This is a genomic window from Ruegeria sp. N11 (assembly GCF_056531525.1).
Window position 1 is genome coordinate 56,487 of sequence record NZ_JBQFLX010000005.1, and the last position, 54,859, is coordinate 111,345.

The 54,859-nt window shown below is 56.6% G+C and carries 62 protein-coding genes and 1 tRNA gene (2 of these 63 only partly in view); 26 read left to right on the forward strand and 37 right to left on the reverse strand.

Going from position 1 to position 54,859, the window contains the following annotated elements; translation table 11 throughout:
• From phoU to ACR0J8_RS06700, 3 genes are all read left to right on the forward strand, one after another.
• A protein-coding gene (gene phoU / locus ACR0J8_RS06690; protein ID WP_480524091.1) for a phosphate signaling complex protein PhoU crosses the window boundary here: on the forward strand, positions 1 to 234 show its 3' end. The gene continues 468 nt to the left of window position 1, outside the view; only the last 234 of its 702 coding nucleotides appear in the window; the start codon falls outside the window, past its left edge; its stop codon occupies positions 232 to 234.
• A 12-nt stretch (positions 235 to 246) separates the two neighbouring features.
• On the forward strand, positions 247 to 936 hold the full coding sequence (gene phoB / locus ACR0J8_RS06695; protein WP_480524089.1) for a phosphate regulon transcriptional regulator PhoB: 690 nt from the start codon (positions 247 to 249) through the stop codon (positions 934 to 936).
• A gap of 125 nt (positions 937 to 1,061) precedes the next feature.
• Complete coding sequence (locus tag ACR0J8_RS06700) at positions 1,062 to 2,291, forward strand: acyl-CoA dehydrogenase (RefSeq protein ID WP_480524087.1); 1,230 nt, start codon at positions 1,062 to 1,064, stop codon at positions 2,289 to 2,291.
• 264 nt (positions 2,292 to 2,555) lie between these two features.
• On the opposite strand, the gene ACR0J8_RS06705 is transcribed toward ACR0J8_RS06700, so the two are convergent.
• The gene (locus tag ACR0J8_RS06705; protein WP_480524086.1) at positions 2,556 to 3,425 is read right to left on the reverse strand and encodes an acyl-CoA thioesterase; all 870 of its coding nucleotides are present in this window, start codon (positions 3,423 to 3,425) and stop codon (positions 2,556 to 2,558) included.
• 51 nt (positions 3,426 to 3,476) lie between these two features.
• Complete coding sequence (locus ACR0J8_RS06710) at positions 3,477 to 4,706, reverse strand: serine hydrolase domain-containing protein (RefSeq protein ID WP_480889275.1); 1,230 nt, start codon at positions 4,704 to 4,706, stop codon at positions 3,477 to 3,479.
• 175 nt (positions 4,707 to 4,881) lie between these two features.
• On the opposite strand from ACR0J8_RS06710, the gene aroQ reads away from it, so the two are divergent.
• On the forward strand, positions 4,882 to 5,334 hold the full coding sequence (gene aroQ / locus ACR0J8_RS06715; RefSeq protein ID WP_480524082.1) for a type II 3-dehydroquinate dehydratase: 453 nt from the start codon (positions 4,882 to 4,884) through the stop codon (positions 5,332 to 5,334).
• Positions 5,331 to 6,086 carry a LuxR family transcriptional regulator gene (locus tag ACR0J8_RS06720; RefSeq protein ID WP_170806349.1) on the forward strand — a complete coding sequence of 252 codons (756 nt, stop codon included), beginning with the start codon at positions 5,331 to 5,333 and terminating at the stop codon, positions 6,084 to 6,086. Before aroQ ends, ACR0J8_RS06720 begins: the two co-directional genes overlap by 4 nt.
• Before the next feature lie 383 nt (positions 6,087 to 6,469).
• Here the strand turns inward: ACR0J8_RS06720 and tsf are convergent, their stop codons facing one another.
• The 5 genes from tsf to ACR0J8_RS06745 all read right to left on the reverse strand — a co-directional run bounded on the left by tsf (position 6,470) and on the right by ACR0J8_RS06745 (position 10,264).
• Positions 6,470 to 7,345, reverse strand: coding sequence for a translation elongation factor Ts (gene tsf / locus ACR0J8_RS06725; protein WP_170615038.1), 876 nt, complete (start codon positions 7,343 to 7,345; stop codon positions 6,470 to 6,472).
• 76 nt (positions 7,346 to 7,421) lie between these two features.
• Positions 7,422 to 8,207: a 30S ribosomal protein S2 gene (gene rpsB / locus ACR0J8_RS06730; protein ID WP_170615039.1), complete on the reverse strand. Its 786-nt coding sequence runs from the start codon at positions 8,205 to 8,207 to the stop codon at positions 7,422 to 7,424.
• A gap of 168 nt (positions 8,208 to 8,375) precedes the next feature.
• Entirely contained in the window at positions 8,376 to 9,227 is an 852-nt protein-coding gene (gene olsA, locus ACR0J8_RS06735; protein WP_480889280.1) for a lyso-ornithine lipid O-acyltransferase, read from the reverse strand.
• Complete coding sequence (gene olsB, locus ACR0J8_RS06740; RefSeq protein WP_480524078.1) at positions 9,217 to 9,972, reverse strand: L-ornithine N(alpha)-acyltransferase; 756 nt, start codon at positions 9,970 to 9,972, stop codon at positions 9,217 to 9,219. The genes olsA and olsB overlap by 11 nt, the downstream gene beginning before the upstream one ends.
• Positions 9,973 to 10,081: 109 nt before the next feature.
• Positions 10,082 to 10,264, reverse strand: a complete 183-nt coding sequence (locus ACR0J8_RS06745) for a DUF3553 domain-containing protein (RefSeq protein ID WP_480889283.1) — start codon at positions 10,262 to 10,264, stop codon at positions 10,082 to 10,084.
• Positions 10,265 to 10,306: 42 nt separating this feature from the next.
• On the opposite strand from ACR0J8_RS06745, the gene ACR0J8_RS06750 reads away from it, so the two are divergent.
• Positions 10,307 to 10,903, forward strand: a complete 597-nt coding sequence (locus ACR0J8_RS06750; protein ID WP_480524076.1) for a histidine phosphotransferase family protein — start codon at positions 10,307 to 10,309, stop codon at positions 10,901 to 10,903.
• On the opposite strand, the gene ACR0J8_RS06755 is transcribed toward ACR0J8_RS06750, so the two are convergent.
• The 9 genes from ACR0J8_RS06755 to ACR0J8_RS06795 all read right to left on the reverse strand — a co-directional run bounded on the left by ACR0J8_RS06755 (position 10,900) and on the right by ACR0J8_RS06795 (position 18,361).
• Positions 10,900 to 12,162 (reverse strand): glutamate-5-semialdehyde dehydrogenase, encoded by a 1,263-nt coding sequence (locus tag ACR0J8_RS06755; protein ID WP_480889286.1) that lies wholly within the window; start codon positions 12,160 to 12,162, stop codon positions 10,900 to 10,902. The genes ACR0J8_RS06750 and ACR0J8_RS06755 overlap by 4 nt on opposite strands.
• 47 nt (positions 12,163 to 12,209) lie before the next feature.
• On the reverse strand, positions 12,210 to 13,316 hold the full coding sequence (gene proB / locus ACR0J8_RS06760; protein WP_480524073.1) for a glutamate 5-kinase: 1,107 nt from the start codon (positions 13,314 to 13,316) through the stop codon (positions 12,210 to 12,212).
• Positions 13,304 to 14,338 carry a GTPase ObgE gene (obgE, locus tag ACR0J8_RS06765; protein WP_480524071.1) on the reverse strand — a complete coding sequence of 345 codons (1,035 nt, stop codon included), beginning with the start codon at positions 14,336 to 14,338 and terminating at the stop codon, positions 13,304 to 13,306. The genes proB and obgE overlap by 13 nt, the downstream gene beginning before the upstream one ends.
• A 37-nt stretch (positions 14,339 to 14,375) precedes the next feature.
• Positions 14,376 to 14,912 (reverse strand): GNAT family N-acetyltransferase, encoded by a 537-nt coding sequence (locus ACR0J8_RS06770; RefSeq protein ID WP_170615047.1) that lies wholly within the window; start codon positions 14,910 to 14,912, stop codon positions 14,376 to 14,378.
• On the reverse strand, positions 14,909 to 15,517 hold the full coding sequence (locus ACR0J8_RS06775) for a LysE family translocator (protein WP_480524069.1): 609 nt from the start codon (positions 15,515 to 15,517) through the stop codon (positions 14,909 to 14,911). The genes ACR0J8_RS06770 and ACR0J8_RS06775 overlap by 4 nt, the downstream gene beginning before the upstream one ends.
• Positions 15,518 to 15,613: 96 nt before the next feature.
• Positions 15,614 to 15,883, reverse strand: coding sequence for a 50S ribosomal protein L27 (gene rpmA, locus ACR0J8_RS06780; protein WP_010440093.1), 270 nt, complete (start codon positions 15,881 to 15,883; stop codon positions 15,614 to 15,616).
• Positions 15,884 to 15,894: 11 nt separating this feature from the next.
• The gene (locus ACR0J8_RS06785; protein ID WP_321252996.1) at positions 15,895 to 16,512 is read right to left on the reverse strand and encodes a 50S ribosomal protein L21; all 618 of its coding nucleotides are present in this window, start codon (positions 16,510 to 16,512) and stop codon (positions 15,895 to 15,897) included.
• A gap of 206 nt (positions 16,513 to 16,718) precedes the next feature.
• On the reverse strand, positions 16,719 to 17,519 hold the full coding sequence (locus ACR0J8_RS06790; protein ID WP_480524068.1) for a DUF2059 domain-containing protein: 801 nt from the start codon (positions 17,517 to 17,519) through the stop codon (positions 16,719 to 16,721).
• A complete protein-coding gene (locus tag ACR0J8_RS06795; RefSeq protein ID WP_480524066.1) occupies positions 17,519 to 18,361 on the reverse strand; it encodes a DUF2059 domain-containing protein in 843 nt (280 codons plus the stop codon). The genes ACR0J8_RS06790 and ACR0J8_RS06795 overlap by 1 nt, the downstream gene beginning before the upstream one ends.
• 123 nt (positions 18,362 to 18,484) lie before the next feature.
• Here ACR0J8_RS06795 and ACR0J8_RS06800 point away from each other — a divergent pair.
• Positions 18,485 to 18,574 (forward strand) — tRNA-Ser (locus ACR0J8_RS06800).
• 94 nt (positions 18,575 to 18,668) lie between these two features.
• Positions 18,669 to 19,379, forward strand: a complete 711-nt coding sequence (locus ACR0J8_RS06805) for a DUF5677 domain-containing protein (RefSeq protein ID WP_321253304.1) — start codon at positions 18,669 to 18,671, stop codon at positions 19,377 to 19,379.
• A gap of 501 nt (positions 19,380 to 19,880) precedes the next feature.
• On the opposite strand, the gene ACR0J8_RS06810 is transcribed toward ACR0J8_RS06805, so the two are convergent.
• The 5 genes from ACR0J8_RS06810 to ACR0J8_RS06830 form a co-directional block, all read right to left on the reverse strand.
• Positions 19,881 to 21,293 (reverse strand): hypothetical protein, encoded by a 1,413-nt coding sequence (locus ACR0J8_RS06810; protein ID WP_321253302.1) that lies wholly within the window; start codon positions 21,291 to 21,293, stop codon positions 19,881 to 19,883.
• Between the two features lie 608 nt (positions 21,294 to 21,901).
• Positions 21,902 to 22,219, reverse strand: coding sequence for a hypothetical protein (locus ACR0J8_RS06815; RefSeq protein ID WP_480889292.1), 318 nt, complete (start codon positions 22,217 to 22,219; stop codon positions 21,902 to 21,904).
• A gap of 72 nt (positions 22,220 to 22,291) precedes the next feature.
• Positions 22,292 to 22,465, reverse strand: coding sequence for a hypothetical protein (locus ACR0J8_RS06820; RefSeq protein WP_480889293.1), 174 nt, complete (start codon positions 22,463 to 22,465; stop codon positions 22,292 to 22,294).
• A gap of 2 nt (positions 22,466 to 22,467) precedes the next feature.
• On the reverse strand, positions 22,468 to 22,986 hold the full coding sequence (locus tag ACR0J8_RS06825; protein WP_480889296.1) for a hypothetical protein: 519 nt from the start codon (positions 22,984 to 22,986) through the stop codon (positions 22,468 to 22,470).
• Positions 22,983 to 23,276, reverse strand: coding sequence for a hypothetical protein (locus tag ACR0J8_RS06830; RefSeq protein WP_480889299.1), 294 nt, complete (start codon positions 23,274 to 23,276; stop codon positions 22,983 to 22,985). The genes ACR0J8_RS06825 and ACR0J8_RS06830 overlap by 4 nt, the downstream gene beginning before the upstream one ends.
• Positions 23,277 to 23,435: 159 nt before the next feature.
• On the opposite strand from ACR0J8_RS06830, the gene ACR0J8_RS06835 reads away from it, so the two are divergent.
• Positions 23,436 to 23,681, forward strand: coding sequence for a hypothetical protein (locus tag ACR0J8_RS06835; protein WP_480889302.1), 246 nt, complete (start codon positions 23,436 to 23,438; stop codon positions 23,679 to 23,681).
• On the opposite strand, the gene ACR0J8_RS06840 is transcribed toward ACR0J8_RS06835, so the two are convergent.
• Genes ACR0J8_RS06840 through ACR0J8_RS06850 form a run of 3 tightly spaced genes read right to left on the reverse strand, consistent with a single transcriptional unit; the run spans position 23,657 to position 25,966 of the window.
• Positions 23,657 to 25,063, reverse strand: a complete 1,407-nt coding sequence (locus tag ACR0J8_RS06840) for a phage major capsid protein (protein ID WP_480889305.1) — start codon at positions 25,061 to 25,063, stop codon at positions 23,657 to 23,659. The two genes, ACR0J8_RS06835 and ACR0J8_RS06840, sit on opposite strands and share 25 nt — an antisense overlap.
• A 4-nt stretch (positions 25,064 to 25,067) precedes the next feature.
• On the reverse strand, positions 25,068 to 25,361 hold the full coding sequence (locus ACR0J8_RS06845) for a hypothetical protein (RefSeq protein ID WP_480889307.1): 294 nt from the start codon (positions 25,359 to 25,361) through the stop codon (positions 25,068 to 25,070).
• On the reverse strand, positions 25,358 to 25,966 hold the full coding sequence (locus tag ACR0J8_RS06850) for a hypothetical protein (protein ID WP_480889310.1): 609 nt from the start codon (positions 25,964 to 25,966) through the stop codon (positions 25,358 to 25,360). Before ACR0J8_RS06850 ends, ACR0J8_RS06845 begins: the two co-directional genes overlap by 4 nt.
• A 141-nt stretch (positions 25,967 to 26,107) precedes the next feature.
• Between ACR0J8_RS06850 and ACR0J8_RS06855 the strand changes: the two genes are divergently transcribed.
• Positions 26,108 to 26,395, forward strand: a complete 288-nt coding sequence (locus ACR0J8_RS06855) for a hypothetical protein (protein WP_480889312.1) — start codon at positions 26,108 to 26,110, stop codon at positions 26,393 to 26,395.
• Here the strand turns inward: ACR0J8_RS06855 and ACR0J8_RS06860 are convergent.
• The 5 genes from ACR0J8_RS06860 to ACR0J8_RS06880 form a co-directional block, all read right to left on the reverse strand.
• Positions 26,392 to 26,838 (reverse strand): hypothetical protein, encoded by a 447-nt coding sequence (locus ACR0J8_RS06860; RefSeq protein ID WP_480889315.1) that lies wholly within the window; start codon positions 26,836 to 26,838, stop codon positions 26,392 to 26,394. The genes ACR0J8_RS06855 and ACR0J8_RS06860 overlap by 4 nt on opposite strands.
• An 827-nt stretch (positions 26,839 to 27,665) precedes the next feature.
• Entirely contained in the window at positions 27,666 to 30,275 is a 2,610-nt protein-coding gene (locus ACR0J8_RS06865; protein ID WP_480889316.1) for a VapE domain-containing protein, read from the reverse strand.
• Between the two features lie 168 nt (positions 30,276 to 30,443).
• Positions 30,444 to 30,641, reverse strand: a complete 198-nt coding sequence (locus ACR0J8_RS06870; protein ID WP_480889319.1) for a hypothetical protein — start codon at positions 30,639 to 30,641, stop codon at positions 30,444 to 30,446.
• Positions 30,638 to 30,826 carry a helix-turn-helix transcriptional regulator gene (locus tag ACR0J8_RS06875; protein WP_480889323.1) on the reverse strand — a complete coding sequence of 63 codons (189 nt, stop codon included), beginning with the start codon at positions 30,824 to 30,826 and terminating at the stop codon, positions 30,638 to 30,640. Before ACR0J8_RS06875 ends, ACR0J8_RS06870 begins: the two co-directional genes overlap by 4 nt.
• A gap of 220 nt (positions 30,827 to 31,046) precedes the next feature.
• On the reverse strand, positions 31,047 to 32,363 hold the full coding sequence (locus tag ACR0J8_RS06880; RefSeq protein ID WP_480889326.1) for a tyrosine-type recombinase/integrase: 1,317 nt from the start codon (positions 32,361 to 32,363) through the stop codon (positions 31,047 to 31,049).
• Positions 32,364 to 32,834: 471 nt separating this feature from the next.
• On the opposite strand from ACR0J8_RS06880, the gene ACR0J8_RS06885 reads away from it, so the two are divergent.
• The 8 genes from ACR0J8_RS06885 to ACR0J8_RS06920 all read left to right on the forward strand — a co-directional run bounded on the left by ACR0J8_RS06885 (position 32,835) and on the right by ACR0J8_RS06920 (position 41,026).
• Positions 32,835 to 33,359, forward strand: coding sequence for a hypothetical protein (locus ACR0J8_RS06885; RefSeq protein ID WP_170615052.1), 525 nt, complete (start codon positions 32,835 to 32,837; stop codon positions 33,357 to 33,359).
• Between the two features lie 273 nt (positions 33,360 to 33,632).
• Positions 33,633 to 34,508, forward strand: coding sequence for a branched-chain amino acid ABC transporter permease (locus tag ACR0J8_RS06890; protein ID WP_480889498.1), 876 nt, complete (start codon positions 33,633 to 33,635; stop codon positions 34,506 to 34,508).
• Between the two features lie 2 nt (positions 34,509 to 34,510).
• Positions 34,511 to 35,608: a branched-chain amino acid ABC transporter permease gene (locus tag ACR0J8_RS06895; protein ID WP_480524064.1), complete on the forward strand. Its 1,098-nt coding sequence runs from the start codon at positions 34,511 to 34,513 to the stop codon at positions 35,606 to 35,608.
• Entirely contained in the window at positions 35,605 to 36,369 is a 765-nt protein-coding gene (locus ACR0J8_RS06900) for an ABC transporter ATP-binding protein (protein ID WP_480524062.1), read from the forward strand. The genes ACR0J8_RS06895 and ACR0J8_RS06900 overlap by 4 nt, the downstream gene beginning before the upstream one ends.
• Entirely contained in the window at positions 36,366 to 37,139 is a 774-nt protein-coding gene (locus ACR0J8_RS06905) for an ABC transporter ATP-binding protein (protein ID WP_480524060.1), read from the forward strand. Before ACR0J8_RS06900 ends, ACR0J8_RS06905 begins: the two co-directional genes overlap by 4 nt.
• 4 nt (positions 37,140 to 37,143) lie before the next feature.
• Positions 37,144 to 39,030 carry an AMP-dependent synthetase/ligase gene (locus ACR0J8_RS06910; protein ID WP_480889333.1) on the forward strand — a complete coding sequence of 629 codons (1,887 nt, stop codon included), beginning with the start codon at positions 37,144 to 37,146 and terminating at the stop codon, positions 39,028 to 39,030.
• Positions 39,031 to 39,059: 29 nt separating this feature from the next.
• Complete coding sequence (locus tag ACR0J8_RS06915; protein ID WP_480524056.1) at positions 39,060 to 40,220, forward strand: ABC transporter substrate-binding protein; 1,161 nt, start codon at positions 39,060 to 39,062, stop codon at positions 40,218 to 40,220.
• Positions 40,221 to 40,354: 134 nt separating this feature from the next.
• Positions 40,355 to 41,026, forward strand: a complete 672-nt coding sequence (locus ACR0J8_RS06920; protein ID WP_480524054.1) for a YrbL family protein — start codon at positions 40,355 to 40,357, stop codon at positions 41,024 to 41,026.
• A 112-nt stretch (positions 41,027 to 41,138) separates the two neighbouring features.
• Here ACR0J8_RS06920 and rpsI read toward each other — a convergent pair whose 3' ends face one another.
• Entirely contained in the window at positions 41,139 to 41,624 is a 486-nt protein-coding gene (gene rpsI / locus ACR0J8_RS06925; protein WP_170615060.1) for a 30S ribosomal protein S9, read from the reverse strand.
• Between the two features lie 6 nt (positions 41,625 to 41,630).
• Entirely contained in the window at positions 41,631 to 42,089 is a 459-nt protein-coding gene (gene rplM / locus ACR0J8_RS06930) for a 50S ribosomal protein L13 (protein WP_039536983.1), read from the reverse strand.
• Between the two features lie 242 nt (positions 42,090 to 42,331).
• On the opposite strand from rplM, the gene ACR0J8_RS06935 reads away from it, so the two are divergent.
• Positions 42,332 to 42,697, forward strand: coding sequence for a nuclear transport factor 2 family protein (locus ACR0J8_RS06935; RefSeq protein ID WP_480889337.1), 366 nt, complete (start codon positions 42,332 to 42,334; stop codon positions 42,695 to 42,697).
• A 3-nt stretch (positions 42,698 to 42,700) separates the two neighbouring features.
• Here ACR0J8_RS06935 and ACR0J8_RS06940 read toward each other — a convergent pair whose 3' ends face one another.
• Entirely contained in the window at positions 42,701 to 44,104 is a 1,404-nt protein-coding gene (locus ACR0J8_RS06940; protein ID WP_480524049.1) for an aminotransferase-like domain-containing protein, read from the reverse strand.
• Positions 44,105 to 44,203: 99 nt separating this feature from the next.
• On the opposite strand from ACR0J8_RS06940, the gene ACR0J8_RS06945 reads away from it, so the two are divergent.
• Positions 44,204 to 44,431, forward strand: coding sequence for a DUF1127 domain-containing protein (locus ACR0J8_RS06945; RefSeq protein WP_170615063.1), 228 nt, complete (start codon positions 44,204 to 44,206; stop codon positions 44,429 to 44,431).
• A 59-nt stretch (positions 44,432 to 44,490) separates the two neighbouring features.
• On the opposite strand, the gene ACR0J8_RS06950 is transcribed toward ACR0J8_RS06945, so the two are convergent.
• Positions 44,491 to 44,934 (reverse strand): PaaI family thioesterase, encoded by a 444-nt coding sequence (locus tag ACR0J8_RS06950; RefSeq protein WP_170806327.1) that lies wholly within the window; start codon positions 44,932 to 44,934, stop codon positions 44,491 to 44,493.
• A 30-nt stretch (positions 44,935 to 44,964) separates the two neighbouring features.
• Between ACR0J8_RS06950 and ACR0J8_RS06955 the strand changes: the two genes are divergently transcribed.
• From ACR0J8_RS06955 to gluQRS, 4 genes are all read left to right on the forward strand, one after another.
• Positions 44,965 to 45,777, forward strand: a complete 813-nt coding sequence (locus ACR0J8_RS06955; protein ID WP_480489837.1) for an enoyl-CoA hydratase — start codon at positions 44,965 to 44,967, stop codon at positions 45,775 to 45,777.
• A 262-nt stretch (positions 45,778 to 46,039) separates the two neighbouring features.
• Positions 46,040 to 47,380 carry a methylenetetrahydrofolate--tRNA-(uracil(54)-C(5))-methyltransferase (FADH(2)-oxidizing) TrmFO gene (gene trmFO, locus ACR0J8_RS06960; protein WP_480524045.1) on the forward strand — a complete coding sequence of 447 codons (1,341 nt, stop codon included), beginning with the start codon at positions 46,040 to 46,042 and terminating at the stop codon, positions 47,378 to 47,380.
• 37 nt (positions 47,381 to 47,417) lie between these two features.
• On the forward strand, positions 47,418 to 48,032 hold the full coding sequence (locus ACR0J8_RS06965; protein WP_480524043.1) for a class I SAM-dependent DNA methyltransferase: 615 nt from the start codon (positions 47,418 to 47,420) through the stop codon (positions 48,030 to 48,032).
• On the forward strand, positions 48,029 to 48,946 hold the full coding sequence (gene gluQRS / locus ACR0J8_RS06970) for a tRNA glutamyl-Q(34) synthetase GluQRS (protein WP_480524041.1): 918 nt from the start codon (positions 48,029 to 48,031) through the stop codon (positions 48,944 to 48,946). The genes ACR0J8_RS06965 and gluQRS overlap by 4 nt, the downstream gene beginning before the upstream one ends.
• A 6-nt stretch (positions 48,947 to 48,952) precedes the next feature.
• On the opposite strand, the gene hisI is transcribed toward gluQRS, so the two are convergent.
• Positions 48,953 to 49,342: a phosphoribosyl-AMP cyclohydrolase gene (hisI, locus tag ACR0J8_RS06975; protein WP_480524039.1), complete on the reverse strand. Its 390-nt coding sequence runs from the start codon at positions 49,340 to 49,342 to the stop codon at positions 48,953 to 48,955.
• Positions 49,343 to 49,390: 48 nt separating this feature from the next.
• Between hisI and ACR0J8_RS06980 the strand changes: the two genes are divergently transcribed.
• Together ACR0J8_RS06980 and ACR0J8_RS06985 are read left to right on the forward strand one after the other, a co-directional pair.
• Positions 49,391 to 49,843 carry an iron-sulfur cluster assembly scaffold protein gene (locus ACR0J8_RS06980; protein WP_480524037.1) on the forward strand — a complete coding sequence of 151 codons (453 nt, stop codon included), beginning with the start codon at positions 49,391 to 49,393 and terminating at the stop codon, positions 49,841 to 49,843.
• Positions 49,844 to 49,902: 59 nt separating this feature from the next.
• Entirely contained in the window at positions 49,903 to 50,541 is a 639-nt protein-coding gene (locus tag ACR0J8_RS06985; RefSeq protein WP_170615071.1) for a MarC family protein, read from the forward strand.
• 184 nt (positions 50,542 to 50,725) lie between these two features.
• On the opposite strand, the gene ACR0J8_RS06990 is transcribed toward ACR0J8_RS06985, so the two are convergent.
• The 3 genes from ACR0J8_RS06990 to ligA form a co-directional block, all read right to left on the reverse strand.
• Entirely contained in the window at positions 50,726 to 50,848 is a 123-nt protein-coding gene (locus ACR0J8_RS06990) for a hypothetical protein (RefSeq protein ID WP_480524034.1), read from the reverse strand.
• A 112-nt stretch (positions 50,849 to 50,960) separates the two neighbouring features.
• A complete protein-coding gene (gene recG / locus ACR0J8_RS06995) occupies positions 50,961 to 53,051 on the reverse strand; it encodes an ATP-dependent DNA helicase RecG (RefSeq protein ID WP_480524032.1) in 2,091 nt (696 codons plus the stop codon).
• Positions 53,048 to 54,859, reverse strand: partial view of an NAD-dependent DNA ligase LigA gene (gene ligA / locus ACR0J8_RS07000; RefSeq protein ID WP_480524030.1) — the 3' portion only. 441 nt of this gene lie beyond the right edge of the window; 1,812 of the gene's 2,253 nt are visible here — the last part of the coding sequence; its start codon lies off the right edge, out of view — the gene reads right to left on this strand; its stop codon occupies positions 53,048 to 53,050. The genes recG and ligA overlap by 4 nt, the downstream gene beginning before the upstream one ends.

The window sequence follows — 54,859 nt, forward strand, 5'->3', positions numbered from 1 at the left end:
CGGGACGAAGAGGTGGACCAGATGTACAACGGTCTGTTCCGCGAATTCCTGACGTTCATGGCCGAGGATCCGCGCAATATTTCATCCTGCATGCATTTGCATTTCATCGCCAAGAACATCGAGCGTATGGGCGACCATGTCACTGCAATCGCTGAGCAGGTTGTTTATCTCGTTACCGGTGAACGACCCTCCGAGGCGCGGCCCAAGGCTGATATCACCTCGCAAACCTTCTAGGAGATCGCGATCATGTCCGCTGATCAGCCCACAGTTCTGGTTGTCGAGGATGAACCCGCGCAGCGCGAAGTGCTGGCCTACAATCTTGAAGCAGAAGGGTTTCGCGTCTCAAAAGCCGCCAACGGTGACGAAGCCCTGCTGCTGGTCGATGAGGATAGCCCGGACATCATCGTGCTAGACTGGATGATGCCACATCTCAGCGGGATCGAAGTTTGCCGGCGTCTGAAAACCCGGCCGGATACGCGCTCCATTCCGATCATCATGCTTTCGGCCCGTACGGAAGAGGTGGACAAGGTGCGTGGGCTGGAAACCGGCGCGGATGACTATGTGGTCAAGCCGTATTCAGTCGTCGAACTCATGGCACGGGTGAGATCCCAACTGCGGCGTGTGCGTCCGGCGACAGTTGGTCTGCGGCTGGAGTATGACGATATCGTTCTGGACTCCGAGACACACAAAGTCAGCCGCAACAGCAAACCGCTGAAACTTGGCCCGACCGAGTTTCGCCTGCTCAGCACTTTCATGGAAAAGCCAGGCCGGGTCTGGAGCCGCGAGCAATTGCTGGACCGGGTCTGGGGGCGGGACATTTATGTCGATACCAGAACAGTTGACGTGCATATCGGACGCCTGCGCAAGGCTTTGACACAGCATGGGGGCGACGATCCGGTGCGCACGGTACGTGGTGCTGGCTACGCCTTGGGCTGAACAAGGGGTAGGGCGGCCCGGTCAGAAACTATGCGATTCACTCATGGGTGATTGCTAAACTCTTGCTGTCTTTTGCCAGCGCTCCGGGTTATTTTGCCGCGAAGCCGACTGAGCGGAGAATGATCATGAACGCCCCGACCCCCAAACCCACCTTGCGCGCCAAGGATACCCCGGATCTTGGTAAATTTGCCTGGGATGATCCTTTTCGCCTGTCTGATCAGCTGAACGAAGACGAACGCATGATTGCGGACAGCGCCCGTGCTTATGCTCAGGAAAAGCTGCAACCCCGGATTACGCAGGCGTTCGAGGAGGAAAAGACAGACCCCGAGATTTTTCGCGAAATGGGCGAAATGGGTTTGCTGGGCACCACGATTCCCGAAGAATATGGCGGGATCGGTGCCGGCTATGTCTCGTACGGGCTGGTGGCGCGTGAAGTCGAGCGTGTGGATTCCGGCTATCGATCGATGATGTCGGTGCAAAGCTCACTGGTGATGTATCCGATCTATGCCTATGGCAGTGAAGAACAGCGGCAAAAATACCTGCCCAAGCTGGCCAGCGGAGAGTGGATTGGTTGTTTCGGTCTGACCGAGGCGGACGCGGGTTCGGACCCGGCAGGCATGAAGACCCGCGCTGAAAAGATCGATGGCGGCTATCGGTTGACCGGCAGCAAGATGTGGATTTCCAATGCACCGATCGCGGATGTGTTTGTTGTCTGGGCCAAATCCGATGCGCATGACGGCAAAATTCGCGGTTTTGTGCTTGAAAAAGGCCTCAAGGGTCTGAGCGCCCCTAAGATTCAGAACAAGCTGAGTCTGCGCGCATCAATTACCGGTGAAATCGTTCTGGATGGCGTAGAGGTTGGTGAAGACGCATTGCTGCCCCATGTTCAGGGTCTGAAAGGTCCATTCGGCTGTCTGAACCGCGCAAGATACGGCATCAGCTGGGGGGTCATGGGGGCTGCTGAATGCTGCTGGCATGGCGCGCGCCAGTATGGACTGGACCGCAAGCAATTCAATCGTCCCTTGGCGCAAACGCAATTGTTCCAGCGTAAACTGGCTGACATGCAAACCGAAATCGCGCTGGGGCTGCAGGCCAGCCTGCGGGTCGGACGCCTGATGGACCAGGCCGAAGCTGCGCCGGAAATGATTTCGATCGTGAAGCGCAACAATTGTGGCAAAGCTCTGGATATCGCGCGTCTGGCACGCGACATGCACGGTGGCAACGGTATCTCTCTGGAGTTTCACGTTATTCGCCACATGGTCAATCTGGAGACCGTGAATACCTATGAAGGCACTCACGATGTCCATGCATTGATCCTGGGGCGGGCCCAAACCGGCTTGCAGGCGTTTTTCTAAGCGCCGGAATCCGAGTGCAGTAATTGGCACTGTAGTGACACGGCGAGCATTCTGCCACTCGGCTGCTATTTGGCAGCTGGGTGGTTGCCGTCGCTAAGATTTTATTCAGAGGTTCGTGAGTTGACGTAAACTTGACTGTCAATTTTAAAGGATACACAGATACGCATAATCGGTATTATGGTAATATACAGGTTTCTACGCCCGTGGTGACACCTTGCTAACTGGCAGCAATCCGAAATTAAAACAATTTGTTAGCAGAATTTTCTAACCTTGTTTGACAGCCTTCCGCATCAGGCCTTCCTGTGCGACAGACGCCACAAGTTCGCCATTCTGAGAAAAGATCGAACCGCGGTTAAAACTGCGACCCCGGCCTGTCCATGGGGAATCCATCGAATACAAATGCCAGTTTTCGAAATTGACTGGCGCATGGAACCACAACGCATGATCCAAGCTGGCGCTGTTGACTTCGCCAGTATACCAGCTCAGGCCGTGCGGCCGCATCCCTGACGTCATCAGGTACATGTCTGACGCGTATGCCAACAACAGATGCTGTGTGATTGGATCAGTGTCAGCCGCTGCTGACATGCGAAACCAGATTTGGTTGCGGTCATCGGATTTCACCGGATGGATCGGGCTGTGGTGATTGACCTCGCGAACTTCGATCGGACGTTCCCGAAGCAGCTCGCCATGCAGCCGTTTCGGAACTTGATCCAGCAACTTGTGATACAACTCTGATCGCGCGGGATACGAGTTCGGTGAATTCGACTCTGGCATGGGATGTTGGTGATCCCATCCATCATCCTGAATATGAAAAGACGCCGACAAGTTCAGGATTTGTTTCCCGTTCTGGATCGCAACAACCCGGCGAGTCGTAAAAGAACCTCCATCTCGTGCTCTATCCACTTGATATATTATCGGAATATCAGGATTTCCGGCTCGTATGAAATACGCATGAAGCGAATGGCATAGCCGGTCGTCCACGGTCCTGTAAGCCGCGGCCAGCGCTTGGGCTATGACCTGACCCCCGAATACTCTTGTCGGGGTTTCCCCGCCGGATCCGGTGCCCCGAAACAGGTCCTGTTCAAGCCTTTCAACGTTGAGAAGATCAAGAAGGATACGCTCGGCTTCGGTCATATTGTGTCTCACTGGTGTATTTCTTCAGGCGAAGTAACAGTCGCCGACCGGTCATTCAATGATTGTACCCAAAACCAGTGATTTTAGCTCGGCCCGGGACGGGTATGAACTGGACGGAGACAACTGCGTGAAGAACACCGAAGTCAGATTGTTCTGGTAGTCTATCCAGAAAAACGTAGAAGCCATTCCGCCCCAACTGAAATCCCCTTGGGACCCGGCCACCCGGGTGCGACCTGGCTGGATAACAACAGCGCCCGCAAGTCCAAACCCCGTTCCCTCCATCGGTTGTTCCGCAAAACTGCGTGGGCCCATCGATGCGATGTCACCCGGCAAATGGTTATGCATCATAAACTCAACGGTCTTGGGGCCCAACAGGCGGTAGCCGTTCCCCTGCCCCCGATTTCGCAGCATTTCCGCGAAACGGGCATAGTCATCGATCGTGCTTACCAGACCGCCACCTCCGGAATACATCGTCGCGCGTTCAAACGGAGATTTCCCGGCTTCGTCTACAAGCCGCAGGCTGTTTTCCCCGACATCGGCGGAATTGAGCGCCATGGCGTCGCCAGCCAAGGGGGTGTAAAGCGACGCAAATCTGCTAGATGCTCCCTGTGGGACTGAAAAACCGGTCTTTGTCATGCCCAATGGGTCAAAAACATTTTGCTGAAAGAACCCGTCCAAGGACTGTCCTGATACGATTTCAATGATCCGGCCAAGAACGTCCGTCGCGACGGAGTATTCCCACCTGGTCCCTGGTTGGAACGCCAGTGGCAGGGTAGCAAGTTTTGTTACGTTATCCGCCAGAACGCCCTGATCCGGCTTGAAAAATAGTTCTTGCGCTTCCATGGCTTCCGGCAGTATTCCGGGGTTAAAGGAATAGCTAAGGCCACTTGTGTGTGTCAGTAGCTGGTGCACCGTCGGGGTCGTGGCAGGTTCTGTATGATCAATCCTTGTTGCGTCAGACACAAGCGCCTGCATATCCGCGAACTCGGGCAAAAAGTCAGATACCAGCGCGTTCAGAGGAAACAAACCGCGTTCAACCAGCATCATGATGGCGACGGACGTGATCGGTTTGGTCATGGAATAAATTCGAGCCACCGTGTCACGTTCAAAAGGCAGTTCGCGCGCAAGGTCCCGATGCCCGCAGGTATGAAAAAACGCCTCTCTACCGCCCCGGATCAGCAACAACGAAGAACCCGCGTATTTGCGCTGATCGACATAGCGTTGCATCCAGTGGCGGATGTGTTGCGTCCTGTCAGGGCCAAGTGTCGACTGACGTGACATGTGTTTCCAAACCTGTGTTGTATTGCGGATTTCGCTGCTCCAACCAGCCAGTGCAGGTGTCGGCCGCCGTTTTGTATGTATCGTAACGGAGTTATTACATATTTTAATACAACAATGGCATGTAGACATCTTCCCCATTTCACGTTTATCAAACTGTTATGGGGACAGTAAAATAATGCGCAAAATTCTGGTATTAAATGGGCCAAACCTCAATTTGCTGGGTACGCGGCAACCTGAGATTTATGGCAGCGTCACTTTGAAAGACGTCGAAGATCTGTGCTTAGCGCATGGAAAGTCGATTGGGCTGTCAGTATCACATCTTCAGTCCAACCACGAAGGCGCGCTTGTTGACGCCATCCACACGGCGCGTGGGGTTTATGAAGGGCTGGTACTGAACGCTGGCGCCTATACGCACACTTCAATTGCATTGCTGGATGCGATTTCGTCGGTCGAGCTGCCGACGATCGAAGTCCACCTGTCAAACATTCATGCGCGAGAATCCTTCCGCCACAAGTCCTACATCGCCAGGGCGGCGCTTGGTCAGATTTGCGGATTTGGGGCGCAAAGCTATGTGCTGGCTTTGGATGCGCTGGCTTCGCATCTCAATGACGGAGGTGGCGCGGCGTGAACCTGAAAGAATATCTTCATTTCCTGAGCTATACGAAAACTCTGGAAGAGCTATGGGACGCGCACTGCCGTCAAATGGCTGAGTTCGGGTTCGAGCGTCTTTTGTACGGCTACACGTTGTTCCGGACAGAAACGTCGCTGGGAGACCCCGAAGACTTTGTCATCCTCACAAACCATGGCCGGGCGTACTTGGATGGGTTTTTGCAGGGTGGACTGTACTTCCATGCGCCAATGTTGAAATGGGCGCTGAACAATGAGGGTGCGCAAAGCTGGAATCTGGCACAATCTTCGCAGAGCAACGGTTCGTTGTCCCCTCAGGAGAAGCAGGTTCTGGATTTCAACAAGTCCATGGGCGTTGTCGCCGGATATACTGTCAGCTTCAATTCTGTGTCGATGCGCACCAAGGGTGCAATCTCTTTGGCGGCCGGTAGTGATCTAAGCCAGGATGATGTTGACGCGATATGGGAAGAGCACGGCGAAGACATTCTGCTGATGAACAATGTCGCCCATCTGAAGATCCTGACACTGCCCTATCACGCCCCCAACCGGGCCCTGACAAAGCGCCAGCGTGAGGCGCTGCAATGGGTCGGCGATGGCAAGACAACGCAGGATATTGCTCTGCTCATGGGGCTGACTTCAGCGACGGTAGAAAAGCACCTCAGGCTCGCGCGCGAGTCACTTGCAGTTGAAACAACAGCGCAGGCTGTCCTGAAAGCTTCGCTGCAGAACCAGATGTTCGTTATGGAGGCATAACGCGTCAATTTTGACGCTAAACTGCGTCAATTTACCTTAGGTAAGGAAAACATGACTTTCCGAATCCTTACCATAAGTTGCAAAGTGAGAGTGTTCCGTGAGTGGTGGCTTTAGCCAGGGAACAATTGATCGGATCTTTGCAATACCAGGGCTCTCCGGTCGCTCTGACTCAAATGCGTCTATTAGTCCACGTAGTTGAGTCGGAAATTTTGGGGGGCCTCGACCATCCCCATCATGCGGGGCCCCTCAATCAGCCTTTTCTGCAATTTTGCGGTAGTCGGCAGCGTTCTGCGTACGTGCATCCGGAATACAAAAAACCGGTCACGCTTTCACGTAACCGGTTCCTAATTCTTAGTGGGGGTATCTGTTGATACCCCGCATTCTCAGCCCTGAGCAGCCTTGGCCACTTCGGCTGCGAAGTCTTCTTTTTCGACAACGATGCCTTCACCCACTTCCAGACGGACGAAGCCGGTGATGGTCGCGCCAGCTTCTTTGGCAGCGGCTTCAACAGTCAGGTCAGGATTCACAACGAACTGCTGGTTCAGCAGAGTCGATTCCGCGACGAATTTCTTCATGCGGCCTACGATCATCTTTTCGATCACCTGCTCGGGCTTGCCGGATTCGCGGGCGATGTCCATCTGAACCTGCTTTTCCTTCTCGACAACAGCCGGGTCCATATCATCTTCGGACAGGGCCGCCGGGTTTACAGCTGCGATGTGCATTGCAACCTGTTTGCCGATTGCTTCGTCACCACCGGTCAGAGCAACCAGAACACCGATTTTGCCCATGCCATTGGTGGCAGCGTTGTGCACGTAAGACACAACGGTGTCGCCCGACAGTTTGGCCATGCGGCGAACCGACATGTTTTCTCCGATGGTGGCGATCTTGTCGGTCAGCGTGTCGGCAACGGTCTTGCCGCCCAGATCAGCAGCCAGCAGCGCCTCGACATTGTCCACGCCTTCGGCGGCGTAGGCGATTTTGCCAACCATTTCCTGAAACTCGCCATTCTTCGCAACGAAGTCGGTTTCCGAGTTCACTTCGACAGCGACACCAGTGCCACCGTCCACGTGAACTGCAACCAGACCTTCTGCCGCGGTACGGCCAGATTTCTTAGCCGCTTTGGCCAGGCCCTTGGTGCGCAGCCAGTCAACGGCTTCGTCCATGTTTCCGCCGGTTTCGGTCAGCGCTTTTTTTGCGTCCATCATGCCTGCGCCGGTCGAGTCGCGCAGTTCTTTAACCATTGCTGCTGTGATTGCCATCTTTTGGCTCTCCTCAATTCAAACGGAATTGGGGCAGGTCTACCCTGCCCCATATGTCATTTTGGTGACGGGCAGCTTACGCTTCAGCAGGTGCTTCTGCTTCGGCCTCTTCAGCAACGGCTTCTTCAACCGGAGCTTCTTCGAACGCACCCAGGTCAACGCCCGCAGCACCCATCTGAGCGGTCATGCCGTCCAGTGCGGCGCGTGCGGCCAGATCGCAGTACAGAGCGATTGCGCGTGCAGCGTCGTCGTTGCCGGGGATGATGTAGTCAACGCCGTCGGGCGAGCAGTTGGTGTCGACAACTGCCACAACCGGGATACCCAGCTTGTTGGCTTCGGCGATGGCCAGTGCTTCTTTCTTGACGTCGATGACGAACAGCAGATCAGGAACGCCGCCCATCTCGCGGATACCGCCCAGCGAAGCCTGCAGCTTGGACTGGTCACGCTCCATGCCCAGACGCTCTTTCTTGGTCAGGCCTTCGGCGCCCGATTCCATTGCTTCGTCGATCTGGTTCAGACGGTTGATCGACTGGGAAACGGTTTTCCAGTTGGTCAGGGTGCCGCCCAGCCAGCGGTGGTTCATGTAGTACTGCGCCGACTTTTCAGCGGCTTCAGCGATCGGCTGAGCAGCCTGACGCTTGGTGCCAACGAACAGAACGCGGCCACCTTTTGCGACGGTGTCACGAACAGCCTGCAGAGCCTGATCCAGCATCGGAACGGTCTGGGTCAGGTCCATGATGTGGATGCCATTGCGCGAGCCGTAGATGAACGGGCCCATGCGGGGATTCCAACGCTGTGTCTGGTGACCAAAGTGAACGCCAGCTTCCAGCAGCTGACGCATGGTGAACTCGGGAAGAGCCATGCTTTACTTTCCTTTTCCGGTTTACGCCTCGGCGGGGGTGAAAGAAGCGGATGCTCCAACCGGCGGTCTTGATGAGGATGTCTCCCTCAAAAAGGCCAAACCCCGCCTGCGGGTTTGAATGGCGCGCGTATACGGCAGGTTGAGTGGCAGCGCAAGGGTCTTTCGCCCTTATTTTTCGAGCCGCGCCAGGCTATGTGCGTGCCGAACCGCCTCCTCGCAATGTGCAGCCAAAGCCTTGCGGTTCTCAAAGTCGCTGACTTTTGCGGGGGCATGATAAATCAACTCAACCGAGCCTTGCTTGCGTGCGCCGAGTGTCTTGAGAAGGTGCGGTCCGAAATCCATGTCGCCCCACCAGCCATAGAAACGCGCAGGCCGCCCATCCGGTGCATGGAAAACCACCGTGACCGGCTGGACATACATGAACTCTCGCAATTCTTTTGTAAAGAATGCCTCGAAAAGTGTTGTTTTAAATGGCAAAACACGCAAACCGTCAGTCGAGGTGCCTTCGGGGAAAAACAACAGCTTGTGCCCGGCTTTCAGTCGGGTTTCGAACACCTTGGTCTGCTCGCGCGCTTTCTTGCGGTCACGTTCAATGAACACGGTGCCGGTTGCACGGGCCAGCCACCCAATGCCGGGCCATTTGGCAACTTCGGCCTTGGATACAAAGTAGACCCTTTTGCGCGCATTGAGTGCGAAAATATCCAGCCAAGAGGTGTGATTAGCCACAACCGCGCCTTGTTCTCGCATCAATTCGCCTGATGTTCGATATCCCATTCCGAGTATTCGAAATGCATTCCTGCAGACGAACTGGGTGATGAAAGGTGTAACCGGCCTTCGAATGCCGTAAAGCGGTCGTTCGATCAGACGAAGGGCCAAAAGGATGATCAGACCACCAAACACCAAAATCGCTAAAGGCAGCCCGCGCAGGATCACCAGAAGCCAACCGCCCAGACCCAATCGGATGGGATCCGGCGCATCCTCGCTATTCCAGAGCGGGTCGTTCACAGGATTACGCCCCACTGTAGATGCGCTTTTGACGCTCGTTCATGCGGGCTGTGTCAAGGATCAGGCAGACATCGGTGGTGTTGAAGGCATGATCAATAAAGGCCCCCTCGCCCACAAATCCGCCCAGCCTTAGGTAAGCCTTGATAAGTGACGGCACCTGGACTACGGCAGCGCGCCGATCCAGATCCTCGGGGGCGACAAGGTTCATGTCCTGAAAGACACCTGGCTGGGTACGTACCCGCAGATCAGGTGGTGCCAGATGGTTGTGATGCAGCATCGACAGGGGTTGAGCAAGTGCCTGAACATCCGTGCCGTGAAAACTGGCGACACCAAACAGAACTTCGATGTTGCGGTCTTCAACGTATTTCGCAAGTCCATTCCAGATGTAATACATCGCCGTGCCGCCCCGGTAATCGGGGTGCAGGCACGATCGCCCAAGTTCCAGCAGCTTGCGCCCGCTTTCTTTCAGGACAGTCAGATCATATTCATCTTCCGAATAGAACTGCCCCAGTTCAGCGGCCCGATCACCGGGCAACAACCGATAGACACCAATCACCTCGCCCGTCGTATCGTCATAAGCCAGCATGTGATCGAAATGCGGATCGAAGCTGTCCTGCTCCAAACCGGCATCATGGTCAACCATCCGCCCACCGCCGCCCAACTCGCGCACGAACACGTCATAGCGTAGCCGCTGCGCCGCCCGAAGCTCCGCCTCGTTTTCGGCAAGTTTGACTGTGAAGGAAGGGCCTGCGTCGGGCATGTGCGATGTTTGATCCTTTTTGGTACTGGTCCGCCTGATACAGCAGTTTTTTGCGGCTTAGCAACATGCGCTGCTCTGGCAGGTTCCGTTAACTTTTCCTAAACCAGTTTCAGAGATCAAAGACCGGCACCAGGGCAATACGTGTCCCGTCAATCACCACTTTCCCCTGCTCGCGAAAGTTCACGGTGATCTTGCCTGCGATGTTGGACTGAACCTGTCCGATGCCCCAATCGGGGAAATCCGGGTGGCGGACATACATGCCCGGCGCAAGAATAGCATTGAGGTCTGTCATGCGGTGGCTCCGGTCCGGCGGCAGATACAGCAGGAGGTACGCATGGGCGGCACGGACGTCAACCTGGCCGAGTTGATCGGTTCCCGGATCTGTCACGATCTGATCAGCCCTATAGGTGCGATCACCAACGGGCTGGAACTGCTTGAGATGGTTGGCAGCGTGCAAGGTCCTGAGATGGAGTTGATTTCCGGCAGCGTCGGCAGCGCCGGTACCAGAATTCGCTTTTTCCGCGTGGCGTTCGGCGCTGCGGGCGACCAGCCGCTTGGACGAACCGAAATTGCAGATCTGTTACGGGATATCGAACGCGCCGGCCGCGTACGGATCAATTGGACCCTGGGCGAACCCGTACCCCGCAATCAGGTGAAACTCACCTTTCTGGCATTGATGTGCTGCGAAAGTGCAATGCCTATGGGAGGCGAGGTCGAGATTTCCCTGCATGACGGGAAATGGACCGTGGCCGGGAACGCGGACAAACTGAATATCGACTGCAATCTGTGGAAACACGTCGCGACCGGTCGTTTTCCCGGCAAGATAACACCAGCTCAGGTGCAGTTTGCCTTGCTGCATGAAACTTCGGCGGCCATGGGGCGGCGGATCGCGGTTGAAACTGCCGCAACCCGCGTGGTTTTGCGCTTTTAGGTTCGGGTCGTCCCGTTCCCGCGCACAAGATACTTGAAGCTGGTCAATTGCGCGGCCCCCACCGGGCCGCGTGCATGCATCTTGCCGGTGGCAATCCCGATCTCAGCGCCCATTCCGAATTCCCCGCCGTCGGCAAACTGAGTTGAGGCATTGTGCATCAGAATGGCACTGTCCAACCGCTCGAAGAAACGCGCGGCGGCATTGGCGTCCTCGGTCATGATGCAATCGGTATGGTTTGAGCCATTGGCCCGGATATGCGCGATGGCCGCGTCGATGTCGGCAACCGGTTTTGCCGCAATAATGCTGTCGAGGAACTCCTTGCCCCAATCCTCATCGGTCGCGGCGATTGTGCCTTCGATGGCCAGATCGCCCTCGGCATGGACTTCGACACCGGCAGCCATCAAGGCGGATACAACGTCGCGTCCCAGTGTCTTCGCAACGTCCTCGTGAACAAGAAGACATTCCGCAGCGCCACAAATGCCGGTGCGTCGCGTCTTGGCGTTCAGGACCACATCCCGCGTTTTTTGGGGATCGGCTGCCTTGTCCACGTAGATGTGAACGATGCCTTCGAGATGCGCAAAAACAGGCACACGTGCTTCGCGTTGCACCAGCCCGACAAGACCCTTGCCGCCGCGGGGGACGATGACATCCACGTAATCGGTCATGGTCAACAGTTCCTGAACCGCAGCTCGATCCCGGGTCGGGATCAACTGTATCGCGTCCTCGGGCAGGTTGGCGGCCTTCAGCCCCTCGACAAGGCAGGCGTGGATCGCTGTCGACGAGTGAAAGCTCTCGGAACCGCCCCGAAGAATCACGGCATTGCCGGATTTCAGGCAAAGTGCACCGGCATCGGCGGTTACGTTTGGCCGGCTTTCATAGATCACACCGATCACGCCAAGCGGTGTGCGCACACGCTGAATATTCAGACCCGACGCCATATCCCATTCAGACAGAACTTCGCCCACGGGATCTGCCTGTTCAGCGACGGCGCGCAAACCGTCAACCATGCCGCGGACACGGTCCTCATCCAGCATCAGGCGGTCCATCATGGCGGCGCTCAGGCCCTTTTCACGACCAAACTCCAGGTCTTTCCGGTTGGACTCAATGATCTGCGCGCGGTTTTTCCAAACCGCGTCGGCGGCTGCAATCAGCGCAGCGTGTTTACGTTCGGCGCTGGCAAACCCAAGCGCGTTCGATGCTTCCCTGGCACGTTTCCCGAGATCGGCCATCAGGGCGGGAATGGTGTCGAAATCCTTCATGTCTTGTGCCTTTCGGGTCCGAGTGTTCTGCGTTTTGTGGAACGTCACTATAGTGCCAGATCGTCGCGATGGATCAGGGCGGCCCTGCCCGGATAACCGAGCGTCGCCTCGATTTCCGAAGATTTGCGCCCCTTTATCGCATCGGCTTCCTGCGCAGTGTAACGGCTTAGGCCCTGGGCCAGACGCCGCGCCACGGGATCCAGAATCGCTACGGGATCGCCACGCCCGAAATCACCGGTTACTTCGATAACACCTGCTGGCAGCAGGCTTTTGCCGTTGGCCAGCGCACGCGCTGCCCCCTCGTCCACTTTGATCTCTCCGCGCGGCTTCATCGCCGAAATCCAGCGTTTGCGCGCGGCGTGCGGATCCAAAGTCGCCGTGAACCATGTGCAATTTGCACCGTTCTCGAGCGTTTTCAGCGGGTTCAGCGGGGAACCTTCAGTAATCGCCATATCGCAGCCGGCGGCGATCGCCATCTTGCCAGCCAACAGTTTCGTCTTCATACCGCCCTTTGACAACCCGGAACCCGCATCGCCTGCCATGGCCTCAATCTCGGGCGTGATCTGTTCGATCACGTCATAGCGGGTCGCCTTCGGGTCTTCGTTGGGATTTCCGGTGTAGAACCCGTCAACATCAGACAACAGAATCAGCTGGTCGGCCCCAACCGTCACAGCAATCTGCGCGGCCAGACGGTCATTGTCGCCATAGCGAATTTCATCCGTTGCAACGGTATCGTTTTCATTGACGATCGGGACCACGCCCAGGCTCAACAGCGTCTCAAGCGTCGCCCGCGAATTCAGGTAACGGCGCCGGTTTGCGCTGTCTTCCAGCGTTACCAGAACCTGAGCGGTTTTGATGTCATGAGGCGCAAGAACCTCTTCATACGCGCGGGCCAGCCGAATCTGACCGACAGCAGCAGCGGCCTGCGACTGCTCTAATGGCAGGTTGGCCATAGGCAGGCCCAACACGCCACGCCCCAGAGCGATTGAGCCCGAGGACACCAGAATGACATCCGTCCCTTGATTCTTGAGCCAGACCACATCCTCGGCCAGAGAGCGTAGCCACTCGGATCGAAGCAGGCCCGTCTCGCGGTCCACCAGCAATGCGGACCCGATTTTGACAACCAAACGTTTTGCAGTGGTCAGGGTTGCCAAGCTTGTGCCTCCTCGTTGGGCTTTTGGCGCAGGCGGTCTTCGTCGATCTGCGTTCTCAGGGCGCGGAGCACCTCGGTCACACCCAGATGCGCGACGCCCGACATGGTCATGACGGGGCCGCCGACCGCCTCTTCCAGTTCGGCCTTGACCATTTCCGTTTCATCGGCATCCAGCGCGTCGACCTTGTTCAGCACGGTGATGCGCGGCTTTTCCGCCAGTTCGCCACCATAGGCTTCGAGTTCGTGAATGATGGTGCGAAAATCCTCGGCCACAGTTTCCGAGGTTCCGTCAACCAGATGCAGCAGAACCGCGCACCGTTCGACATGGCCCAGAAAGCGGTCGCCAATCCCGCGCCCTTCATGGGCACCTTCGATCAGGCCAGGAATATCGGCCACGACGAATTCCACATTGTCGACGCCCACGACCCCCAGGTTCGGGTGCAGTGTCGTGAAGGGATAGTCTGCGATCTTTGGGCGCGCGTTCGACGTTGCCGCCAGAAAGGTCGACTTTCCGGCGTTGGGCATCCCAAGCAGCCCCACATCGGCGATCAGTTTCAGCCGCAACCAGATCGTGCGGTCGATACCCGCCTGCCCTGGGTTGGCCCGTCGTGGCGCCTGGTTTGTGGCCGATTTGAAGTGCAGGTTGCCAAAGCCACCATTGCCGCCCTTGGCCAACAGTACGCGTTGGCCAACCTCAGTCAGGTCGCAGATTACCGTTTCTTCATCTTCGTCCAGAATCTCGGTGCCGACGGGCACCCGTAAAACAATATCGTCGCCATCTTTGCCGGTGCGCTGCTGCCCCCGTCCGGGCTGACCGTTCTTGGCAAAGAAATGCTGCTGATAGCGAAAATCGATCAGGGTGTTGAGCCCGTCCACGACCTCGGCCCAGACAGACCCGCCTTTACCGCCGTCTCCGCCATCGGGACCGCCGTATTCAATGTACTTTTCGCGCCGAAAGCTGACGCACCCGCCACCGCCGGCCCCGGACCGGATGTAGACCTTTGCAAGATCGAGAAATTTCATGACTGTCCCCTACTGCAAAGGCCCCATCGGCCACAAGTCAGAGTTTTTTGCTGTATGTCCAGGTGGGCACATTCGCGTCGCGCGCCACCGAATAGCTTTCCGCATCACCCAGATACTGGAACCCGCAATGTGTCAGCACCCGGGCCGAAGCCGGATTGTCCTGAAACACGCTGGCGAACATGGTGGCGTTCTCGAGCGGGTTGGCATTGACCAGGGCCTCGACGGCCTGAGAGGCGATGCCAGTGTTCCAATACAGGGGCGCGACCCAATATCCGACCTCGGACTGATTGCGATCCAGCCGCATCAGTGAGATCACACCGATCAGCTCAGGACCGCCGTCCTTGGTGGCGTCCATGGCCCAGACATCCTCGTCGCGGTCGTCAGCCATTGAGCGGGTCACAAATGCCTCGACCGAGCCGGGCGGCAACGGGTGCGGGATCGACGTCGTCATGCGCGCCACGCGTTTTTCGCCTGCATAATACTCGATGAGACCCATATCCGACCTGCGCAGCGGGCGCAGATCGAACCGCTCGGTTTCAATGACCGGCTGATTGATTATAGTCTCAAGCTTCATGAGTTCGTTCCTCCTCCGAACAACACAAAAAATACGGACGCGACTGTCAAACTCGCCAACGTCCACATCAGATATTTTTCCACCGGGCGACCTTCAACCGCATGGGCAATTCTATCTCCGGCAAATGTCCAGATCGGGTGCAAAATCACTTGGCAGGACAATAAGCAGAGAGCGATCGTGAGCGTCGCGTCAAAACTCGACGTTCCGGCAGCAACAAAACCGGTAAACCCGGCCACGATCATTGCCCAGGCCTTGGGATTCAGCGGGTGAACAATCAGTCCCGCCCAGAACCCCGGAGCGGCTTTACGCGTAGGACCACGCGACAGACGCAAGTTCGCAATTTTCCACGCAAGCCAGCAAATATAGGCCGCTGAAGCGTATTTCAGGACTGAAAACACCAGGGGCGCCTGTTCAGCCAATTGCAGCAGTCCAAAACCCACGGGCCAAATGATCAGTTGTTTGCCCAAGATGACGCCGGCCACAAACGGCAACGCCGCCCGAAAGCCATAACGCGCACCGGTTCCGAGCAGGACCATGTTGGCCGGTCCCGGCGTACCGACCTGACTGGCGGCAAAGATCAAGAAACTGGTGGTGGCGACTGTCATCGGTTCTTGTGATCACGACTGCGTTAAAACGAAAAAGGGACCGGCATTTTCTGCCGGTCCCCCATGAATTTTTTATTAAACCTTCTGGGTTTCGGCTTACTCTGCGGCCTCCGCCACTGGCAGGACCGAAATAAAGGTGCGGTTCTTGAGGCCCTTGTGGAACTTCACGGCGCCATCGACAGTTGCAAAGATGGTGTGATCTTTGCCCATGCCTACGCCTTCGCCCGGCCAGAACTTGGTGCCGCGCTGACGCACGATGATGTTGCCTGCAATGGCGGCCTGACCACCATAGAGTTTCACGCCAAGGCGACGACCTGCTGAGTCGCGACCGTTACGGGAGGAACCGCCAGCTTTTTTATGTGCCATTCTCTCTCTCCTTAGCCTTTGGCCAGCTCTTTGGCCTGCTCAACCCATTCGGGTTTCACTTTGACCGTTTCGATAGCAGCAATCTGCTCGTCCGACAAGGCGGCCAGAGCGGCAAAGCTCTCGATACCGGCCTCGGCCAGCTTTTTGGCAGCGGCAGGACCAACACCGTTCAGCTGGGTCAGATCGTCAGCGGCAGCAGCCGCAACGGGTGCCTCTGCTTTGGCTTCAGCTTTCTTGGCAGGCTTTTTTGCCGCCGGAGCAGCTTCACCAGCCGGAACGGAACCGGTTGCAGCTTTGATGCCCGACTTGTCAGCGCCCGACGCCAGGATGTCGGTGATTTTGACCAGAGTCAGTTTCTGACGGTGGCCAACAGTACGCTTCGAGCTGTGCTTACGGCGGCGTTTGACGAACTTGATGACCTTGTCACCTTTGACCTGTTCGATCACTTCGGCCTGAACGCCTGCGCCTTCGATGAACGGTGCGCCGACAACCGGAGCGTCGCCGCCCAGCATCAGAACATCGTTGAATTGAACTTTTTCACCTGCGTCGGCAGCCAGTTTTTCAACGCGGAGCACGTCGCCCGCCTGAACTTTGTACTGCTTGCCGCCAGTCTTGAGGACCGCAAACATGCGTCTTTCCTTTTCCATACCGCGTTCTGTGGTCCCCTTGTGGGCGTTTTGGCCGAAGCCACCTCGAACAGCGCGCCCTTTTCGGGCTGTGTGACGACCTAGGGCAAAACCCTGAGGTCAAATAATAACGAGACCCGGCGCGGAGATTCCGGCCGGGATGCGCGCTTATCCATAGATTGCCCGAGAAAGTCAACACCAATGCGGTGCTAAAGATCAGATGCCCTCATCGAGTGCGCAACCGCCCTGCCCAGTTGATACGAAATCTCGTCAAACATTTGGTCAAAGCCCGTAAACAGCGCCTTGTTCAGGGCTCGGCCTGTGTCAGTACGGGAAAAGGCGATGTTCTCTCGCATCTGCGCCTCGGTCAGGGGTTGATAGGCCAGAAGAAGGAAGGAATAGAGCCAAACGGTAGCATCCTCAGTCCTTTCCTTTGTCTGCGCCAATAGCTGGGCCCAGAGTTCGGCGTCATCCTGGTTTTCTTCCAGATCAAGGCCGCGAAAGAAAAAGAAATCAGCGCTGAGAGAGTTCTGAACATTCTGATTGATCAGGTCATTGACCTGAATGTACTCATCCACCAACTTGAAGAACTTGTCGTCGCGGGGCTCATTTTCATACGCGTGCCGGGCCATCTCCTCGATCGTTTCGTCCGAGATTGCATCCCGCGCCGAGTTTTCCAGTGACACCACAGTTTTGCCGACAGCGCTTTCGAAAAACAGAATAGCCTGATCCATCTGAACGCTGGTCAGATTCTCGGTCAGGGCCGAGGTTATCTGGGACTGCATCCAGACGGTGTCGTAAATATCCTCGACTTGCGCTTCCAGGAATGAGCCGCCCTTTTGGTCCAGATGGGTTTCATCCAGTTCCTGCCGGTGCGCCTGACCTTCCTTCCGAAGGATCTCCATGATTTGGCTCAGCTGCAATGCCTCGGCAAGTTGATCCACCTTTTCGGATGCAGCGACCGTTCCGCATGCAAACAGTCCAATAAGTAATCCAATAACAAGACGCATCAGATATCCTGAGCTGGATGCAATTCTGCCATCCGGGCCGCCAGAATTTCGAATTTCATGGCCATGATTTCGTATTGGATTGCATTCAGCAGCTCATAAACTTCCTGCATTTGCGGATGCTCCAGAGCTTTTGTGTAGGCTTCGACATCCTCGTCCGAGAAGTCCTGATAAGTATATGCGGCGCCTGCCAGAGCCGACAATTGCATCGCCTGACGCATCCCACTTTCGTTACGGCGCAGCATTTCCCGCAATTCATCGGCGCTGAACTGCAGGTCGATAACTCCAGACGCGCTGGCCGCCAAAAGAAAGCGCAGTTGCACTTCCTGCAGCGCACGAAGGGCGGTTCCACTTGAATCGACGGCACGATTCATGCGCTTCAGGGTTTCGACCCTGTGCGAGCCGTCTTTGACAAGCTCTGAAATGATCTCCTGCCCCTGTTTTTGTTTGTCGTCCTCGTCTTCGTACAGATGAGAGGCATTTTCAGCCTCGACAAGCCGTCGGCCGAGGTCCGACGCATAAAACTCTACGGCGTGGTTCAACGAGTCGTCGCTCAACGTCTGTTCAAGGATTGATACGGCGATTTCGTGCATATCCTTGAGGTCAAAAACTTCTTCCGCCAGGCGCGTCCAGTCCGATCCGAACCCCTCAGGATCGATACCAAGCATTTTGGGGGCTGACGCCGACGTCAGAGCTATACTTTCCAGCGCAACATCAAACCCGGTCGTTGTCAGGAAGGCCTCAATCCGGTCCCTGCTGGCAGCAGAAGGCGATTGCGCCATAGCTGCCACCGCAATCAACGGCATCAGCACGGACAGAAGGACGTTTCGAACAAGCTTCATCATGAGTAAGAGCCTAGGTGATTTAGAATGACAGGCAATGGAAAATCAGTCCAATTCGAAATTCGGGAATTTTCCGCTTGCACCCCTGCGCGTTCCTCACTAAATCCCCCCCTCACAGACCCCCGCGGAGAGGTGCCGGAGTGGTCGAACGGGGCGGTCTCGAAAACCGTTGTGGGTGCAAGCCCACCCAGGGTTCGAATCCCTGTCTCTCCGCCACTACATTTCATATATCTATGAATTTAATAAGTTTTTACTTTCGCAAGCCACCTTACCCATCTTCTTACCCATCTAATGGTAATTCGAGGAAGACATGACGATTCACATTACTGTCGAGCAACTGGAAACCGTAATCTTAGAAGAATGCGTTCCGGTTTTGGAAAAACTTAAATTTGAACCAACCTATTGGCGGCATCAGCTGATAATGACGATGGCCTGTAATGTAGTAGAATCGGCCCATGCCGTCGTGCTTTTGGCAAAGCATAAGAAGGGGCATGACGCAAATCTGATCGCCCGCAAAGTTCTGGAAGGCATGGTTGACGTTAAAATGCTTGCCGACAGCCCAGACTACGTTGACTGCATGAGATTGGAAGACGCGAAGTATTGGCTGAAACAGATTGAAGAAGGTGTTGCGGGAAACCCCTACACTGCGCCGCTTGGAAGAATTGACGACGTCCAAGAAGTTATTGCGGAACATCAGAAACAGATCGCGGAACTTAAGTCTAAAGGCGCTCGCAAAATAAGTGTTCTTGATAAGTTCAAACAGGTCGGGCTTGAGGACGAATACCAGACGGTATTCCGCAATCTCTCCGGGGCAGTTCATGGACGTTTGGATGCCCTGATACAGCGCCATGTTGTGGAGAAGGGAGACAGCGTTGGCGTCGTCGCGTTTGCTGAAACGAGTGTTGAGGAGATGCAAGCGATGCTTCTAGGTGTGCGCGATTGGGTCAGGGAGACCACAAAGGTGACAAAGGAATTCTTGGAAAGTGATTTTCCGCAGCCTGAGAATGAAAAAACCATATAGGCTGAGCGTGGCGCATCCAGTTTAGTAGCGACGAAAAAATTGCCGTCGGTTTTCTACTGTTCAAAAAAGGTCGGCACTTTCTGGAAAGTGCATCCTGGTTAGCAAAGGAGAGCAGGTCTGCTGTAAGCCTAACTTACTCATTTGACTGGGCGCAGCGAATGACTGTCTGTTTGGTCCGGCGCTCCAAGGCTTGGCCCGCGCCCTTATTGTTAGCCAGCGTTTGCTAACTGCTTGGGTGTATCAGTTCACCGTCGGATTCCAAAAATTTCACCATGAATGTCAGCTAAGCGTATCCGACTAGTCCCCCGAGAAATATGCTCAGGTGACCGAGTTGAGTCCAAAGTTAAGGTTTCTGGGGTAAACGCGTGGTGTTTTCCAGAAGCGAACTCAGCATACGCTATTTGGTTCTGCTGATCTATTTGGTCCAGCCCAAAAAACGCGAAACTCGCATCTAAGCGTTTTACATTCGGCATCGCAAAACCATCGATCTCGGAAATTATCCTACCCAAACAGCTTCGCAATCAAAGGTGCCAAAGCTGCCGCCGACTTGAGAATTGGCACTCCAACATCGCCGACGTCTTTTGCAATTTTTTTGATGTTTTCAAGAGCAAGATTGTACCAACTCTCTCTTGGCTTTTCGCTGGCAAGCTCCTTTGTTAGCGTTTCTGCATCACGCGCAAGTTCGTTCGCTTGGTCGCTATTCATGTGCTCGCTAGCTCGCGCAATTTCGGAAAGAAGTGCCGAAACAGCATCCTTCAAGTCAGTGCCAACATTTGATCTGTCAATTGTTTGAAAGCTGTTTTCAATTGTCTCCGCGACAACTACGGGAGCATTTACCTGAGCTCCGGCACCAATGTTGATTGTCTTGGTGTTCATATTTACCTCCGAAGTAAAAATTTTGGTCACTTGGCGTTTCGTTAGTTCCAACGCTGCAATTTCGACTTTACGTTTGACCTGAGTGCGGGCGGTCTCAAGAGCATCACGAAGATACTCGATTTTTTGACCAACAGCCGTGACTTCTGCGGCATGCATAGCGGTCGCAATAGAGGATTTGGATACCCCAAATGCTGAAGCCTTCGATAGCTTCTTCGTTGCCTCATTAAGATAATTTTCTAATGCGTTGCCCTGGTCGGTATTAGGTTCATGTCTAATCTTGCCTGATTGAATTCCCGACAGCACCGATGCCAGTGCCTCCTGCTCTGCATGTAGCCTCGCTAGACACAGGCGAACGCTTCGAACGGCTTCAAAACTTGCATCGCCATAATCGACAAACCAAATTCCAATATCATCGGTTAGCGAACCCTGAGACCGACCATACGCAAGACGCACACCTTTTGTTTCATCGGGATCTACTTTATTGAAGTTCCTTGGGAGTTTGTCGAATGCATCACTGGTACATTCCATTAGGATTAAGGGATTGCCAGAAACTACACATCTTTCATCGTTGGCCTCGTTGGCGTTCGCTGATGTGGATATCTGAAAAAGATCAGCAAGTGGTTGGCCTTGATAAATTAGTTTTTCTGATGATCTGTATTTTTTGGCTCTCGCATCGTAAACTTGTGTATCTATCGTGGCGGCTTTGAGAAAAAGGTCTGTTGGCAAAATTTCGTAATACGGCGAATCTCGATACCCATCGTCCCAGTGTAAATAACGTGTACCTTCACCAGGGCTGTCATACGCATATCCAACTTCAACTCGACCAACACAACGGCCGTCATAAAATAATCTTCGAAATGCCAAATTGGGATGGTGATAACCATAATCCGCTTTTTGCAGCGATGGAAATTTTATCGCTTTCGACGCATTGCAAAAGGCTTGCTCGTCAAGAAAAGCGAAGTCGGCTCCCCGATTTCTTCTCCGAGCGCGCCCGAAGTGCCGCACAAAGGGTTTCTGCTTGCCAAAAACAGGAAACATTGGCCAAGTTGGCAATCCAAGCTTCCCTCTCAATGGTGACATGAATGATCGCATGTCCGCGAAGGGGAATTGAAAAAATATTAACATAAACTCATCTCAAAAATTTCCAGCCTGGGCGAACCGTACTGGTGTACCTTCTCCGGGAAACCCCGAGGTCTAGAAGCCACTGATCGAATGTCGGTAGCAACCCAATAAGGTTCGCAACTTACCCGCTAAATGTCAACTTTCCATGGTGTTCGGTCGATAGATTGCTTCTCGTTTGAACTAAATTCCGCACTAAGCAATCGTTCAACCGTCTCTAACCATTCTGATTGTCCTGGGCTCAGTCTAACAGGCATATTTTTTGATCCACTCGCGATACAGCTACGCAAACAGACACAGTGAAATTGGCTTTTTAAAAAGGGCAACCATCAAAAAGCAATCATTGGAGTTCACTACGCGAACAGCAGGTTTCTCCAAGACGGTAAGGCAGCTTTGTAAGCAACTCTGCGATCGTCGTGGTTTCAACGAGCGTCCACTGATGGAAGAAGTTGAAGTAGAGGTCTAACCGCCGCAATAGCGACAGCCAAACCTTGACAGGCCGACGCCGATCCCGGGCCGATCCGGGGTCAGTTCTGTTCACTGTGGAACCCGCCTTCCAAGGCGAAGATCATTTCGGCGACGTTCACCTCGGCCAGATCCGCCAGATCGTCCCGAGGGTCTTTGCCCGGATGCCAGTCGCGTTCCAGACGCCGCCACGTTTCGCCAGCAGCCTTTTTGTCGATCCAGTTGAGCAGATGCTCATCGACGCCGAAAAGACGCCGGTACGCGGCCGCCTGCCGGGCTGTGGCATATCCAGCTTGAACCGCGCAGCGAATACTGGCGATCAGATCTTCGCGCGCGTCGCGGGATTTGGTTCGGGGTGGAAATGGGATAATGTTCGTCACAGCAACATTCCTTTTTCGTTCGTTGTGTTGCTGTTCGTCAGATCGCCGATCGGGTCGCCCCCCGGTCGGCGTTTACTTTTGGGTTCGATCCAGTTCCCGGCGGACCGCATTGGCGGCCGCGTTCAGGCCGGATCTGCGCAGATCAGATTCGCGTTTTTTCAGTTCATCCCGGTCGGGCATCAATCGCCCCGGGCGATCCGGGTATCTCATCAGTTTGTTTTTCTGGCCGTCGCCGGTTTTGGACATCGTCACCCCCCGCGCGCTTTGTTCAGTGCGTTCACTTTGGTCGACACCCGCGCCCAGTCTTCGCGTAGCTGCGCCCGGGTGTGATCGATTAAGATCTGCTGGGCGACGGGGCCTTCGCGCTGGACTGTGCTGAAATAGAACCGATACCGGGAAAGCTGCGGCGCTGCCGGGAAACTGCGGCCTAGGCTGTCGGTGTAAGCCCGGCGGCCTTTTTCGAAGACGTACAGGATATTTTCAGTTCGAACGCGCGACCCCCAGCCGTAAACACCGGCTGCGTTTTTGACCGGCCGTTTCAGGCGCTTCGTCGTGATCAGTTTCACGGCGTTGTATTTGGTGCCGTCTTTGCCGGTGATCCGCAGGCCCTGCGATGACATGGCGCGACGCAATTGTGTCCGAAGGTGCGCTGCCCCTTTGACCGCGCCTTTCTGGGCAGCCTTTTTGACGAACTTGTCGCCAAAGGCGTTCATTTCCCTTTGCAGTTCGGCCGCCCCCCTCAGTTCCAGTTTTGCTTTGACGGTCATTGCATCGGACCCCCGGTCAGTTTCGCGACCAGATGTTCGGCATATGCCTGCAATTCCCGCGTTTGCCGGTTCTGCAGTTCGGCGACCGCGTGGCTGACTATGGCGTCGCCGTCAGTGAAGGCGACGCCCTGCGATTCCCATTCGTTCAGGATCCCGACGACGTCGTCCTGACTGTTGTCGACCAGTTGTTCAGCCCGGGTCGTGATCGCCGCGTCGAAGGCGTCGAATTCCGCCGTTCCGGGATCGAACGGGCAGACAATGTGAACCGGGTGATAAGTGTTTTCGGTCATCGATCCCATCGGCTCTTTTTGAACTTCGCCTTTGTCTCTTCCGACTGCGGCGGGGTGCTGTCAGAGAAGCCCGGAACGTCCGGCCCTTGGTGCCACTTGCTAGACGGCCATTTCGCCCGTGGCTGTTCGTCCTGCTGCGTCTGTGTGTCGTTCTGGTCCATGTCAGGCCCCCTTGATAAATCGATCGGCTTCGGCGGCGATCTGTTCGCGCTGGGGCGCTTTGACCGTCGCGGCGAAAAGCCAGTTTGTGTGCTGCCCCGGCAGTGTTTCGGCGAAACCGATCAGCGCCCCGGAACCGTCTCGAATTTCGGTGTGAACCTGCCGGGGCAACGGGGCGCTATTCCGCCCCGAAAGTCCCCCGGATATGGGGAACTGTCCAATCACCAAGCGACCCCGCTAACGTAAGCGGTCGCCACGCCCACAGATCCCCACGACAGGGGCTGAACGGACCTCAAGCCGACCGAATACTGCTGCAACATGCTTTTGACCGCTGCCGGGCCGCCTGTGACGCCTGCGGCGTCGCTGACCTTCACCGAACCGGCGATGTCGACTTGATCCGGGGCGGATCCCATTTTCGGATCGATCCCGTCGGCGTTCAGCATGACCAGCGTCGCGTGTTCGCTGACCTTGATTTCGGGTGTCCCCAGATCGATGAAAACGCGGTTTCCATCCATCGCGACGACTTCGCTGTCGGTCACGTTGCGGCTGGCGATATAGGGCATTCCGCCGATCAGCCCGCCGTCGATGTCGCCCCGGAAGGGAAAGACGCCGTCCGAAACCTTATGGCGCAGGTTCTCCACCCGATCGGGATGCAGGATCAGGACCGGGTTCTGCGCCCGGATGTCGGACATCGCGGCGCGCAGGAAGGCCAGATCGGTCAGGATATTGTCGATCGTCGCGCCTGCGGACGCCTGCGTCGGTGCGCCGTTCAGCAATCCGGCAGGGCGGACGCCCGCGACGCCGCCGGTGTTGTCCAGCAGATCGCCGTCGATGCCTTCGGACAGATCCTGTCGCATCAGGTCGCCGACCAGTTCGACCGCGTTGACGACACTGTTCGCGCTGATCAACTCTTCGGACAGAACCGTGATGACCGCCTTTTTGTAGCGGTTCAGCGTGACCGACAGGAACGACCCTTCGTCGACCGGGATGGTCGCGTTTTCAGCGACCCACGCGGCCGGGATCTTTTTGCTGGGATCCCGGAACGGGAACGAAATCGCCTTGGACAGCCCGAATTCGATCGGGCGGGCAAAGCCCCGGGACAGCAGCGCCGCTGCGACGCTGACGTTTTCCAGATCCGCCCAGAATTGCCCGGTGATCGATGCCGAAATCTCTTCGGCCCAGCCAGACTGGACCGTGGTCGCCGTCGACGACGCGGCCTTGTGATAGGCCCGGGTCTGGTCGCGGACCATCTTGTTTTTGACGCCCGGGAATGCGGCCTTGATCGTTTCGTCCGGATCGATCTGGCGCTGGCGGCGCAGGATCTCTGCGACGACCGTGGCGGCGATGATTTCGATCGTCTTCGGAACCCGCTGGGTCACTGGCTTCGGCTTTTCGGGTGGCTGGTGCAAAGTCACGTCGGCTTTTGCCGGGCGGGCTTCCAGCCGTTCCAGCCGCTGCACGATACCGGGCAGGGCTTTCTGCGTTTCGCCCAGATCGTCGACTTCGGCGACGGCGGAATCATACGCCTTCGCCCACAGGTGTTTTTCCAGCGCCGCTTCGGCTGTCCGGCGCTTGGCCGGGTCTTGCAAGCGGGGGTCGTTGAACTTCGATTTTACGAAATCGTTCATTGGTTCATTCCTCTAGAAAGTTCTGCGCGGCCTGACGCAGATCGGCTTCGGTTTCGGTCAGGTCGCGGCCTAGGCATTCTTCGATCGCGGTGAACCGTTCGGCTGTCGCTTTGGCGATCGTTTTCATCCCGTCCAGATGCGTTTTCTGGACCTTGGCGATCGCGCGTTTGACCCGGCTGTCGATCATCGCTTCGATGTAGGGAAGCGGAACCGCCGGCCCGGTCCACTCTTTGCCGCTGCTGTCTTTCAGCGTGATCCCGCCAGCGGCGGTCCCGGGTGACTTTTCGAACGGGTTCATTCTGGGCGTCCTTTCGTGCTGCGGCGCTCATTCGCGGCTTTGCGATATGCTTCGCGCGCCGCTGCCGGTCCGGGTGCATCGATATCGAACCCGGCTTTTGCCAGTTCGCTATGCAGGGCCAAAAGTGACCGGGTTTCTTTCAGGTTCAGATCGCTTTGATCCCGGCGTTTGGACGCCGTCGCCAGCGACTTCCGCCCCCGGTCGGCGCATTCGCGCAGCAGGGCCGCCAAATCGACGATTCTGGCGGCGTCTTCGGCTTTACGGCCGGTGATACGCCAGCCGCGCAGCAGGCGCGCTGCAGCGGCCGCTGCGGGCGTGTCCGGCGGTTCTGGCGGCGGGGCCTTGCTTGTGAGGATTTCGGCGGCGGCGTCGAAGTCGTCGATCGCGGCGAAAGTCGCTTCGACCTCTTCGTCGAATTTCGTCAGGCCGGTTTCGAATTCGCGGGCGACGCGGATCCGCTGTTTCCGGGCGACGCGGCGGTCGTCTTCGACCGTGGCGGCCTCTTCGGCCCGGCTCAATTCGGATGATCTGGATCTGGTGATGTGGGAACTGCCCGCGATCTGGCGGATACGTGTCAGGGCGGTTCCGAATGATACTTGGTGCATCGATTTTCCCCACTTGCGCATGATGCGCGTTTCAACGGCGGTTTCATTGATCTTTGGGCGAATCGACGTCAAAATCAAGCCATAACCCATTGATATTATTACGTACTCCGAAACGGATTCGTAAACTGAGGGAACCGAAACGTGACAGTTTTCACCAACGAAGCGGCGTTATGGGCTGCGTCACTCTATGAACACTTGCGCTGTGCGGTTGGGTTCAATCGCGCGGGGGGTGGACCGCTGCAGCAGGCCGAAATCGCCCGGTCGCGGATCTATTTGAAATCGTCGGGGGCGCGGGCCTGCGCCGAAAGCATCGGGATCGACGGCGACTGGTGGTCGGATAAGATCCGGGCGTTCGACGCGGCAGGCTGGCCGGTCGATCAGGTTCTGCGGGTCACGCCGAACCGCCGGAACCAGTATTCGAAACGCTAGGTCGCCAAAAGGCCGCCGGATTCTTCCGCTTGTTCTTCGGTCGCCTTGGCGTCGATGATCGTCGCGGCGCGGTTCGTCAGTGTCGCCGGGGACATCTGGGTTCCCAGTTTCAGGTGTTTGATCAGGGCCAGATACCGGCCGTCGTACAGATTGAACGCCGCCAGATAGCCGGAAACTTTTGTTGTGCCGGAATTCGTTGTTTCGACGGGTTCGTCGTCGGCCAGCCGTTTCATCTGATCCCGCAGTTCGCGCAATTCACAAAGATCGGCCAAACTCAGAAGATCCGCGACGGTCCAGTCACCGGGATGTCGACTTCGGATAAAGATCCGCCAGTGACCGGCCGCAATATCGGATAAATGCGCGGGCGGTTCGGGCAGATTTCGCGCCGCTTCGATCGCGATAATTTTCCCGGCCGTTTCGTTACTCGCAGATTTTCTTCCCATCGGTCGCATACCCCCTAAAACCGGCTATTTTGGCCTATTTTGCCCGAAATGGGTGATTTCGTCTTTGTGCCGATTTTTGTGCCAAAAGTTGGTCTGTAGACCATTCGAAAAAACTTGAAGGGATCGGCGGGGTCACGAGGCCGTCGCTATACTTTCAGACTACCCCCAACCCTGTCCCCATCCATTTGACAATCGATCGGCACCCTGACCCATGGCCGGGGGTATCCCCTGCGAAGTTTCTTCGCAGCCCGGTCATCGATCGACCATCGAACCTTCGACCACACCACGCGCCGCCATGAACGACATCAGGACAATGATCGACGTGTAAAAAGCGGTCAGTGTTCAGGCGTCACACAATCACCGAAAGGGGTGACGGGCAGCACCCCCCTGACCCCGATCGGATAAGATCTTCGCAGCCGTGGATCTGGTGCGCTTCGACCTCTTCGTGCCGGGGGCAGTACACACGCGCCCCGGGGGGTGTGGCGACGGTGGCGACGTTTTTCGGCTGTTTTCCTATTAGCTGATAAATGCCCACTCTTACGTGTATCTAACCCCCATATACCCCCTATTAGTCATTCTATCCTTTTTAATAGAAATAAACGTCGCCACGCCGCCACACATGCTTAAGTATATGAAAAACTTAGATAATGTGTGGCGATAAGCGTGGCGACGTTTTTCTGCGTGGCGACGTTTTTCGTCGCCACCCCAAAAACCTACATAAAAACGTGGGTTAGATTATAGGCGTGTTTATGGGCGTTATTGTGGGTGTGTTTGTGTGGTGGCGACGTTTTGCCCATGCGCCCCGGGCAAAAACGTCGCCACACATATCAGCTTTCTTCGGCCTGTTGATCGTCGTCTTCGTCGGGCGTTTTCCCACCCTTTATTACTTCCCAACCTTCGGCCAGTTTGTCCGCCGGTTTGCTATTCTCACCCGGCACCCGATACCCCTGAACCTTTTTATATCCGCGCCCGGTTTTCGCCCGTTCGGTCGGGTGGCGATAGTCGCCTTTCACCGCCCCGCGATCTTCCAGCCAGTTCCGGATCTGCCTTTTGATCTTCCCGGACGGCGCGTCGAATTTCCGCCCCCGGTCTTCGATCAACAGCGTTTCGATTTCCGGGACCGACATCGGCACCCACGACTTGCCCACTTTGACCGGGCAGTCGTTGGCGTTCGGATCGTGGATCAGTGGTTTGCTGAAATCGTCGAAGTCGCCCCAGCGCGCCAGCATGGCGATCGCGACTTCGTCCTCTTCGGTCGCTTCGGCGTTGGCCCCGTCGGCGATCAGTTTCTGATCTTCCGGTGACAGGTGGAACGCTTCGCCCGCCTGCCAGCGGGTCAGCGCCTCTGCCCACAGCAGCGCGCGATCGTCGGCCGTGAACGGGATCGCGTCCCCGATCAGGTGGATCGCCCCGAACCGACGGTTCCCGGTGACATCGTGCAAGACCTGTCGGTCGTTCGATGTCGCGATCCAGATCGTGGTCCGGGCGATCTTGGCTTCGTCCGCACGGTATGCCTTGCGGTAGATGTCGTGCGTGTCGGACAGGAAGTTTTTCAGGTGTTCCATGTCCGCCTGCCGGAACGTCGTGGCAAGTTCGCCGAATTCCCCGATCCAGCAGCCGGTAACCTTGATCAGATCGTCGACGTTCCCGGTCTTCGCGCCGACTTTCAGCGCCAGCCCGGTCCGGACGAATTCTTCCGGGACAATCTCACGGACAAACGTCGTTTTAAACGTCCCCTGACGGCCGATCAGGATCGGGGTGACTTCGATCGGCTTCGACCGTTTCCGGTTGTTGTGGGCGGCCTGAACGGCCGACAGGATGAACGACCGCATGATCCGCCGGGTTGCGTCCGGATGTTCGGACGGCAGATGTCGATCGATCATGTCTTCCAGCCGTTTGACCCCGTCCCATTTGGGCAGGCTGTTCATCCATTCGACCGCCGGGCTGTATTCCCCGGGGGACATGGCGTTGATCATCGTTTGCACCCCAGCCCGGGGGAACGACTTCCGGTATGTGTGGGACAGCTTGTCTTTCAGCGTTTCCCGCAGCGTGATCCCGTCGTCCCCGATTTCGTCGTTCAGGATCTGCAGGTCCGGATTCTCATCGGTCACGCGCCAGACCAGCTTTTTCGAAACCATGTCGATATCGAACCGGATGTGGTTCACCCGCATGATGTGGCGCACGTTCACCATCGTATAGTCGGGGACATAAACCCCGTCGTCGATCGTGAGCAGCGACGGGTAGTCTAGCACTTCCTGCCCGTCACACGGGACATGGATCTGCCCGAACATCTGGTCTTCGATCGGGTCGCTGGATGTCATCGTCTTTTCCGCTGGGGTCGGTTCGGTCGGGCTGTCGCGCCAGTCGTACAGCGCCGCCCAGTCGCCCAGATCCCCGAACAGGCCGTCAGCGTCCGCCAGATCGGCCTTAACGCCGTAGACGACATCCACCCTGGGGCCGCCCTGTTCGACGGCCCAGTCGATGAATTCCCGGCCGTGACGCTTGTCCCTGCAATGGCCGTGGAAGCACGTAAAGCCGACCCATGGTTCCAGCGGTGTCGGTGGATGGAATCCGGCCTCTGTGCGGCCGTCTGAATGTTCGTCGCACCACGGGCAGGTGATCCGCTCAAAACCCCGGCGGCCGGGGCCGATGTGCCAGTCCTGTTCGAAGACCCAGTCGGTCAGCGGACAGGCGACGTCAGTCCCTTCGGGCAGCGGTTCGATAGATCCGCCGCTGACTTCGCGGTGATAATATTCGGTGATCTTCGCCCGCTCTTTGATCTGTTCCAGCGTGTAGATGTTATCGGGCTGCCAGACCCGCAGGCGCGCAGGCCAGAGTTTGCCCGGGGGTAAAGATCCCGGCAGGCGGAAAACCTGATTCAATTTCGTGGTGCCGGGATCGGTGAAACCATAAACCCCGAGATTGAACAGGAACTGGTCCAGTTCATCCAGATCCGTGATCGGCTCTTCCAGAATGTAGCCGTGTTGGAAGCTGCCGGGTTTGGTTTCGATCACCCAGCTAGGTTTGACCGGCAGTTCCTTCGCCTTTTCGCCGACATCGTCCACGATGATCGCGACCGTCGCGTTCAGGCTGTCGACGACCCGGCTGATTTTGCCCTTTTCGTCGACCGCTTCGATCCGATACAGCCCGGCGTTGAAGTGCGTCGCCTTTTTGATCCGCATGTTCGGTTCGAACGGGCGCGTTGTGAACGACAGTTGCGTGACGCCGTCGCTGTCTTCCCATTCGCGGGCGGTGGTGAATGTCCCGGTTTCGCCTTTGCCGATGACTTCCGGGTCGAAGATCGTCGACAGGAAATCTTGTTTCGTGACCGGCAGCGCCCGGGCGTTCCACGCCTTTAACTGTTCTGGGGTCGGTTTCGTATTCGGATCGAAATCCAGTTCGTTTACGGGGGCCGAAAGCGAATCTTTAGGTGACATGCAACGAGTCCTTTGCGATAGGACCGTTTCAGGCTACAACATACGTGGACACATGATGTTGTGGCTGGAAACAGCCCGGTTACTATTCGCCCCCGGCCATTGGTCGGGGGTGTTTCGTTCCGAACTTCGTTGCTGAGTGTTCAGACTGACGCGGACAGGCCGCGTCGGTCAATCCTTTTCGGATAGTGCGTTCCCGGGCGGCAGGTCCAGACGGATCTTGATGTCGGCCCCCATGTCCCGGGCGATCTTTTCGGCCAGTTTGAAATCCGACGTCGATTGAACACGAATCCCGCAGCCAAGCTTTTTGGCCGATCGGATCTGATTGCCGATCCGGGTTTCCGGCCATTCTTTCCGGCGTTCGCTCACGCGGCCAGACTTTCGTCATAGGCGCGGATCGCGTCGCCGTCCCAGCGCGTGGTGTTCGCGCCCAGTTTCACCGGCTGCGGGAATCCGGGTTTGCCCCGCGACCAGTTCCAGACGCTTGCGCGGTTGATCCCGTAGTGGTCCGCGACCTGCTGGTCGGTCCACCATTTTCCTTTCGGTTCTGCCATATCGTAATCCCCCTAGATTTGGCGGTTTCTGGCCTAATCGTTGGCCGGGATTGCGCTGCAGTCAACCGGTTTAACTCATATTTATCAATATCTTACGCACTCCGAAAAAGATTATCGTTCGGCCGCCGTGGCTTAGATCCGCCTGTCACGAAAAGACCCGCGCAGCGGCGGGTCTTCGAAGCGTTACGGATCTGGGCTTCCCAACGCGTTGGGAAGTCGGTCAGCCAGCCTGCAACCGGGTCACGTTGCCCGGTTTCGATTCGCCGCGCAGGAATTCACCCCACGCGACCATGACCGCCCGGCGGCGTTCGATCATATCCGTCCGGCGGTATGCGCGTTCGACATCAGATCCGACCGTGTGGGCCAGCGCGATTTCGGCCAGATCCTGATCGATCCCCTGTTCGGCCGCCCAGTCCCGGAACGTCGACCGCAGGCCGTGGGGGACCGCCGGGCGGGCGCTTTGGCGATCGACGAACGGGCCGCTGGCGGCGTGTACGCGTTTCATGCAGGCGGACAGGGCCGCGTCGGACAACTGGCCGCCCCTGACGGCCGGGAAGACGAAGTCGGCGCCCTGATCCATGCGGCGCAGGATCGCGACTGCTGCGGGCGTCAGGGTCACGCGATGTTCGCGCCCGGCTTTCATCCGGTCGGCCGGGATCGTCCAGACGGCCGCGTCCAGATCGACTTCGGCCCAGACCATGCCCCGGACTTCGCCAGAACGGGCGGCGGTCAGGGCCATGAATTCCAGCGCCCGGGTCGCGGTCCCGGATCTGGCGCTGACTTCGGCGAACCAGCCGGGGGCGTCCGCGATCTGCAGCGCCGGGTGGTGCGTGACCTTCGCGACCTTCGACGGTTTTGCCAGAACCGCGTCCAGATTGCCTTTCCAGCGGGCCGGGTTGTCGCCGTCCCTGAAACCGTGGACCGTGGCATAGGCCAGAACCATTTCGACCCGGCCGCGCAACCGGCTGGCCGTTTCGGTTTTGGTCGTCCAGATCGGTGACAGCATCGCCTTGACGTCGTTCACGTCGATGTCGCTGATCGGCAGATCACCCAGAACCGGCAGGGCGTATGCGTCCAAAGTCGCGCGCCACTGTTTCCGGTGTTTTTCATTGTCGAATTCCAGCAGCTTTTCGGCCAGAAATTCTTCCATGACATCGGCGAACCGGCGGCCTTTGCGCTGCGCCTTTCTGGCGGCCGCTCTGGCGGCTTTGCGATCTTCGACGGGGTCAGCGCCCCCGGCAATCGCCAATCGCGCCTGACGGGCCGCGTCGCGGGCGTCCGCCAGTGTTACGGCCGGGTATCCGCCCAGACCGATGTCGCGGCGCTTGCCAGCGACCGACGCGCGCAAGATCCAAGTCTTCGCCCCGCTGGGCGCAAGCTGCAGCATCAAGCCCGCGACGCCCCCGACGGCCTGCATGTGATTCCGCCCGGTCCCCGGGTGCGCGAGTCGCTTCACTTCGATCGCGGTCAGTTCCTTCGCTATTTTCGGCATCGTAAATTCCTTACCCATCATCTTACCCATCAAAGGCTTTGCCATTGCAGGCGGCTGGACGCAACAGGCTTTGACAGCGATCAGGGCTTAACCTGTTGTTTACATGTCATACTTTTTACGGGGTTCGACGACAGGCGACAGGGCAATGGCGGCCTGTCTCTCCGCCATACTCCCCACAAGTATTGTTTGAGCCGACTTAGGAGGTTGGTGCATCGGCGTGTTGTGGCTTTTGTCGCGTTAACATTCGCCTGTACGCGGTTGAAAGAAGACAAAATCATTGCCTGAAAAACATGAGAGTGTTTCTTTCTAAACAGCCCGACGTCAATCACCGGATCGGTCTATTTCAAAGAAGCAACGCCTAATAACAGTGCGGCGGCACATTCTTGCCGCTGTTGCACGGTCGGATCAGCGTGCAGTGGCCCAAGATCCGAATTTGCAAAGAAATCCAGAGATTTCCCCCTTTGCCCAAGGGTAGATTTGACCCATCTCGACCGAGTAGAATTGAAGGAGACACTCATGTCGCGCACTTTAATTATCGGAATCGCCATCGCCGCCATTGGCGCAGGCGCCTATTACATCCTGAACCAACCCGAGCCGACACCGGCAGAACAGTTGCAATCGGCCGCCGAGGATGCAGCCGACGCGGCCAGCGAAGCTGCATCCGCCGTGCAGGATGCCGCCAGCGAAGCGCTGCAAAACGCAACGGAGCAGGCCAGTGAAGCCGCCTCATCCATCTCGGATCAGGCGGCAGAGCTTGCCGAGCAGGCCGGACAGACCGCAACAGACCTGGCCGATCAGGCCGGCGAGCAGGTCGCATCGCTGAGCAGCGAAGGCCAAGAGTTGCTTTCGTCCTGGATCGAAGAAGGCGCATTGACCCTGCAGAACTTTGACTATGACAAGATGGTTGCAGCGGTTCAAGAAAGCACTCTGACTCAAGACGTCAAGACACAGACGATCAAGATTCTGGATGAAATCAAGGCTTCGCCGGAAACGATTGCTTTGAAAATTCAGGAACTGCAGCAGCTGTTCACGCAGCAATAAATCTGATGGGGTCGGTTTCCGGACCGGCCCCCGTCTTGCATTATCCAACAATGCACTTGTTCCCATTTTCCCAAGGCCCTCTGCGGAGAATGAGCGCTGGAAAAATGAAATTTCAGAAAGGCTTATCTCGGGAAATTTTGCCGTCAACCTACTAATGCCGCGAAAAAAGAGTGACGAAACGGTGATTATCGCGCCATAGTATTCTCAAGCCGCGGCGTCCTTTGAACGACCGGGCACCAATGATTCCGGACATACCGGACGTGGGAGGTGATTTTGGACAACGCGCAGTTGCTGGTCAGCGGGTTGGCAAACGGATGTGTCTACGGTCTGATCGCGCTTGGCTTTGTGCTGATCTACAAAGCAACAGAGGCCGTGAATTTCGCACAGGGCGATTTCATGATGCTTGGGGCGTTCGTGACCATCGGCCTGACGAATACCGAATATATGGGACTGCCTTTCTGGCTTGCTCTGCCAATTTCCTTCACGGTGATGGGCGCTTTGGGCTATCTGCTCGAGCGTCTGATTATCCGACGCCTGTTTGGCGAAAGTCAGACTGCTGTTGTAATCCTGACAATTGCTCTGGGCTTTGTCATCCGGTTCGCCGCCGGTTTGATCTGGGGGCACGAGCCGCAAACTCTGCAAAACCCTTTGGCGGGCAAGGAGGTCCGGTTCGGCGGACTGGTTCTGGGGATGGAAGACGTGGCCGTCATTGGCGTCACTTTTGTTCTGACCTGGGGTCTTTACGCGTTTTTCAGCAGAACAAAGCTCGGACTGGCGATGCAGGGGGCTTCGCAGAACCAACTGGCGGCTTATTACATGGGCATCCCGGTGCGGCGCGTTCAGGGCTTTGTATGGGCACTGGCAGGTGTTGTCGCAGCTATTGCGGGTGTTATGTTCGCCGCCAAGGGGTCGGTCGACCCGACAACAGGACTGCTTGGTATCAAGGCCTTCGCGGCTGCCGTTATCGGCGGCTTCGGAAGCTTGCCCGGCGCTTTGGCGGGTGGGTTGATTGTTGGGGTCATCGAACCGTTTGCAAGCCGTTACATCGCGGCGGGTTACAGCCAGATCGCCCCTTACGCCTTGCTTCTGGCCGTGCTGGTTTTCCGACCCAACGGATTGTTCAGCCAAGTACGTATCAAGAAGGTCTGATCATGCGGGTTGTTTTCAAAACAAGTTACTTGCAGGACATCAGACCGTGGAAGGACGGGTACCAGTTGGGAATGTACCTGGCCTTGCTTGCCATAGCCGCCGCCGCACCCTGGTGGCTGGACGATTTCTATCTTGGTGAACTGACAAACGTTCTGATCTGGGCGGTCGCAGGACTGGGATTGATGCTGCTGACCGGCCACACCGGACAGGTCAGTCTGGGTCACGCTGCCTTTCTGGCCGTTGGATGTTACGCCAATGTCATTCTGATCGAGGCTGGAATTCCGTTTATGGTCGCGTTTCCATTGGCCGGGGTTTTGACCGGCATCGCCGGAGTAACTGTTGCCATCCCTGCCCTGCGGTTGCATGGGATTTACCTGGCGATCTTCACGATGGCTTTGTCTATTCTCATGGACGACATAATAGTGCTGGCCGAACCCGTTACCGGAGGTGTCTCGGGTAAGTATTTGGGCGGGGTCGAGATTTTCGGGCATCCGGTGGATCGCTGGGCAACGCCGTCCTGGTTCTACTGGCTGGTTCTGTCAATTTCGGTTGTTGTCACATTGGGCTATATCAACCTTCTGCGCACTCCTTTGGGGCGCAGTTTTATCGCCGTGCGGGATTCCGAGGTATCCGCACAGGCCATGGGCGTGGATATCGCCCGAACCAAAATGATCTCGTTCGCCTTGTCCTGCATGGTCACGGGCTGGGCTGGCGCGCTGATGGGCATGTTTGCCGGCGCATTTAATAACGAGACTTTCAGTGTCCTGATTTCGATTCAGTTGCTGATGATGATCGTGATCGGCGGGCTTGGATCAATCCATGGTGCCTTTCTGGGCGCGATCGTCATTGGTTTCCTGCCGCAGTTCCTTTCCATTTCAAAGGAATACGTCGGGACCTTGATCGGCGGGAACACGGTTGCCATTCCGGGACTGGAGTTTGGTATTTTCGGGATGATCCTGATCGGGTTCATTCTATTTGAGCCGATGGGCATTTACGGCCGCTGGCTGAAAATACGCACATGGTTTGAGCTGTTTCCCTTCTACCGAAGAGATATGTTCAAAAGGCAGAAATCCTATCTCAGAACGGAGCGTCTGAGATGAGTTTTCTGAACTTCGAAAACGTCACCCTCAAGTTTGGCGGACTGACGGCCGTAAATGACTTGTCGTTTTCAGTTGAAAAGGGTGAGGTTTTCGCAATCGTTGGTCCAAATGGTGCGGGAAAATCTACCGTTTTCAACTTGATATCCCGGTTTTATGATCCAGTTTCCGGATCCGTCATATTCGACGGACATGATCTGCTGAGGGTTAAACCCTCTGGCGTTGCCGGTTTTGGTGTTGCGCGCACATTCCAGAATATCGAGCTGTTCGAGCATGCCACGGTCCTGCAAAACCTGCTGGTCGGGCGGCATCGGCATCGTAAAGCTAATTTACTTTCTCAGGTTCTGTTCACACCGTCCGCAAAAAGACAGGAGATTGAAAACCGTGAGAAGGTTGAAGAGATCATTGAATTCCTCGACCTGCAGGCCTTTCGCGACAAGATGATATCGGGCCTGCCCTACGGTGTCCGCAAAGTCGTCGAGGTAGCGCGGGCATTGGCCACCGAACCCGGCCTTTTGATGCTGGACGAGCCGGCATCGGGTCTTTCCGTTGAAGAAACAACAGACATGCGGTGGTGGATCGACGATATCAGGCGGCAAATGGGTATAACTGTGCTGATGGTCGAACATGATATGGGTTTGGTGTCCGGCGTGTCGGATCGGGTTCTGGCCATGGCGGACGGTGCCCGGCTGGCCCTGGGAACACCGGCAGAAGTTCAGTCGCATCCGGCCGTTATCGAAGCGTACCTGGGAAAGGCTTCATGAGAGAACCGATCCTGACCATCCGCAATGTCGAAAGCTTCTATGGCCCGATCATGGCCATACGCGGTGTATCTTTGGAGGTACACGAGGGCCAGATCGTTTCCATCCTGGGCGCGAATGGTGCTGGCAAGACGACCCTGATGAAAACCATTTCGGGTGTAATGGACCCGGAAAAGGGGCAGATCACCTTTGAAGGTCACGACATTCAGGGGGCCGAGCCGCACATCGTCGTTCGGAAAGGAATTGTGCACGTCCCTGAAGGGCGCGAAGTTTTTCCGTTGCTGACAGTGGATGAGAACCTAAGCCTTGGAGCCTATACTTCGACCGACACAACACGTGTCGAGCAGGACCGGGAACTGGTTTTTTCCTATTTCCCGATCCTGAAAGAAAGGCGGCATCAGGAGGCCGGGACGCTGTCGGGGGGGCAACAGCAAATGCTGGCAATCGGGCGCGGGCTGATGGCGAACCCGAAGATCATGCTGCTGGATGAGCCGTCGTTGGGGCTATCACCCATTTTGGTGCAGGAGATTTTTGGCATCCTGAAACGTCTGAACGAAGAACAGAACATGACGATGATGCTGGTTGAACAGAACGCAAACGCAGCGCTGGAACTGGCACATTATGGATATGTGATGGAAGTCGGCCGCATCGTCATGGACGGGCCTTCCGGCGATCTGATGAAATCCGACGATGTCCGGAACTTCTATCTGGGCGTGCAAGAGGACGGTGCGCGCGAAAACCGCCGTTGGAAGCGCAGAAAGACGTGGAGGTAGGCGGATGAATATCAGCCCCCTGCCCCCTCAGACGACGATCAACGGTGTTCAGTACAATGCAATGCCAGGTCAGCGCCCGGTTTGCGTGGATGGTTGCATCACCATCGGTCAGTTGTTCCGAAAACGCTGTTTGGAACTGGGCAGCCGGACGGCGCACCGCGAAAAGGATTATGGCATCTGGAAGTCCTACTCGTGGAATGACTACTGGAAACATGCCGAATGGATCGGGCTTGGACTGCGGAAACTTGGCCTGCAACGGGGCGAGGTCGTTTCAATCCTTTCCGAGAACCGCAAAGAATGGGCCTGGTTCGACATGGGCATTCAGGCCGTCGGTGGCATCGCCTCGGGGGTTTATACAACTGAATCGGCCAAGCAGTTGAACTATTTGATAAATGACAGCGGCAGCCGGTTTCTGATTGTTGAAAACGAAGAGCATCTGGACAAGTATCTCGAGATACAAGGCGACGTTCCCGGTCTTCTGAAGGTCATCATCCTTGAGGACGAAGGCCTGCACGATCTGGATCATCCACATTGCCTGATGGTCGATGACCTGTATGAGATCGGGAGACAGGCCGCTGCAGAAGAACCGGATCGGTTTTCGGCAGAAATTGCCAAAGCCTCTCCTCCGGATACGGCATTGCTGGTCTACACGTCCGGCACCACCGGAATGCCGAAAGGCGCAATGCTGAGTCACGAGAACATTCTGGCCGCCATCGAAGCCGGAGCGCACTCCATGCCGACCATGGCCAGTGACGAACAGCTTTGTTTCCTGCCTCTGTGTCACATTCTGGAGCGGGATGTATCGGTATTCTTCCCTCTGGCCGCGAAGTGCACGGTGAACTTCGCGGAAAGCCCGGAGACGGTTTTTGCCAACCTGCAGGAAGTTTCACCCACAACCTTCACGGCGGTTCCGCGGGTATGGGAGAAAATCTTCTCACACGTTCAGATCATGGCGCAGGAGGCTACGCCGATAGGACGCGCAGCCTATGGAATGGCCCTGAAGGCCGGCTACCGCCGCGCTGAATACCTGCTTTCCGGCAGGCCTGTTCCGATGGGCATTTCCGCGCGCTTTTGGCTGTGGGACAGGCTGGTGTTGCGAAATCTCAGGCGTATGCTGGGGCTGGATCGAATTCGACGCGGTGGCACAGGGGCAGCGCCGATCTCGCAAGAGCTGCTGAAATGGTACTGGGCCATCGGCGTGCCGTTGATCGAAGGGTTCGGCATGACGGAAACAGCCGGGCTGGCGTCCATCAACACGCTGACAGACAACAAGATCGGTTCAATTGGCAAGGCCGTAGCAAACAATGACATCCGGATTTCGGACGAAGGCGAAATTCAGATCAAGGGGTTAAACATCTTCCAGGGTTACTGGCGCAACAACGCAAAAACGGCCGAGACATTTACGGCCGACGGCTGGCTTAAGACAGGCGATATGGGCCGCATCGACGAAGATGGCTTTGTGTCCATCACGGGACGCCTGAAAGACATCATAATCACTGCTGGCGGCAAGAACGTTACTCCGGCCGAAATTGAAAGCCGTCTGAAGTTCAGCCACTACATTTCGGACGCGGTCATCATCGGGGATCAGCGCAAGTATCTGACCGCCCTGATCATGATTGATCAGGAAAACGTAGAAAAATACGCGCAAGGCCGGAAAATCCCGTTTTCAAGCTTTGCGTCCCTGTGTGCAGCCCCCGAAATAAGGGATTTGATTGGCGCTGAAGTATCGTCGGTCAACGACGACTTTGCCCGCGTTGAGCAGATCAAGGACTTTCGCCTTATCGACGTTCTGCTGACCGCCGATGACGACGAACTGACCGCCACCATGAAGCTCAAACGGAGTTTAGTTGAAAAGAAGTACACACATCTCATTGAAAATATGTACGAATAGGCATGGTGTACGCCAAAGGGAGGATGAATATGAAGAACGTGATGAAAGGACTGGCAGCATTCGCCGCCCTGTCGGTTTCGCCGAATCTGGCGATGGCCGAAACGCAGGGCGTCACAGATAGCGAAATCGTCATCGGTTCGGTCAATGATCTGAGCGGGATCTTCGCTGCAGTTGGTGTTCCTGCCACGAAGGGCGCAAATGTGGTCTTTGACCGAGTGAACGCCGAAGGTGGCGTTCATGGCCGGACCATCCGCTTTGTCGTCGAAGACAACGGTTATCAGATGCCACGCGCCATGCAGGGCTATAACAAGCTGCTGAATCGCGACAAGGTTTTTGCCATGCTGCAATCGCTGGGAACGCCAATGAACTTGGCGGGATTCAAGCTGTTGGATCCAAAAGGGATTCCCAACGTTGCCCCTCTGACAGCCGCGCGTCAGATGTTGCAGGAGCCAATGCGCAACAAATTCACGTCCTTCTCGACCTACTTCGATCAAAGCCGTGTTGGTGTGAAGTATCTGGCCGGTCAGTTCGGGTCTCAGGCGGTGTGCAGCATGTATCTGCCGACAGACTTCGGGGAAGAAATCCTTGAAGGAACGAAGGCAGGTGCCGAAGAAGCAGGCATCAGCTTTGTCGCCGAGACCACGCACAAGCCGGATGAGACGGATTTCGTCGGCTCGCTCAGCAAATTGCGGGATGAAGGATGCGATATCGTGACGATAGCGCTTGGGGTAAGGCAGGCGATAACCGTTGTGGGCACTGCCAAGAAGATGGGCCTTGAGGATATGAAATTCCTCGGCACCTCGGCCAGCTTCCTGACCGTGGTCGCCCAGGTGCCCGGCGGCGTGACCGAAGGCTTTTACGCCGCAGCCTCCTGGCAGGACTTGTGGGCGCGGGCAGATGAACCTGCGCCCGCAGCCTTCATTGAAGAATACAAAGCGGCTACCGGCGAAGACCCGGTGGGCTTTGCGATGCTGGGGTATTCAGCGGCGGAAATGATGGTCATGGCGCTTGAAGCCGCAGGCCCTGATCTGACGCACGACAGCTTCATCGCCGCGATGGAAACGTTGGACTATCAGGACGAGTTGATCGGGAATCACATGTCATTCGGTCCCGAAGATCATCAGGGCGCCGATTCAGTCTATGTCAACGTGGTTGAAGACGGAGCCTGGAAACTGGTCTATGAGGAATAGCTCAGGGAAACTCCTTACCTGAATTCAGCAACTACGACCCGCCCGCTTGGGCGGGTCTTGCATATTGGGTGCATGGCGCTGATCTCGGCACCCGCTAAGCTTGCGCTGTCACGAAACTGTTATTATCTGGCGGTATGGCTACATCTCGAATCGAAAATCGGCTGAACCTGCAAAACTGCGAAGTCATAGCGCAGGGAAACCGTCAGTTTGTTTATCAACACCCTGACTCGCCGGACACGCTTCTGAAAATTCCGCAACCGCATACCCAGGACGAAAACGCCAACCTGGTGACGGACACCTTGTTCGACCGTCTTTTTCGCCGGTCTACGGTGTTCAAAGGGTTCTTGCGCGAATTTCATGAGTCCTTTGACCTGATGGTTCGCTATCAGAACCGAGACGAACCTATTCCGGTCTGTGAAGTCCGCGGCGTGATCCAAACCAATCTGGGTCTTGCGCTGATGTACGAGCGCATCTCGGAACCGGACGGCCAATTGTCACCCAGCCTAAAGGAGCTGGCCCAAAGCGGGCGTCTAACGCAGGAACATCTGGATTCACTGAACAAACACTTTGACATGTTGGTCGAAGAACAGGTCCTTATCAGCAACAAGAATGCTGGAAATATTGTCTATCAGTCGTACTCTGACGGGTCCGGGCGGTGGGTATGGATCGACAGTTTTGGCAGCAAGCAGATGATACCCATACGCCGCTGGTCGCGCCGTATGAACAAGCGCAAACTTGATCAGATTAGGCAAAGGTTCATGGGCCTCGCCGAAGCGGCGGTACAACAAAGCAAAGCTGAACATTAACCTGCGTTCAGACGAAACCAGCGGTTTATCACCTGCAACTGGCGCAATCGCCTGAACAAAAAAACGGTCGCAATTTCTTGCGACCGTCTGAATTCTGAATCTCTGTAGCTTATTAACGCTTCGAGAACTGGAACGAACGGCGTGCCTTGCGCTTACCGAACTTCTTACGTTCCACAACGCGGCTGTCGCGGGTCAGGAAGCCAGCGGCTTTCAGGGCGCCGCGCAGGCTGGGATCGTACAGCTGCAGTGCTTTCGAGATGCCGTGCTTGACCGCACCGGCCTGACCGGTCAGGCCACCGCCTTTGACGGTTGCGACAACGTCGAACTCACCTTCCACGCCGGCAACCTGGAACGGCTGGCGCAGGATCAGCTGCAGAACGGGACGTGCAAAGTAGACGTCCTGATCCTTGCCGTTCACGGTAACCTTGCCGGAACCCGGCTTGATCCAAACGCGGGCAACAGCGTCTTTACGCTTGCCGGTTGCATAAGAGCGACCCAGTTCGTCACGCACGGGTTCACGCACGATGACTTCTTCGGCCACGGTTTCAACGCCTGCGACGGCGCTCAGCTCTTCGAGAGTATTGATCTGATCAGCCATCGGTCATTAGCTCCGGGTGTTTTTCTTGTTCATGGACTTAACGTCCAGAACTTCGGGGGCCTGGGCTTCGTGCGGGTGCTCGGCACCGGCGTAAACGCGCAGGTTGGTCATCTGCTGGCGCGCCAGACGGTTGCCCGGCAGCATGCGCTTGACCGCCTGGGTCACGACGCGCTCGGGGTGTGCACCCTCGAGGATCTGCTGCTTGGTGCGCGATTTGATGCCGCCCGGGTGGCCAGTATGCCAGTAGAAGTTCTCTTCGCGCTTCTTGCCGGTCATCTGGATTTTGTCAGCGTTGATTACGATGACATTGTCGCCCATGTCCATGTTCGGGGTGAACGACGCTTTGTGCTTGCCACGCAGACGCATGGCGACGATCGAGGCAAGACGGCCCAGAACAACGCCCTCGGCGTCGATCAGGATCCATTTCTTGTCGATGTCTGCAGGTGTTGCAGAAAAGGTTTTCATGGCAGGATAGTCCTGTTTGATGTGAAAGACCGCCCCTGGCGGAGCGGCCCGAATTCGATGGATGGGGTTTAGACCTACTGCAATCAACGGTCAATACGTGCAAGCGTGATTTAATTAAGTAATTACAGCAGGTTAAAAAATAGGTATTATTTTACCCCAAAAAACTTGTTCCAAAATGGCCATCACTCATCACACTGATATAGTCACAGGTATGTCATGCCTTTTGGATGCGGAGAAGTCACATGAAGGAACTGACCCGGACAATAGCCAAGTATGGAGCTGCCTGGCAGGAAACTGATGCGAATAAGCGCCTTGAATTGCTGACGCAGTGCTTCGCGGAAAATGGTAGATATGTAGATCCAACCGCTGATGTTTCGGGCCGAAAGGAATTGTGCGCGCATATTGGGAATGTCCTGAAGGATGCGAATGGCCGCGTCGACATTACCAGCAGCCCGACATCACATCATGACGTGGTCCATTTTACGTGGCACATGGTGGCGCCCGATGGCTCGGTCATGGTTGCGGGACATGATTTTGTTCATCTGGATGCACAAGAAAAAATTGCGCATTTGGCCGGATTCTTCGGGGACCCATCGCCTCTGCCTTAGCAATCAGACACTGATTTGTTCGGGTGGGTTGTCTAGCAGAGCCCGTAAGCGGTGCATCGCATCTTCAAATCGTTCAAGGGACACATGCCCGTTCATGGCAATGCGTACCGCGTTCGGGGCGCGACCATCGCGCAGTGCGAACTCATCTGCCGAGCGCAGCTGAATTCCTTCACGCTCTGCCGCGCGGCTGAAGGCTGCGGCCCGCCACCCCGATGGAAGGTTCAGCCAGACAAACGGCACGTCCGGTGCCCAGTTCAAATCGAAGCCGCCCAGTGCGTTTACCGCAACGCGCACATATTCCCCCATCCGCTTGCGCACATCCTGCGTCACCTTTCGGGTCCGGGGATCTGACAGCAACAGACGCGTCAGTTCGGCCAAAGGCTGTGCCAGGCCAAAATATCCGTATTCTGCCGAACGGCGCAGATCCACGCTACGCTCCCTTGGTGCGATGGCGAACCCGACCCGCAGAGCCGGTGTCAGAATTTTCGAGATCGAAGAAACGTGCCATCCCCTTTCGGGCGCCAACGCGCGATAGCTTGGCTCGCGGGCGTCCCCCATGCGATAACAATCGTCCTCGATAATCTGAACGTCATAGCGGCGGGCGACCTCGACAATCTCTTTTCGGCGTTCCAGTGGCGTGTGTGACCCGGTCGGATTTTGTACTTCGGGCGAGACGCAGACAGCCTGCGCCGGGGTCTGGCGCAAAACATGCTCCATCGCGTCCGGATCAATTCCCCACCGGTCCATTTTGACGCCGACAACTTGCGCGCGCATCAACTCTCCGGCCCGGCGGAACCCGGCGTAAGACAAGTCTTCGACCAGAACGACCGGCTTGGGGCCACGCAAGATAGTCTGAAACACCAGGCACAGCCCGTTCTGTCCGCCGTGTGTCAGTACAATATCATCATGGGTCAATGCGCCCAGCGGAAGATCTGAAAGCCAGTCGACCACCGCCTGACGCATCGGCTTGTACGCGTCACGCGTTGGGTAGTTCAGGAAAAGGCCGGGATCGGACTGAGCCACCTTCTGTAGGCATTCCCGGATCAAAGCCACCTGCCCTGCATCGGCCAGGCGCGGGCTGAACAGACTTACATTTGCGTTGTACTTGTCATCCCGCAAATGCAGCTGCCTAGCCCAGACATCGTCCAGAATGGGCGATTGTGGCGGGGCTACAAATGTACCACGCCCGACCTCGGCGTGTAGCAAGCCCTCGTCCGTCAGAATCGTATAAGCGCGTGCAACAGTGCCGGGCGTGATCTGCAGTCGATACGCAAGCTCGCGGACCGGAGGTAGTTTCGCACCAACTTCCAGAATATTGTTATCAATGGCTTTTCGGATTGTGTCGGCCACCAATGTATACTTGGGACCTTTGGATTTCGGCAATGACTCTGGCCAAATTGTATCCATTACAATTCTTCCTTTGATTTTGACACAATCCTGAATGTATCAAGCGCATGTACCGAACATTTACGCTTTGTGTCAATACAATTTGAAAGGAACCATGACATGACACGCGCAATGCACAACCCCGCCCTTATGCTGCTGACCGACAGCCCCCGGCTGCCGCTGATCGCCGCGCTGGCAGTGCGGTTTGCTGCGACGGTCACCAAATGGGAACAACGCCGCCGCAGCCGCGTCAATCTTGGAAAGCTGGACGATAAATTGCTGCAGGATGTCGGTTTGACCCGGCATCAGGCCTATCGCGAAACCAAACGCTATTTCTGGATGAACTAGAGATCCCCAGTCCCATTATTGGGACCTCTTCCCTGGCCGGGGCATGCCCCCGGCCTTTTTTATCCAAAAGCGGCCGCAGCCGATCCTTCCGGCGGAAGAGAGTATGTCATGCTGGCCCGCGCGACGGGTTTGTCCGAGCCTTCTGAAAACATCAGAACATCACCGACAGCCAATGTCCGCCCCAGTTTCAGCAAACTACAATGTGCAATCATGTCCGCGCCGCCATCGGGTTTGCGCAGGAAATCCATTGAAGCGCTGGTCGTAACCGCCAAGGCCTGCCGCCCTTTTCTGGCCAGAACCATCGCGTAGACACTGACATCGGCGAGCGCAAAGATGGAAGGGCCCGAAATAGTACCGCCGGGCCGAAGGTGCCGGTCAGCAACAATCAGGCGCATTTTGACCGAGTCGTCAGACAATTCCTCGACCATGAAATCCTCGCGAACCTGCGGAAAGACCTGCGCCAGATAATCAGACAGTTCTTTTTTGTTCAGCGCCAACGACATACTTCCACTCCTCGCCTTGTCGCCCTAGAGTTGGCGCACAGCCAGCAGGAGGGCAAGATGGCAATTCTGGAACGTAACGACACCGGCGCAATCGCACATCTGAAAATGAACGCGCCCGAACGCCTGAATGCCCTGAGCGACGAAATGCTGGCGGCGCTGCAGGCCGAGCTTGACGCACTGAAATCCGATGCCTCGATCCGCGCAGTGATCCTTTCCGGTGCCGGGAAGGCATTTTGCGCAGGACACGACCTGAAGCAGATGACCGCCGGTCGCCAGGCTCCGGACCGTGGGCGGGGGTATTTTCAGGACTTGTTCGCGCGGTGTGCCCGAATGATGATGTCCATCCAGTCTCTGCCCCAGCCCGTCATCGCGCAGGTACATGGCATCGCGACCGCCGCGGGCTGCCAGCTTGTCGCGACTTGCGATCTGGCGATAGCGGCCGAAGGCACTCGGTTTGGCGTCAATGGGGTAAACATCGGGCTTTTCTGTTCAACGCCGATGGTTGCGCTTAGCCGGAACATCCCGCGCAAGCATGCATTCGAGATGCTGACCACCGGCGACTTCATTTCTTCCGAAAGGGCAGCTGAGTTGGGGCTTGTGAATCGGGCAGTGCCGGAAATGTTGTTGGAACATGAAACGATGTCTTTGGCCGAACACTTGGCGACCAAACTCGGAACCGCTGTAAAAATTGGGAAAGAGGCGTTTTACCAGCAACTCGAAATGCCAATCCAACAGGCCTATTCCTATGCCGGCGACGTAATGGCGGAAAACATGCTGCATCGGGATACCGAGGAAGGAATCTCGGCTTTTATCGAAAAACGGCCGCCAAATTGGCACCAATGAGGCAATTGTTTTACATTTTTTTCCTCACTGTCCGTATTTTTGCACTTTTCAAAAGGGCGACACTGTGGCAAAGCTGGGTCGAGGCTAAGGCCTCAACGATACTTTTGGGTCGCCGTGGGCGGAAGGTCCCTCCGAGCTGGTCTCTCTCACCGGCGTAGACATTCCCGCAGCGGCGACCCCAAGATCCCCTTCTCAATCCGCACATTATACGACGCGCGTAGTTCTGTTGCGTCGGTCAGCACTCTGCCCTATGTGGCAGCTTATGACACAGAAACTGCATATCGTGGGCGGCGGCATGGCCGGGTCCGAGGCGGCCTGGCAGGCCGCGGAGCTTGGCGTGGATGTCGTGATTCACGAAATGCGACCCAAGGTGGGCACATTTGCGCATCAGACCGGCAATCTGGCCGAGATGGTTTGTTCGAACTCTTTCCGGTCGGATGATGATGAACAGAACGCCGTCGGTCTGCTGCACTGGGAAATGCGCGCCGCAAACGGGTTGATCATGACAACCGCCGATGCGTATCGGTTGCCCGCCGGTGGCGCACTGGCGGTTGACCGCGATCCGTTTGCCGAGGCAGTCACCGCCAAATTGCAGGCGCACCCTCGTATCGAGATCACTGGAGAGGAAATCACCGCCCTGCCCGATGACGGACAATGGATCTTTGCGACCGGGCCGCTGACATCGCCAAATTTGGGTGAAGCCATCCGCACAGAGACCGGAGCCGAGTCGCTGGCCTTTTTCGATGCCATCGCACCGATCGTGTACGCCGACAGCATCGATATGAGTCGGGCCTGGATGCAGTCGCGCTATGACAAGGGCGAAACCGAAGAAGAACGAACGGCCTACCTGAACTGCCCCATGGATCGCGATCAGTATGAGGCGTTCATCGACGCGTTGCTGGCTGCGGACAAAACCGAGTTTCACGAAGGTGAAACCGCAGGCTATTTTGATGGCTGCCTGCCGATCGAGGTCATGTCGGAACGCGGTCGTGAAACCTTGCGGCACGGGCCCATGAAGCCAGTTGGCCTGACGAACCCGCATCAACCGGACGTCAAACCCCATGCGGTGGTTCAGTTGCGCCGCGACAACGCGCTGGGAACGCTGTTCAACATCGTCGGCTTCCAGACCAAAATGAAATACGGGGCCCAGACCGAGGTGTTTCGCATGATCCCTGGGCTGGAGAACGCCAGCTTCGCGCGTTTGGGTGGCATTCACAGAAATACCTTTATCAACTCTCCGACATTGCTGGATTCGCAGATGCGACTGAAATCCAAACCAAATATCCGATTTGCTGGCCAGATCACGGGTGTTGAAGGCTATGTCGAAAGCGCGGCGATGGGTCTGTTGGCCGGTCGTTTGGCCGCCGCTGAAATCATGGGTCTTTCGAAACCTGAAGTGCCGCAGGACAGTGCCATGGGTGCCCTGATCCATCACATCACCGGAGGGGCCGAGGCCAGGACTTTCCAGCCGATGAACGTAAATTTCGGCCTGTTTCGCCCAGTTGACGGCCTTAAAGGCGGACGGCGCGGGCGAAAGGACCGTTACAAAGCCTACACTGACCGAGCCAAAACCGAATGGAAGAACTGGCTTGCGCATTGGTGACTGGACGCGCCGGGCAAACCGGGCCTAACATACCGGTATGAGCGACAAATACCTCAAAGACACTTACGATCTGGATAGCCCGCAGGAAACACGGGCACATTATCAGAAATGGGCCCCGTCCTACGATGACGAGGTTGGCGCCAATGGTTATGCCACGCCGGGACGTGTTGCCGAGGCGCTATGGTCCAAAATGCCCGAGGCACAGACACCAATTCTTGATTACGGGTGCGGCACAGGCCTGTCCGGCGTCGCATTAAGGGATGCCGGTTTTCAGATCGTCGACGGTGCTGACCCAACACCGCAGATGCTTGAAGGGGCCAAGGCCAAAGGGGTTTATCGCAACCTGAAGACCTTCGACATCACAAACTCAAAACCTTTGACGGCTGGTGAGTACAAGGCAATCACAGCGATAGGCGTGATCGGCATCGGCGCAGCCCCGCCCGAGACATTGGATATGCTGATGCATGCGCTTCCCAAAGGCGGGTTGCTTGCATTTTCTTTTAACGATCATGCGCTTGCGGATCATACTTACACCGTTCGATTGAATGACTGGCTGGATATGGGCGCGGCGCGCCTATTGTTCCGCGAATACGGTCCGCACCTGCCCGGCCTGGACCTGAAGTCCGAAGTGTATGTTGTAGAAAAGACGTGACTTTTGTAACCCGGTTTGCCCCGTCACCCACAGGTCCGTTACATCTGGGGCACGCTTACTCTGCCTTGCTTGCCAGCGAAACGGCCATTGCCGAAGGCGGAGAGTTTCTTCTGCGCATTGAAGATATCGACCGTTCCAGATCGCGGCTGATATGGGAAGACCAGATTTATGAGGACCTGAGATGGCTGGGCCTGCATTGGCCTGAACCAGTCATGCGCCAATCCGCGCGTTCGGCGATTTATGAAAAAGCGCTTGATGATCTTTGGGTTCAGGGCCTGCTTTACCCTTGTACCTGCAATCGCAGGGACATTCTGGCTGCCGCCAGCGCCCCACAAGAAGGTGCGCCGTTGCATGGTCCGGATGGAATCATCTACCCCGGAACGTGTCGTGGAACTCTGAAAGAACGAGGTTCAGGCGGAAACAGGCGGCCAACAGACATCCCGCTTCGTCTGGACATCTCGGCAGCAACCCAAAAAGCCGCCAGCCTTTTCAAAGACCGCACGATACCAGGTGGACCGATGACATCGGTAGCGAGTTTCGCGGAATTGGGTGAAGGCCCAAACGGCGAGACCGGAGTGATTGAGTTCACTCCGGAAGAGATGGAAACCTGCATCGGTGATGTAGTCCTGTCCCGGCGTGATATGGGAACATCATACCACCTTTCCGTCGTTCTGGATGATGCGGCACAGGGCGTCACGCATGTTGTTCGCGGACAGGACCTGTTCGAAGCCACCCGAATACATGTTCTGCTACAAGCGCTGCTTGGTCTTCCGACGCCAATTTATCACCATCACCGCCTGATCCGGGATGATACCGGCAAACGGCTGGCCAAGCGTGATGATGCCAGGGCGATCTCAAAATACCGCGAAGAAGGGGCCAGCCCCGGTGATATCCGAGCGATGGTCGGGCTATAGCGGCCGCTACGACATCGGTGCCATCAATTCGACTTCGTTGCCATCTCTTACGGCAGTGTAAAAACAACTGCGTCTGTTGGTATGACAAGCCGGTCCTGTCTGGCGCACAAGAACCAACAGGCAATCCCGATCGCAATCGACCCGGAAATCCACCAGTTCCTGCATGTTCCCCGAGGTTTCACCCTTGACCCAGAAGGACTGACGGGATCTGGACCAATACGTAACGCGGTGTGTATCCAGCGTGCGCTGAATGGCTTCAGCGTTCATCCATGCCATCATCAGAACGTCGCCTGTCTGCTCATCCTGAGCGATGGCGGGGATCAGACCGGATTCGTTGTATTTCAGGTTGGACGGATCAAAGACGGGTGTTTCAGACATGACAAAAACCTTTTGCATCCCGAGGGCTGGCCACTATGTATGGGGAACAGACAATGAGGGAAAGCCATGTCCGGCGAGAACGATCTAATCAAGCTCTATTCCGGCCGCATTCTGGCGCTTGCTTCGGATATTCCGCATTTGGACCGGCTGGATCACCCTGACGCGAGCGTCAAGAAAAGGTCTCCGTTGTGCGGGTCCACTGTCACCGTTGACGTCAAACTGCGCGATGGGCGGATTTCTGATTTTGGACAGGATGTGAAAGCCTGCGCGCTTGGGCAAGCCTCTGCTTCGGTTGTGGGTCAGGCCATTATTGGCGCGACCCGAGCGCAGGTGGAACTGGCGCGCGAACAGCTTTCGGCAATGTTAAAAAAAGCAGGCCCTGCTCCCGATGCGCCGTTTGACGGGCTTGAGCTGCTGATGCCTGCCCGCGATTACAAGAACCGGCATGCCTCGATCTTGCTGGCGCTGGACGCGACGGCCGAGGCGATGGAAAAAGCAGAACAGGCCAACTGCGCCTGAACGTGGTATTTTTTTGAAAATCTCTCTAGTCTCCGGGCTGAAATTGGGGAGAGAGAGTTTTGGATAATTTACTTGAGCATTTCGTGACCCTTTGGGTTGTGATCGACCCGATCGGTACAATTCCAGTCTTTGTTGCCGTCACGGCGGGTATCGAGGCTTCGGCACGTCGCAAGACGGCATTACTCGCTGCGTTGATCAGTGCCGGTGTGTTGCTGTTTTTTCTTGTGTTCGGTCAATTGCTGATCGAAGCGCTGGATATCGGCCTGAACTCGTTTCAGGTGGCCGGGGGGATCATCCTGTTCCTGTTCGCGCTGACGATGATTTTCGGGGAAAGTAAATCGGAAACCGATCAGCGCCTGGTCGAAGAGGATTCTGCGATCAGCACAAGTAAGCCCAACCCGGCAATTTTTCCGCTGGCGGTGCCGTCCTTGGCTTCACCCGGCGCTATGCTGGCTGTCGTCATTCTAACCGACAACAATCGATACAGCTTTGCGGATCAGGGAATTACCGCGCTGGTGATGCTGGTGGTTTTGGCAATTGCCGCGGTATTGATGTTGTTGGCCGACCCCATCATCCGGGTCATCGGGCATTCCGGATCGGCCATCATCAGTCGCGTCATGGGAATGATCCTGGCCTCGGTTGCGGTCAATTCAGTTCTATCGGCGCTGATGGAAATCTTCAGAACGGGCCAATTGTAAAAAAAACCGCCGCACCTTCCGGGCGGAAAGGGCGGCGGCAGGTAACGCGTTTCTCGTGGGGGTCCGGATATCCGCGTGGGGCCGAGGCTTGGCCCCTCAAGGGAATTGGGACAGGCAAGTCACCCTTGACTGAATTGGGGAAACAAGCGCGGCTTAATCGGCACGAGATCGCAGGCAGAAAGGCTTAGAAACCCACGGGAAGGTGAAGGGCAACCACCAGGATGACGACCAGTGACACCGCGCCCGCCGCATCCTGAACAAGTGTGGCTTGCGAGCGGGTAATGGCGGTTTTGATCTGGTTCAGCATGGGTTCACCTCCGGTCAGGGTTTTAATCCTTTGTTGACCTTTTGTTCTCATATTTTGCTGAGTCGGTAAAGAACTTTTAGAGAACATTTGTGAACTAAGTGGAACTTCTCACCTAACCTACTGAAATCAAACGGATGGCCTGATCCTGTTTCATCAGCCATAGCAGAACTCGCGCGGCCTTGCCCCGGTCTGACGTCAAATCCGGATCCGCAGACAGCAATGCCCTGGCGTCTGACTGGGCAACCGCCATCAATCCGGCCTGACGTTCCAGATCGGCAATACGGAACTTCGGCAAACCGGATTGCGCGGTTCCAATCAGATCCCCGGCTCCTCGCATCTGCAGGTCGGTCTCAGATATGCGAAACCCGTCCTCAGTCTCGCGCAAGACTTCAAGACGTTTGCGCCCGCCGTCGCTCAGCGGTGGTTGATACATCAACAGACAGGTGGATGCGTCCTGGCCCCTGCCGACCCGCCCACGCAATTGATGCAATTGCGCCAGCCCGAATATCTCGGCGCGTTCGATTACCATGATCGTGGCATTTGGAACGTTTACGCCCACCTCGATCACCGTCGTTGCTACCAGAACTTTGGTGTTGCCAGATTGAAAGGCTTCCATCGCGGCGTCTTTTTCGGCCGGGGGCATTTGTCCATGCACTAGGCCGACCACATCATCCCCCAGTATCGCGCGCAGCCGCTTGAACCGTTCCTCGGCAGCAGTCAGGTCTGAAACCTCGGATTCGTCCACCAGGGGGCAAACCCAATAGCACTGCCTGTCTTCTTCGATGGCGTGCCTCAGGTGGGCCACAACCTCATCCATGCGTTGCGTGCTGACAACGGCTGTTTTGACAGGCTTGCGTCCGGGCGGCTTTTCATCCAGCACCGAGACATCCATGTCTCCGTATTGCGCGAGCGCCAGACTGCGCGGAATCGGCGTGGCGGTCATGACAAGGACATCGGCGCCCTTCCCCTTGTCCGACAATTCCATTCGCTGGCGCACACCAAACCTGTGCTGCTCATCCACAATGGCCAAATGCAGGGCTTTGAATTCCACATCGCCCTGAAAAACGGCATGTGTGCCGACAAGTATCTGAATATCACCCTTTCTCAGCGCGGCCAGCTTGGCTTTGCGTTCAGCGCCTTTGTCCCGTCCGGTCAGGATTTCCAGCACGACACCAGCCTCGTCCGCGAGTGGGCGCAATCCCTCCAGATGCTGCCGCGCCAGAATCTCGGTCGGCGCCATCATGACGCCCTGCCCGCCCGCTTCGACCGCGATCAGCAACGCCATGAAAGCGACTAGCGTTTTGCCGGCGCCAACATCCCCCTGTAGCAAACGGTTCATTCGTGCGGCTGACGCCATGTCGGCGGAAATCTCCTCGATGGCCTGCAATTGTGCACCTGTGGGGCGATATGGCAGGCTGCTCAGCACCTTCGATTGCAACACGCCGGTTGCCCTGCTGACAATTCCGCGCGACTTCCTTTCCCGGCTTCGGGCCAGGGCCAGCGTCAACTGATGGGCCAGCAATTCGTCATAAGCCAGACGCTCACGCGCGGGTGCAAACATTGCTACGTCATCTGCCCCTTGCGGAAGATGTGCCGACTGGATGGCCGTTTTCCAGCCCTGCCAGTTCTGACGCGCCACCTGAGCCGGATCGATCCATTCGTCCAAATCCGGAGCGCGGGCCAAGGCGCTTTGCGCCGCCTTGTATGCGGTCTTCTGTGTCACGCCTTGGGTCAGATGATAGACAGGTTCAAACTCCGGCAGCTCTCCGGCCTGTTCCGGCGAAACCACGTGATCGGGGTGTACCATCTGCGCCATTCCGTCGAACAGCTCCAGTTTACCTGACACCAACCTGCGTGCCCCGGGCGGCAGAATTTTCGTAAGGTAGTCGCCACGCGCGTGAAAAAACACCAGCTGGAAATCGGCCTGACTGTCCTCGACTTGAATACGATACGCGCCGCCTTTCGTTCTTGGGGGGCGATGCGTGCCGACCGTGACCTCGACCGTCAGTGTCGTTGGCAGGTTTGCGCCCTGAATAGTGTCACGCCGCCGCCGGTCGATGACGGCATATGGCAGAGCAAACAAAACGTCACGAGGTGACTCGATTCCGATCTGCCCCAACAACTGAGCTGTTTTCGGACCGACACCTTCAAGTGTTTCAAGCCGGGCGAAAAGTGGAAACAGGGGTTCAGGGCGGCCGCTCATGCATCCCCGATCAGCTGCAGCCAGCCGTCTTCATCCAACGTTGTAATCCCAAGATCCGCCGCTTTCTTGGCCTTTGACCCCGCGCCGGGACCTGCCACAAGAAGGTCGGTTTTCTGACTGACCGAACCTGAAACCTTGGCACCCAACGCTTCTGCCCGAGCTTTAGCTTCCGCACGCGTCATCTTTTCAAGCGTTCCGGTGAATACAACCGTTTTTCCGGCAACCGGACTGTCGGATGCCGGGGCCTCCGGTGGTATGATCGTCAGGTGTCTGCGCAAATCGTCAAACGCCTGACGCTCTTCCGAGTTTGCGAAAGCATCAGACAGGGACAGCCCCAAAGTCGCACCGATGCCGTCAATGCCGATCAGATCGGACCAGGCCTGCGCGGCGGTCTTCGGGACATCCGACCCAATTATCGCGGCATCGCGCGCCTCCTTGATCCGTGCTCTTCGGTTGCCGGCTGTCGCGGCTTGGCGCTCAGCCTCCTCTGCTTCATCCGCGGCGCGTTGGGCCAGAGCAGCCGCCCGGGCTGCATCAATGGCCTGCGCCATCGCTTCCCAATCCCGATAGAACAACGCAAGATCCCGTGCGCCCACTTCACCAACGTGGCGTATCCCCAGCGCAAACAGTAGTCGCGCCAACGGGATCGTGCGCTTCTCCTCAATCGCTTCAAACAGATTTCCGGCCGAGGTCTCGCCCCACCCATCCCTGTTTTTCAACCGCGCCAGGTTTTTGGCGTCACGCTCTTTCAGAGTGAAGATATCCGCAGGCGTGTTGATCGGTAGCGTCGGGTCGTCATGAAACATTTCGATCTGTTTGGCGCCCAGACCTTCGATATCGAAAGCCTTGCGAGATACAAAATGCTTCAGCTTTTCAACGGCCTGTGCCGGGCAAATCATACCTCCCGTACAGCGGCGAACCGCATCCCCGTCCTCCCGGATCGCTTCGCTTCCGCATTCAGGGCACCGTGTTGGAAATTCGAAAACAACAGAGTCGACGGGACGCTTTGACAGATCCACGTCCGCCACTTTTGGGATCACATCGCCTGCCCGATAGACCTGAACCCAGTCGCCAACCCGAATATCTTTGCCATCTCGGATTGTTCCGCCTTTTGCATCGCGCCCGGCTATATAGTCTTCGTTGTGCAGCGTCGCGTTGGAGACGACGACTCCGCCAACCGTCACTGGGTGCAGCCGGGCCACGGGGCTAAGCGCGCCGGTTCGGCCGACCTGAATATCGATGGCCTCAAGCCGGGTCCAGGCCAGTTCTGCGGGAAACTTGTGGGCCACCGCCCAGCGTGGCGTGGTCGACCGGAACCCAAGCCTAGCCTGAAGCGCCAGCTCGTTTACTTTGTAAACAACGCCGTCGATGTCATAGCCAAGCGTTGCGCGTTGCGCCTCGATGTCCCGATAATGGTCCAGCATCTGACCGGTTGTTTCACACAGCCGTGTCAACGCATTTGTGGCAAACCCGAAACCCGCAAGCCGTTCAATTGCGGCCATTTGCGTGTCGGCCAAAGGTTCTGACAATTCGCCCCAGGCATAGGCAAAGAACCTCAACGGTCGCGTCCGGGTGATGGAGGCATCCAACTGACGCAAAGACCCGGCCGCGGCGTTGCGGGGGTTGGCAAATGCTTTGTCGCCAGCCTGTGACTGACGCGCATTCAGGTCGTCGAAATCGACATGTGACATGTAGACCTCACCCCGAACCTCGAGAACTTCGGGTGCGTTTTCAATGGTTTGAGGAATGTCCGAAATCATGCGCGCGTTTTCGGTTACGTTCTCACCCACCTCACCGTCGCCACGCGT

Coding starts and splice junctions, on each gene's coding strand:
- recG (WP_480524032.1), bottom strand. CDS start 53,051: ATGAGCGGCCGCCCTGAACCCCTGTTTCCACTTTTCGCCCGGCTTGAA.
- ACR0J8_RS06880 (WP_480889326.1), bottom strand. CDS start 32,363: ATGGCAAAGCCTTTGATGGGTAAGATGATGGGTAAGGAATTTACGATG.
- ACR0J8_RS06945 (WP_170615063.1), top strand. CDS start 44,204: ATGACACGCGCAATGCACAACCCCGCCCTTATGCTGCTGACCGACAGC.
- ACR0J8_RS06830 (WP_480889299.1), bottom strand. CDS start 23,276: ATGACCGAAAACACTTATCACCCGGTTCACATTGTCTGCCCGTTCGAT.
- ACR0J8_RS06915 (WP_480524056.1), top strand. CDS start 39,060: ATGAAGAACGTGATGAAAGGACTGGCAGCATTCGCCGCCCTGTCGGTT.
- ACR0J8_RS06840 (WP_480889305.1), bottom strand. CDS start 25,063: ATGAACGATTTCGTAAAATCGAAGTTCAACGACCCCCGCTTGCAAGAC.
- tsf (WP_170615038.1), bottom strand. CDS start 7,345: ATGGCAATCACAGCAGCAATGGTTAAAGAACTGCGCGACTCGACCGGC.
- ACR0J8_RS06990 (WP_480524034.1), bottom strand. CDS start 50,848: ATGCTGAACCAGATCAAAACCGCCATTACCCGCTCGCAAGCCACACTT.
- ACR0J8_RS06775 (WP_480524069.1), bottom strand. CDS start 15,517: ATGACAGTCGCCACCACCAGTTTCTTGATCTTTGCCGCCAGTCAGGTC.
- ACR0J8_RS06755 (WP_480889286.1), bottom strand. CDS start 12,162: ATGAAGGATTTCGACACCATTCCCGCCCTGATGGCCGATCTCGGGAAA.
- obgE (WP_480524071.1), bottom strand. CDS start 14,338: ATGAAATTTCTCGATCTTGCAAAGGTCTACATCCGGTCCGGGGCCGGC.
- ACR0J8_RS06795 (WP_480524066.1), bottom strand. CDS start 18,361: ATGATGAAGCTTGTTCGAAACGTCCTTCTGTCCGTGCTGATGCCGTTG.
- rpmA (WP_010440093.1), bottom strand. CDS start 15,883: ATGGCACATAAAAAAGCTGGCGGTTCCTCCCGTAACGGTCGCGACTCA.
- ACR0J8_RS06825 (WP_480889296.1), bottom strand. CDS start 22,986: ATGACCGTCAAAGCAAAACTGGAACTGAGGGGGGCGGCCGAACTGCAA.
- ACR0J8_RS06895 (WP_480524064.1), top strand. CDS start 34,511: ATGCGGGTTGTTTTCAAAACAAGTTACTTGCAGGACATCAGACCGTGG.
- ACR0J8_RS06920 (WP_480524054.1), top strand. CDS start 40,355: ATGGCTACATCTCGAATCGAAAATCGGCTGAACCTGCAAAACTGCGAA.
- ACR0J8_RS06950 (WP_170806327.1), bottom strand. CDS start 44,934: ATGTCGTTGGCGCTGAACAAAAAAGAACTGTCTGATTATCTGGCGCAG.
- ACR0J8_RS06770 (WP_170615047.1), bottom strand. CDS start 14,912: ATGAAGCTTGAGACTATAATCAATCAGCCGGTCATTGAAACCGAGCGG.
- ACR0J8_RS06860 (WP_480889315.1), bottom strand. CDS start 26,838: ATGGGAAGAAAATCTGCGAGTAACGAAACGGCCGGGAAAATTATCGCG.
- ACR0J8_RS06745 (WP_480889283.1), bottom strand. CDS start 10,264: ATGACAGACCTCAATGCTATTCTTGCGCCGGGCATGTATGTCCGCCAC.
- ACR0J8_RS06965 (WP_480524043.1), top strand. CDS start 47,418: ATGAGCGACAAATACCTCAAAGACACTTACGATCTGGATAGCCCGCAG.
- hisI (WP_480524039.1), bottom strand. CDS start 49,342: ATGCAAAAGGTTTTTGTCATGTCTGAAACACCCGTCTTTGATCCGTCC.
- ACR0J8_RS06700 (WP_480524087.1), top strand. CDS start 1,062: ATGAACGCCCCGACCCCCAAACCCACCTTGCGCGCCAAGGATACCCCG.
- ACR0J8_RS06705 (WP_480524086.1), bottom strand. CDS start 3,425: ATGACCGAAGCCGAGCGTATCCTTCTTGATCTTCTCAACGTTGAAAGG.
- ACR0J8_RS06810 (WP_321253302.1), bottom strand. CDS start 21,293: ATGTTTCCTGTTTTTGGCAAGCAGAAACCCTTTGTGCGGCACTTCGGG.
- ACR0J8_RS06865 (WP_480889316.1), bottom strand. CDS start 30,275: ATGTCACCTAAAGATTCGCTTTCGGCCCCCGTAAACGAACTGGATTTC.
- rpsI (WP_170615060.1), bottom strand. CDS start 41,624: ATGGCTGATCAGATCAATACTCTCGAAGAGCTGAGCGCCGTCGCAGGC.
- ACR0J8_RS06805 (WP_321253304.1), top strand. CDS start 18,669: ATGACGATTCACATTACTGTCGAGCAACTGGAAACCGTAATCTTAGAA.
- rpsB (WP_170615039.1), bottom strand. CDS start 8,207: ATGGCTCTTCCCGAGTTCACCATGCGTCAGCTGCTGGAAGCTGGCGTT.
- ACR0J8_RS06820 (WP_480889293.1), bottom strand. CDS start 22,465: ATGTCCAAAACCGGCGACGGCCAGAAAAACAAACTGATGAGATACCCG.
- ACR0J8_RS06940 (WP_480524049.1), bottom strand. CDS start 44,104: ATGGATACAATTTGGCCAGAGTCATTGCCGAAATCCAAAGGTCCCAAG.
- olsB (WP_480524078.1), bottom strand. CDS start 9,972: ATGCCCGACGCAGGCCCTTCCTTCACAGTCAAACTTGCCGAAAACGAG.
- ACR0J8_RS06710 (WP_480889275.1), bottom strand. CDS start 4,706: ATGTCACGTCAGTCGACACTTGGCCCTGACAGGACGCAACACATCCGC.
- ACR0J8_RS06850 (WP_480889310.1), bottom strand. CDS start 25,966: ATGCACCAAGTATCATTCGGAACCGCCCTGACACGTATCCGCCAGATC.
- ACR0J8_RS06750 (WP_480524076.1), top strand. CDS start 10,307: ATGGGCGGCACGGACGTCAACCTGGCCGAGTTGATCGGTTCCCGGATC.
- ACR0J8_RS06835 (WP_480889302.1), top strand. CDS start 23,436: ATGTCAGGCCCCCTTGATAAATCGATCGGCTTCGGCGGCGATCTGTTC.
- ACR0J8_RS06980 (WP_480524037.1), top strand. CDS start 49,391: ATGTCCGGCGAGAACGATCTAATCAAGCTCTATTCCGGCCGCATTCTG.
- ACR0J8_RS06875 (WP_480889323.1), bottom strand. CDS start 30,826: ATGGCAGAACCGAAAGGAAAATGGTGGACCGACCAGCAGGTCGCGGAC.
- ACR0J8_RS06935 (WP_480889337.1), top strand. CDS start 42,332: ATGAAGGAACTGACCCGGACAATAGCCAAGTATGGAGCTGCCTGGCAG.
- ACR0J8_RS06845 (WP_480889307.1), bottom strand. CDS start 25,361: ATGAACCCGTTCGAAAAGTCACCCGGGACCGCCGCTGGCGGGATCACG.
- ACR0J8_RS06785 (WP_321252996.1), bottom strand. CDS start 16,512: ATGTTTGCGGTCCTCAAGACTGGCGGCAAGCAGTACAAAGTTCAGGCG.
- aroQ (WP_480524082.1), top strand. CDS start 4,882: ATGCGCAAAATTCTGGTATTAAATGGGCCAAACCTCAATTTGCTGGGT.
- ACR0J8_RS06790 (WP_480524068.1), bottom strand. CDS start 17,519: ATGCGTCTTGTTATTGGATTACTTATTGGACTGTTTGCATGCGGAACG.
- ACR0J8_RS06905 (WP_480524060.1), top strand. CDS start 36,366: ATGAGAGAACCGATCCTGACCATCCGCAATGTCGAAAGCTTCTATGGC.
- ACR0J8_RS06900 (WP_480524062.1), top strand. CDS start 35,605: ATGAGTTTTCTGAACTTCGAAAACGTCACCCTCAAGTTTGGCGGACTG.
- ACR0J8_RS06885 (WP_170615052.1), top strand. CDS start 32,835: ATGTCGCGCACTTTAATTATCGGAATCGCCATCGCCGCCATTGGCGCA.
- trmFO (WP_480524045.1), top strand. CDS start 46,040: ATGACACAGAAACTGCATATCGTGGGCGGCGGCATGGCCGGGTCCGAG.
- rplM (WP_039536983.1), bottom strand. CDS start 42,089: ATGAAAACCTTTTCTGCAACACCTGCAGACATCGACAAGAAATGGATC.
- phoB (WP_480524089.1), top strand. CDS start 247: ATGTCCGCTGATCAGCCCACAGTTCTGGTTGTCGAGGATGAACCCGCG.
- ACR0J8_RS06910 (WP_480889333.1), top strand. CDS start 37,144: ATGAATATCAGCCCCCTGCCCCCTCAGACGACGATCAACGGTGTTCAG.